The organism is Natronorubrum tibetense GA33, assembly GCF_000383975.1.
Classification (GTDB): domain Archaea; phylum Halobacteriota; class Halobacteria; order Halobacteriales; family Natrialbaceae; genus Natronorubrum; species Natronorubrum tibetense.
In genome coordinates, this window is the sequence record NZ_KB913017.1 from 714863 (window position 1) to 768940 (window position 54078).

Genomic DNA, 54078 nt, shown 5'->3' on the forward strand with positions numbered 1-54078 from the left:
ACTCGTAGGTGGGGGCGCCGAAGAACGACTCGAGGTAGTCGGCGTCGATTTCCCGTGGGACCAGGTCGGCGATAGCCTCGTCGATAGCCGGCCGCCAGTCGGCAAGCGTCTCCCGCAAACTCGACTCGAGAAGGAGGGGGCTCAAAAAGATTCCCAGCTCTACCTGTCAGTACCGAAGTGTGTGAGCAAAGAACACACTTCCGTCTCGATCGAACAGTTCCGAGAACGGTACAGTTACACGCGCGTACGTTCACCAATCCGGTATGAGTAACTGGATCGGCGACGTCTTCACGAGCGACGTCGGCTGGGACCACCTCGAGAGTCTGGTCGATATCGGCAACCGAATGGCCGGCAGCGACGGCGAGCGCGAGGCCGCCGAACTGACGCGCGACGCACTGGTCGAGGCCGGGGCGCGGAACGTCCGCCTCGACACCTTCGACATTCAGGGCTGGACCCGCGGCGAGAGTTCGATCACGGCCCGTGAGACGACCCAGGAGTGTATCGCGCTACCGCGCAGTCCGGCCGACCGCGTCACCGCGCCGCTGGTCGACCTTGGCTACGGTCTCCCGAGCGATTTCGAGGAGCGCGACCTCGAGGGGAGCGTCGTCATGGTCCGCAGCGACATTCCGGACCACTACGATCGGTACCTCCACCGGCGGGAGAAGTACTATCACGCCGTCGAGCACGGTGCCGTCGGCTTCGTCTACCGCAACCACGTCACGGGCTGTCTACCGCCGACTGGAAGCGTCGGGACCGACGACGAGCCGATCGGTGAGATTCCGGCCGTCGGCGTCTCGAGCGAGGTCGGCGCGCGACTCGCTCGACGGTTCGACGGCGACGAGATCGAACTCGTGGTCGAGGCCGACGTTCACGAGGCTGAAAGTCAGAACGTCCACGCCGAACTCGGGCCTGACACCGACGAGCGCGTGCTCGTGACGAGCCACGTCGACGCCCACGATATCGCGGAGGGTGCCCTCGACAACGGCGCCGGAACCGCGATGGTCGTCGAACTCGCGAACGCGCTCGCGAAGCGGGCGGACGACCTCGAGACTCGCGTCGAGTTCGTTGCCTACGGCGCGGAAGAGGTCGGCCTGGTCGGCTCCACCCACCACGCCGAGACGACCGACCACGAAACGATTACGGCGATCGTCAACAGCGACGGCGTGGTCCGCGATCGAACGCTCTCCCTGACGACCCACGGTTTCGACGACCTCGAGGCTGCGGCGACCGAGATCGGCGAGCGCTACGGCCACCCGATCGAGACGGTGCCGAAGATGGGACCCCACAGCGACCACTGGCCGTTCGTCCGGTGGGGCGTCCCCGGCTACCACGTGAAGTCGACCTCCAACGAGGTCGGCCGCGGCTGGGGCCACACCTTTGCCGACACGTTCGAGAAACTCGAGCAGCGGACACTCCGGGAACAAGCGATTCTCCTGACCGATCTCGTCGTCCACCTCGCACGCAAAGATGTTACCGTCGAGCACCGGGCACCCGAGGAGATCGCGGCGGCCCTCGAGGCCCAGGGGCTCGCTGAGGGGATCAGAATTACGGGCGACTGGCCGTACGACGAGTAGGGTGATGATCAAGGGGGAGGCAACACGGACAGCCAACCCCACGTTTTTTTCCGATCCGCGCCAACGCCACGGCATGGACGCCGCGTGGTCGAGAGCCGAGCAGCCGATCGTCGGTTTCGTCGACTCGAGGACAGCGGCGCCGTCGGATGTCGAATCGGCTGCGAGCGACCGCGGCGCGACGACCGTCCGCGGCGACCTCGAGACCGTCCTTACCGCCGATCCGTCCCTGCTGGTGACCGCGAGCGAAACCGATCTCTCGGCCGTCGCTCGCGCCCAACCCGGAGTTCCCGTCCTACCGATCGGAGACGTAGCCGGGATCGAGACCGTCTCGGCGGAGAGGGGGGCAGAGGCGCTCGAGGCCGTCCTCGAGGGCGATGCCACCGTCCGTCGTCACTCGGTACTGGGAATCGAGGTCGAAGACCATAGTATCGCGGACGATCACGATGTTGCGGATGGTCGCGGGAGCACAGACGACACCGGGAGTCAACTCACCCGCGAGCGCGCACTGTTCGACGCGACGCTCGTTACCGACGAGCCGGCCTGGATCTCCGAGTACGGCGTCGAGAGCCGCGGCGAGTCGCTCTCGACGTTTCGTGCCGACGGCGTGGTCGTCGCGACGCCGGCGGGTAGTTACGGCTACAGCAGCGCGCTCGAAGCTCCCCACCTCGCGTCGAGTATCGATGCGGTCGCCGTCTCGCCGATCGCCCCCTTTGCGACGCGGACGCAGCGGTGGGTACTCCCCGACGACGAGATTACGCTGACGGTCGAACGGGACGAGAGCGACGTGACGCTCGTCGTGGACGACCGATCCATCCGGACGATCGGCGTCGGCTCGCGGGTTCGCCTCGGCGTCGACGGCGCGCTCTCGACGTTTGTCATCCCGAACGATGTGGTGAGTACGAACGGCGAGTAGCGCTCGAGCGCACACGAGTTCCGAAAAGACCTATCCGGGTCCACCCCGAACCCGCAGCTATGTCACTCGAGGGACGACTCGATGCGGACATCTCGGGAGCGAGCGGTGAATCAGCGCTAGTCACGTTCGCGTTTACCGTTATCAACAGGGGGTCGGAGCCCGTCGACCTGCAGTTCTCGGACGCCTGCAAGGTGGAGTTCGTCGTGGAAGAGGACGGCCGCGAGGTCTGGCGGTTCAGCGAAGGCCGGATGTTCGCACAGATGCTCAGCACGGATCGACTCGAGCCGGGAGCGACGGAGACCTACGAGGCCGAGTGGACGGCTCCCCAGCCGGGCGGCTACATCGTTCGCGCCGAGTTGCAGGCCCAGGAACGAGCGTGTGCGGCGCGGACCGACTTCGCTGTACCGGAGTGAGGCGAGCGCGACGACGAGTCCCAGGGAATTCGAGAAGGCGGCGACGAGGGCCGACAGCGAAGTTGCTAAACCATCCCCTTCCTAACGGGCGACCATGCAAGCGCTGGTTATCGCGGCGCACGGCTCGCATCTGAATCCGGACGCCTCCAACCCTACCTACGCCCACGCGGACACCATCCGCGAGACGGGCGCGTTCGACGAGGTTCGAGAGGCGTTCTGGAAGGAGGAACCGCACTTTCGCGAGGTGATTCGAACCCTCGAGTCCGACGAGGTGTTCGTCGTTCCCCTCTTCATCAGCGAGGGCTACTTCACCGAGCAGGTCATCCCCCGCGAACTCCGTCTCGATGAGTGGGATCCCGACCGCTGGGACTCCGACGGGACGGACGCCTCGCAGGCGACGCTCGAGGCCGACGATGTCGAGAAGACGATCCACTACTGCGGCCCGGCCGGCACGCACGACGCGATGACGGACGTCATCGTCCAGCGTGCCGAATCCGTCACCGAGGATCCGGACGTCGGCGAAGGCGTCGGGCTAGCGGTCGTCGGCCACGGCACCGAGCGCAACGAAAACTCGGCGAAGGCCGTCGAGTACCACGCCGACCGGATCCGCGAGATGGATCGCTTCGACGAAGTCGAGGCACTGTTCATGGACGAAGAGCCCGAGGTCGACGATGTGACGGAGTTCTTCGAGAGCGAAGATATCGTGGTCGTCCCGCTCTTCGTCGCCGACGGCTATCACACCCAGGAGGATATCCCGGAGGATATGGGTCTGACCGAGGACTACCGCCTCGGCTGGGACGTTCCCGCGGACGTCGACGGCCACCACATCTGGTACGCCGGCGCGGTCGGCACCGAGGGCCTGATGGCCGATGTCCTCCTCGAGCGCGCGGCGGACGCCGGAGCCGATATCGGCAGCGCACTCGAGGCCGTTCGCGACGAGGTAACGCTCTCGGGCGAGTCGGATCACGACGCCGGCTCGGAGCCGGGCGCAGAGGCGGGGGACTGACGCGTGACGATGGCGACCGCCGATTTCGAATCGCTGGTGAGCGCGATCGAATCCGAGGTACCGATCGAGTTCGACGGCCTCCGAATCGATCGCGAGGACGACGCGTACGCCGTCGAGACGCCCGAAGGAGCGCAGGCGGGTCTCGAGGCCGAGGATCTCCAGCAGGCGCTCGAGCCGAACGCCGAGTACGTCACCAACTGGGACTACTGGCAGCGCTCCGTTGGCGGCGACGGCACCGCTCGCCGCGCGTTTCTCCGGTGGTGTGAACGAGCACCGCTCGAGGACGACGACCGCGGGAACGGAGCCGAAACCGATCGGTCGACGGACGAGGAGACGCTCGCCGTCCCGGCGCGGTACGATTCCCTGCGCGACGGGATCGACCGCGAGTGGGGACAGCTAGCCATCACAACCAGGTTCGTCGACGTCGACGAACCCGGCGGCGAGCGGGTCTACGACTGCTGGCACGTCGACGACGCCGACACCGATCTCACCGAACTCGAGGTCTACGACGACCCCCTCGACGCCCGCGAGATTGCGACCTACGACGAGGACGGCCGCTACCGGCCGCTGAAAACCGCGCCAACGCTCGTCTCCGGCTGGGCCTTTACCGGGCTCTCTGGTGCGGAACTCGTCGAGACGGTCGAGTTCTTCTACCCCGCGACGGTCGCCAACTGGCAACGAGAACAGCGGGACGCGCTGGACGTCGACCACTGGATCGAGACTGCCGAGCGCCAGACCGGCATCTACGGCGTGATCGACGAACTCCCTCGCGAGGCCGTCGACTGGATGGCCGAAGCCTGCTGCGTCGACTCGCAGTGTCTCCGCCGACGGGAGTGGCAGTACGAGGAGGGTGACGATCTCGACGTCGACGGCGGCGACGGGACCTTCCCCTGCCGGGAGCCCTGTTCGCTCGTCGTCGCCGCCGCCCGCAAGTGGACCATCCTCGAGTCCGAAGACGACCACACGTACGAACTCGAGTTGACCACAAGCGAGTTTAACCAGCTCGCGGAGCTGATCGACGCCGTCGCCGACGGGCGGACCGACGAGATCCGCGAAGCGGACGTTAACGACGGTGCAAATCGCTTTCGCGCACGATACCTTCGAGCGAAGCGGTTCGACGAGGAGGGCGGCCTCGAGGCTCGAGAACGAAGCGACGACTAACCCGACTCGAACGGCTTCAGAGAACCAGTAAGGCGACCGCAACGCAGAATCCGATCGCGACGATTCCGACGCCGGCCATCGCGACCGGGCCGCCGATCGTCGCCGCCGTCGTCGTCGCGATTGCGACGGCGACGATTCCGAGTGCAACGACGACGAGCGTCGCCGGTTCGAGACCGCTCGCGGCGACGGCGCGCTCGAGCGCGCTCGGCTCCGGCTCCCGCTGGGCGGGTTTGGCGAGCGAGTCGTCGACGTCAACTTCGGCCGGCGCCGGTTTCGCGACGACGGGGATCGACAGCGACTCCGAGCCGTAGCCGGTCAGCACCTCGAGGACGCCCTCGACGGGACGATCGATCGACTCGGTGGCGACGTGGACGGGTACGAATGTCTCACCCTCCGATTCGACGTAGTAGTTCGAGGTCTCGAGCGACGCGATCCGCTCGAGGTCACCGCCGAGCCGACAGTGGACGTGGGCGGGCGGACCGTGGCTCTCGAGGCGCAGATCGAACGACTCCCGCGTCTCGAGAGTACCGACTGCTGTCTCGAGCGAATCTGCGGACCCGCGGTTGACGTGGACGGTGGCCTCTCGAGACATGGTCGGGCCGCTCAGGCGGGAGTCTCCTCGCGCATATCCGGCGGCAGCAGGTTCGGGATCCCGTCTTCGATCGGGTACCGTTCGCCACACTCGCTACAGACGAGGACGCCGGCGACGATTTCGTCGGCCTCGTCGCCGTCATCGTCGGTCGCGTATTCGGCGTCCTCGAGTTCCAGATCGTGTTTATCGAGCGGACAGCAGAGGATCTCCAGCAGCGACTCCTTCATAGTACGTAGGCTTACCGCAGACAGCAAAAGGCTTCGGGAACAAAACGGGCACAACCGATCACGGAGCGGTCGCGAGACTGTGCTCATTCCGACTGGGTTCGTTCCTCACGGACGGTACTGCCGACGACGAGCGCAGCCCCGATGATGACGAGGTTTTTGACGATGTACTGTCCTTCGACGGTCAGCCCGTAGGGAATCGTCGTGAACGCCACCTCTGGCAGGAGCACCAGCGGGAGGAAGGTGCCGGGCATCTGGAGGAACAACAGGAGGATACCGAGCCGGATCAGCGGCCGGTAGAGCAAGCAGATGCCGATCAGCACCTCCCAGACGCCCAGCACCGGGACGAATAGCTCGGGTGGGACGACGTACACCGTCGCGGCGACGAGCTCCGCGGCCGGACTCACGCCGAACATCTTCAGCCCGCCGAACCAGACGAAGACGATACCGAGCGCAATACGAAGCGTCGGCAGTCCCCAACGTCCCATCCAGTTGGCGATCGATCGGTCGACCGCTTCGACACGACGGACCGTTTCCGCTGGGACGCCAAGGGCTGACTCGAGTCGGCGGACAAGTGCTGCGAATGGATCACTCATAGGCAGTCCTCACAGAGAATCAACGGCCTCTGCGAGCAAAAGGTCGTGGTGTGTATATATCGGGGTAGACGTGGCCGTAGCCAGCCAGTGAACCGCAAAAACGAGGTCGAAGCGTTAGTTGTACGGGTTCTCGACGACCACGGTCTCCTCGCGGCCGGGACCGACACCGATCGCATAGATCGGCGTGTCGAGTTCGTCGCTGACGTACTCGAGGTAGGTCCGGGCGTTCTCGGGTACGGCGTCGTACCCCTCCGCGGCGACCTCGGCCCAGTCGACCTCTGGCCAGCCGTCGAAGGTGCGGAACGTGGCCTCACAGCGGCCCCACTGCTCGGTGGTGGGTGGCATCGTGAAGATTTCCTCTCCGTCATCAGAACTCGTCGAGTTCTGATTGCTCGCCGAGCTTTGCTCGGCGGCGTCGAACTCGTAGGAGTGGCCGACCTTCACTTCGTCCAGTCCGGCCAGCACGTCGATGTGATTGATCGCGAGGCCCGTAAAGCCGTTCGCGCGGGCCGCGTGGCGGAGCATCGGCATGTCGAGCCACCCGACGCGGCGCGGCCGACCGGTGACGGTGCCGTACTCGCCGCCCTCGTCGCGGATGTAGGTCGCGAGTTCCTCCTCGTCATCGCCCGCGCCCGTCTCGTCGTCGTAGTCGGGCGTCTGGTCCTCGACGCCGCCGAGTTCGGTCGGGAGCGGGCCAGTGCCGACCCGCGAGAGGTAGGCCTTGACGATGCCGACGACCTCTCCCTTTCCGACGACGGTCGGCCCGAGGCCGGTGCCGACGGTCGCACCGCCCGACGTCGGGTTCGAGGAGGTGACGTAGGGATAGACCCCGTGGTCGATGTCGAGCGAGGTTCCCTGTGCACCCTCGAGCATGACGTTGTCGCCGTCGTCGATGTGCTGTTGAAGGAAGCTCCCGCAGTCGACAGTCATGTTCTCCTCGGCGAGTCGCTCGCCGTACTCGCGGTAGGTTTCGTAGAGGTGGTCGATGTCGAATTCCTCGCCGGTCTCCTTGCCGAAGACGTCCTCGGCGAGGGCCTTCTTCTGGGGGACGACGTACTCGAGGCGCTCGCGGAGCACCTCGGGATCGAGCAGATCGCCGATCCGGACGCCGCGGCGGCCGGCCTTGTCCTCGTAGGTCGGGCCGATACCGCGTTTGGTCGTCCCGGCCGCGAGGTCCTCCTTCTCTTCTTCCTCGATGCCGTCGAGGGCCCGATGGTAGGGGAGGATGACGTGTGCGCGTTCGGCCACGCGCACGTCGGGTTCGAGTCCCCGCTCGCGGAGCGTGTCGATCTCGTCGAACAGCGTCTCGGGGTTGACGACGCAGCCGTTCCCGAGGACGCCGACCTTGCCCCGGACGGCGCCCGACGGCACGAGCGATAGCTTGTACTTCTCACCGTCGTCCACGACGGTATGTCCAGCGTTGTCGCCGCCCTGATACCGGGCGACGACATCGGCGGCGTCGCCGTAGAGGTCGACGACTCCACCCTTGCCTTCGTCGCCGAGTTGCGACCCGACGATTGTGACGGTCATAACAGCGACGGGTTCTTGCCGGGCCGATAAACAGATTACGGTATGGACGGGTGGAACGCGTCGAGATATACACGGTTATGGATAGGTCTCCCACTCGAGACGGGCAACCACCTCGTCTCGATGCCGACCGATTCGGTGACCGGTTTCCCGAACGCCCCGAAACGGTCAGCGAAGATGCGGCCACACTCGAGCGAGTTCCGAGTCCGCCCACCTGCCGACGGAATTCATCGTCGAACATCATCGGTCCCGACGGCGGGTGCCGATTCGGCTGCGAATCGTGGGGATAGTCTCTCCGTGAACGGAAGCGTTAACTACTGACAGGAACGAACATCGAGTTGACAGTGGGCCGGCGAATCGGCAGGAGTAACTTTTAAAAGGCCCAACGACAAGTTAACAAATGCCATGATAGACCGACTTGAGAAAGAAGTCGATATGTTGGAACGACATCTGCAGGTCCTGAAGATGGTTATCGAGAACGAACCGATCGGGATCGTCAAGATGTCGAACGAGACTGGTTACCCCCACCACAAGGTCCGCTACTCGCTGCGCGTCCTCGAAGAGGAGAACCTCATCGAGCCCTCCAGCCAGGGTGCGATCAAGACCGAGCGAACGGCGGAGTTCGTCGACGAACTCGACGGCAAGCTCGACGACATTACGGACAAACTCGACGGCATGAAGATCGAAGACGTCGCCGAGATCGAAGGCTAACCCCCCGCTTGTCTGACTCGAGAACGACAGCCGCTCTCGAGCCGTCTGGGGTATAGGGGACCAGTCCCCGCTGAATCGAGTCACAGACTATCGCCGCTGCCGCCCGTCCTCGCTCGACCGATGTCGGTCGACAGCCGGCGGATAACTGCTGTTTTGACGCTTTTGTGCCGCCCTCGAGACGCACTCGAACCGACCGGTTTCGCGGACGCGGACGTCGCAAACATGCTCGACACAGCGACCGATGGAATGCGTACAGCGTACCGGCGAAAAGTGGGGGCCGAACCCAGCATAATTCGAAGTGGAGCCTCCGACCTCAAGGAGCGAGCGAAGTCGTTCGAAAGACCGGAGGTCTTTCGTGATGACGAGACGTTCCGCGTCTCGAACGAATCACACGTCCCAACGTTGCTCTCGGACAGACTGTGGGTTTACACACGAAACGAACCGTGACGGCGAACACTTCTACTGCCAGAAGTGCGGGTACGAGGTGAACGCGGACTATAATGCAGCAAAGAATATCGGGCTACGGTACGCTCGAAAGCGGAAACACAGACTCCGTTCCTCGCCCAAGTCGGGGAACGGAGACGCATCAGTAGACGTGCATATAAATGGTGGGACGTTGAACGGCAAGAGTCACCAGCCTATTGCCGGGGACTGATTGCCGGGAGTCCACATCAAAGCCCTACAGTCAAGGACCGAGGCGCGTATGCGCTGAGGGAGTAGTAGGGTAGTTTACAGTTCGGGGACGTTCATGTGGAACCCTTCGGAGCGCGACTCGACCAGACAGAGGTGATACCCTGCCTTTCGCGAGAGGTTGACGTAACTCAACTTCGAGCCGCGACTGAGGAACCCGCCGCTCGTCGCCTGGTCCGCAACCTCGAGCGCGCCGGGTTCGAAGTAACTCGAGGTGACGACGACCGACGCCGCGAGGTCCGGGTAGTTGGCCTTGACCGCCGAGGCGGCTTCCTCCATCTCCTCGAGCATCCCCTGCGTCGCGGGATCCCGGGAGTCGTTCAGGTTCGCGACGACGAGCGGATTCCCCATCTTGTCGAACGCGACGATGTCGAACGTTACCTCGTCGGGAACGTCCTCTGTCTCGTCGTCCGCCAGCGAGATCGACGCCCCCAGTTCGGCGCGGTCGATACGCGGAATGGCGTCGTAGAGGTCGCCCAGCGCGTCGCCGTTACCCGTATCTCGGATCTCGTAGAGGACCGTCTCGGTCAGCCAGTCGACGAAGCGGTACTCCATGGTAGACGATAGGAATTCCTCGTAGGGATCGCCATCGACGGCCACATCGGCCGCGTCGAAGCTGGTGTGGTGCTCGAGTTGCAGGTTCGCGGCCACCTCGTTTTTGTCCGCGTCGCCGTCGTGAGCCGTCTCCAGCGTCGGCTGACTTTTCGAGCCGTACCTGACGAAGAGGTTCGTCTCGGCCAACGCCCGCTGGGGTGGAAGCTGGGTGCTCGCTGCCGGCGTTTCCGACCCCGTCCCGGTGGGGGCCGCCGACTCGCGAGCACGTTGCAGTTCGGTTTCCAGTTCGTTGATTCGGCTCTGCAGTCGGTCGACCGTCGAGGTCAGCTCCTTATTCTCCGACCGGAGCTGATCGCGTTCGGTCTCGAGTTTCTCGGCTTTCGTGACGAGCGCGTCGCGTTGCTCCTGTAGCGTCTCGAGTTGTTCCGTGAGCGTGGCGATCCGCTGTTGCTGTTCGGAGTCCGGAGCGACCGTTATCCCGCGGTTCGAGCGCGAGTCGTCGCGCTCCGTCGCCCGCGACTGCTGTCCCTGCCCGTCGTTCTGTCGGCTCGATCCCGCCGACGCGGCCTTCGGGGACGACCGCGCGCTCGAGTCGTCGGTCGACCCGGGGGTCTCGCGAGCACCGCTCTTTGATCCGCCGGTCGCCGGCTCGGATGTTCCGCGGTTGCGCGTGCTCGCCCTGCGGCTGGCGGCCGACTCTCGTTTCGCGTCAGTCGACTGCGTGTTGTCGGGGTCGATCGACGGGATACTGCGCGTTTCGCGCCACTGGGCTTCCTCCTCGAAGCGCTCGTCTTCCGGGTCCGCCTGCTGTTCCGACTCGGCGTCCGACTCGTCCGCCGGTCCAGTTGCTGTCGGCTCCGATTCCTCGGCCGCGTCGTCGGTCGACGAGTCGACATCGTCCTCGGTCCAGGAGATGTCGTTCTGGTCCAGTTGTTCTGCGGCCGCCTCGACCTCCGCGAGGTCGGGGCTGGTGTGCTCGATGTCGTCGGACTCGGCGGACGACTGCTCGGCGGCGTCCGCCTGATCGTCGGCCGGCTCCGACGGTGCATCCGGAACGGCGGTCCGGTCGGCCTGTGTCGGTTCCGCTGGCGACGAGTCGACCGGCGTCGGGTCAGTCCCCGTCGACTCCGTCGTGGCTTCGTCGAACGAGGTCGATACGGACGCTTCAGGTTCGGATCCGCTCGGTTCGGTGCCCGTATCGGTCGCGTCCGGTTCGGACTCCTGCGTAGTGATTCCGCTCGAGGACGCGTCCAGTGCCGGCTCCTCGGCCGTGGTGATTCCCGACGGCTCGTCGGTCTCCTCGGGAGCCGACGACCCGCCCGTCACGTCGTCGAACGCCACGTCGTCGATCAACGAGTCCGCGCTCGTCTCGTCGGCCGTCTCCGTCGGCTCCGACCCCGAGATATCGATCGACTCGATCGCCGACTCCGTCGGATTGACCGACGGCTCGGCGCGGGTGTCGGAACCCGCAGCGGGGTCGGTGTCAGATGGCGCATCCGAGACGGGGTCGGCGTCCGAAACCCCACCCGAGCCAGGATCGATATCCGAGACCGAGCCGGATCCGACATCGGAACCGGCTCCAGTGCTGCTACCGGCGCTCGTTCCGCCGCTATCGCCGGTGGCGTCGCTCTCCGTTCCCGGAACGTCAGTGACATCGATATCGACGTCGCGGACCTCGTAAATTCCCACCTCGTCGTCGGCTCGTTCGAACGCCTCGTCGCCGGTCAGCAGCCGTTCGGCGTTCCCGATGTAGGCGGCGGCCATCCGGCGGCCGCCGTAATATACCGCGTAGTAATCGCCGCTGAGGACGTTCTCGCTCAGTTCGACGTAGCCGGTGAACGAACTGTCCTGGAGGGTTCCGTCGACCTCCCGGAACGGCGTCTCGTTGGTGTAATACTTCGCTCTCGTCTCGCCGCCCTGTGCTTCCATCGTACAGAGCAGGGGGAGAGAGGGGTGTGGGGCCTCGTAGATCGTTCCGGAGGCGTTCTCGAAGTCCTCGATCGTGCCGTCGACGACGCCGACAATGCGGCCGTTGAGCATGAACAGCCACGTTCCGGCGACAGCGACGGCTCCCGAGAACTCAGAAGCAGCGAGATCAGTAAGACCGTCGTAACCGCCACTGAACGGGCGAGAGTCCCATTGTTCGGCGCGCTCTTGCGTGCGCGAGTCCATACGTCAACAAACGAGAACCGCACTAAATACGTTTCGCCTAGATACTGTCTATATTTTTGATTCGGCGTCCTCGGCGAGTTCCTTCATCCGCTTGCCGATCCGGCCCGCGCTCGAGAACTCGTCTTCGCTCATCCCCTTCGCGAGGGCGTTGCCCAGCACGAAGACCGCGTGTTTGTGTTCGCTCTTGGACTTGTGGACGTGCGAGGGGTCGACATCGAGCTGGTGGTACGGCTCGAAGAGCGCCTCGTCGACGTCCTCCCGCTGGGAGAAGTACTCCATGATGACGACGAGTTCTTCGTGGAGCTCGAGGAGTTCGTCTTTATGCATGGACACCCGTACGAACGGTTTCGGCATAAACGTTGTGTGCAACCCGGAACCAAGACCGCCCGAGCGAACTCAGCGTGCCGGTTCCGTGCGGTCTCGAGTGTCCCGTGGGTACTGACCGAGTGCGAGAACGAGAATCCAGCAGCCGAAGGCGAGTGCGGCGACTATCTCGGGGACGGCGAACCACGCCATCGGCTCGCTCGCACCGACTCGGGAGAGCAGCCACCCGAGCCACGCGAGCGGGTGGACGATTCCGAGCCAGATCGAGATGAGCCCCAGCCGTCGTTCGTCGGCGAGGATCTGCCCCGTGCCGTAGACCCACTGGGCGAACGGCGCGAGACCGAAGTACAACAGCGCGGCCGGCGCGTGTAGATCAGCCTCGAGATAGAACTCGGTGTGACCGATGAAAAAGACCCCAACGCCGACCAGTCCGACGGTCGCGATCCAGAGCAGGACGACGCCGAGGCGGTCGAGACCGCTCCGGCTCGCGACCCAGAGCCGCCAGCCGAAGGGGATTCCGAGCAACCCGCCGAGGATCAGCCCGCCGTTGAAGAGGTAGAACGTCCGGGTTCCATAGCGACCCATATCGGAGAGCGCTCGGTCGCGCCAGGTGAACGTCTCCGGGGCGGCGAGCAGCGTCGCGAGGACGATTGCGCCGAGCGCGACGACCGGCGCAGCGAGTCCGCAGGTCGTTGCGATTCGTCTCCAGTTCCTGTCGATCATTACCGAATAGTGGACAGTCTTATTCATCAACCCATTCATCGAACCTCACCGCTTGCACTCCTGCTCTCGAGACGAAGCCGGCATCGTCACCGCTCGCAAAGCGAGAGTGAACGGAGACTCGAGACAGCGTCTCGAGCGTCATCCAAGGTCGAACGGAGTCGCGAGGAGATCAGTCGGCGGCGACCGGCGTCGTCCCGTCGCGCTGGCCGGCTGGGAACCACGCGAGTTCGTGGTCAGCCGTGACGCGGACGGCGACGCGCTCGTCGAGATCGATCCGATCGGAGTGGTTGTGCATGCACTCGATGGTCTCGCCGGAGTCGAGTTCGACGCGGTAGAGGACGGTGGGGCCGAGGTAGCGGCGATAGACCACGGAGCCATTAGCCTCCTCCCCGTTCGCCGGGAAGGCCGTCACGTCGTCTGGGCGGACGAGCAGATCGAGGTTCGTCCCGTCGTACTGGTGTGCGAGGCCGTTGACGTCGTCACGGAGGACGCGGCCGAGCGCGGTGTCGACGCTGTCACCGTGTACTTCCCCCGAGAGGAAACTGGCGTGGCCGAGAAAACCCGCGACGAAGCGGGATTCGGGTTGCTGGAAGACCTGCTGGGGCGTGTCGATCTGTTCGATATCGCCCTCGTTCATCACGGCGACGCGGTCGGAGATCGACAGGGCCTCCTCCTGATCGTGGGTGACGGAGACCGCAGTGACGCCCGCTTCTTTGATGATCCGGCGGACCTCCTCGCGCATCTCGACGCGCAGGTCGACGTCCAGGTTCGAGAAGGGTTCGTCGAGCAACAGCATCTCGGGCTCCGGCGCGAGCGAGCGGGCGAGCGCGATCCGCTGTTGCTGGCCGCCGGAGAGCTCCTCCGGGTAGCTGTCGCCCTGGTCCTCGAGCCCGACGAGTTCGAGCAGTTCGTCCACCCGGATCTCACGTTCCTCGTCGGCCCACTCCTGTAAGCCGAAGGCGACGTTCTCGCGGGCGGTCAGATGCGGAAAGAGGGCGAACTCCTGAAAGACGACCCCGACACCGCGTTCTTCCGGCGGAACGAATCGGCCGTTGCCCGCGACATCGTCGTCTCGGAGTCTGATCCGACCGTCGTTCGGTTTCTCGAGCCCGGCGATCAGACGCAACGTCGTCGTCTTGCCACAGCCCGAGGGGCCGAGTAACGTGAGAATCTCGCCGTCACAGACGGACAGCGAGAGGTCGGGGATGACCTCTTCGGTGCCGTATCGTTTGGCGACGCTCTCGAGTTTGAGTACCACGTTCTCCGCGTCTTGCTCCGATGGTTGTTCCTCGGCCGCCGTCGTGAGTAGTTGTCCGTTCCCCATCGATCGACCCTCCGGCGTCTGCCGGCGTTCGTTTGATTTAGGCGTCCCTAAAACACTTATAGCTACCGGTCGGTTCCAGCGGAGTAAGAAGATCGATGACCGAGCGGGTGCAGTCGATGATCAGGCGGATGCGGTCGATGGTCGAGCGGTGGACGAACGCGGCCTACAGTTCGACGCCGCTCGGGATCAGGCTGTGTTGACGAAGGAGGTTCCCTTCGTCGTCGTAGACCAAAAACGTCCCTTTGTCGTAGGTAACGAAGTGGTCGCCGTCGAGCGTTATTTCGACTTCGTAGCGGCCCTCGTCCTCGGTAGCGTCCTCGCCGTAGCCGCGGGCGGCCCGAATAAAGGTGAGGACGTCGTCGGCCGCCTCGTTGAGTTCGAGGATGAACTCGCCGGTGACCCGGTTCGTGACGCTGACGACACCCGCGGCGTCGCTGCCTAGCGGTTCCTGGAGTCGAAGCGCGACATCCGTTTCGCTCGCCTCGAGAACGTCTCCGTCGGAGCCGGTAAGGCGCTCGCGGAGCATCGTCGCCGGGCCGGTAAAGTTGATCGATACCGAGGGTTTGCTCGGTTCGCCATCGGTCTCGACCCAGTCGACATTGCTGACATCTAGTGTGAAATGCTCGCGCCTCATTCCGTACCCGAGGGTTCGCACTCACACCGTATCAACGTAACGCACCCCGCGTCCGGGTTCGTCCAATTCGCATACCAGTTCGTGGCTGACCGTTCGGCCATCTCACTTATGACGGTTCGCGCCCGACTTGCCAGAGACCCGCCGCTCTGCGAGTCGACCGTCCACGCAGCCGCCGAACGCTGCATCGCTTGCGGGGCAACTCCACAGATGGTCGATCAGACCGACCCAGCCGCGATCGACCGCACAGATTCCGACGGCTCTCGCGCGGGACTCGCCCTCGCCGAGGAGGTCACCCCGCGTGGCTCCGCCTTCACCGTCCGCAAGTACACCCCGGCGAGCCGTTCACACCCGACGATCTGCTCGAGTACGGCACGTCCAGCGTCGAGCAGATGGTCTACCACTGGCTGGCGATTGAGCACAACAAGAGGTCCTCTTCGCGATCGTGGTCTGTGTCTGTTGCGAACGCTTTTTGCACGTTCCCCGTGGAGAGCCGACGATGGCCGACCAGCAGGATCGACCCGACGCTTGCGACGTGGACCGACGGGTCGCCGTCCGCGACACTTACGACCGGATCGCCACGCACTTCGCCTCGACCAGGGAGTACGCCTGGCCCGAAGTGGAGTCCTTCGTCGAGACGCACGCCGGCGCGGACGGGACGGGTGCGGTCTCGCGCGAGGACGCCGTCGGCTTGGACCTCGGCTGTGGCAACTGCCGCCACGCTGAACTATTGGCCCCCTACTGCGAGCGCGTCGTGGGGCTCGACGTCAGTCGCGGGCTGCTCGAGACGGGCCGGGAGCGCGCACGGGAACGGGAGTTCGACGTCGCGCTCTGTCAGGGCGACGCCGCACGGCTGCCGCTTTCGTCCGACACCGTCGATATCGCTGTCTACGTCGCGACGCTGCACCACCTTCCGACCCGGCGAGCGCGTCGGGTCAGCCTCGACGAACTCGCGCGCGTGCTCGACCCCGACGGCCGCGCGGTCGTCAGTGTCTGGTCGACCGCCCACGAGACGTTCGACGAAACCGAGGGCTTCGATACGACCGTCGACTGGACGCTGCCGGGCGGCGAAACCGTGGATCGATTCTACCACATCTACGCTCCCGACGAGTTCGAGGCCGAACTCGCGGCGAGTGCGCTCGAGGTGGTCGACTGGGAGGTCTCGAGCGGGAACTGCTACGCGACGGTGGCCGGGTCGAGGGTGTGATTCGGTGCCGTAAGGGAGGGAAGAAGTGGCCGACTCGAGCGGGTTGACCGAAAACGGAAGGCCCTTAAACACCGAGGAAGAATCGAAGAATGCGCGCGGATGGTCTAGTGGTAGGACCTGAGCCTTCCAAGCTCATGGCCCGGGTTCAAATCCCGGTCCGCGCATTCATTCGGCGAACAACACCGTGAGCCGAATGAATCGGATGAGGGATTTGAATTATACCGAGGTTCTGCGAGCAATGCGAGCAGGTTCTCGGGAGTGGTTCAAATCCCGGTCCGCGCATTTCTGTCCTCAAAAGATCGCATAGCGCTCTTTTTGACCTCGCAAAGCTTCGCTTTGCTTAGCTGCGAGCAATATCGCGAGCGACAGCAATCGTTTGTGGCATTTGAAAGACGGAAGACGTACACTCACGAGTGACGCGTCACTCCACGCTCTCGAGAACGGCTCGCTCGAGCGCCGCAACCCGTCGCGTATCGTCGACCCAGAAGCCGTCGAACGCGCCGGGATCGGTTTCGGTTGCCAGCAGGGCGCTGTTCCAGAGTTCGTCGCCGTCGCCGTCGAAGACAAGAAACCAGCACGAACCGATCTCGTCGCCGGCGTCTGCGTGGATCGTGACGCCCGGGATCGACGGATGATCCCACTCGTCGTCGATGTAGACGTGGATCTCGAGGCCCGATTCGGCGGCGAGGCGATTGTATACGGGGACCATCTTTTCGAGCGCATCAGCACGCTGAAAGCCGACTCGGAGAGTACCGCTTCCGACCCGCCACGCGCGGTTTTCGATCTCGCGACTGACTGCGAGCAGCCGTCGGCGGTCGAGATCGTGCCACAGCATCGACTCGAAAATATCGACCACGCGCCGGTAGGTGGTCTCGTCCAGACGCTCGTCCCACGGGTCGTGGATCGGCGGCTCTATGAACTCCCGGATGGCGTCGAGATCGACCGCCGCGACGAACGCTGCATCCTCGCGAACGACGAGGAAGGCCTGGCTTTCGGCCGTTACGTCCGGAAGAGTGCGGTGCTCGACTTCCTCGACACCGATCTCCGCCTCGAGTCGGTCGACAACCGCCGGTCGCGGTGACGGAGCGTAGACGACGATCGACCGGTTCGATCGGGTGTAGCGGTCGACGTAGGCGGAGAGTGACATCTGAGATCTCGTGTGTCCGTGATCGTCGGATAGGTTCCGGTATCAGGTACCGGTTTCGGCCTCGCAGGCTCGAGCGATCACGTCGCGAACCAGTTCGGGACAGGAATCCAGCGAGAGGGTCTCCGTCTCCTCATCGTGTCGTACTACGCCGGTTTCGACGAGTCGCGGAACGTGGGTGTGTACGAGGTTCGAGTACTGGTTGGTCCGACATTGGGGTTCGACGATCCCGCCGTCCGTCGCGTGGATCCAGCCGGTGATGACGTCGGCGACTTCCGACAGCGAGGCCGTCCCGTGCTCGAGCAGGAAGTAACAGACGTACCGACGCGTCCGGTCTCGAAGCGCCAGAAACGCGTCGTCGAGCACCTCCGGGCCCGTGTCCGACCCGGTCGACGGCAGCTGTGGGGGATCCATCTTCGTTACCAGTAGTACCGGTAGCGACGGGAGTCTTTCGCCTTCACTCGCCAGTCAGCACTGGGGACTGCGTCGCGACAATCAATCGAGCACCGGTGGACGGTTCGAACGGAGATCACCCGATGGACAGTTCGAAGGGAGATCAGTCGACTCGATTCTCGGAACCCGCGTCGGCTGAACCGCGATCACATTAGTCCTCGAGCGGCCGGTCGGTGGACCGCCCGTGCAAATCGACGGTCGCGGCGAAGACCGCGCCGAGGACGGTTCCAAACAGGAGGTGGCCGAGCAGACTCTCGATCGCGGCCGTCGGGAACTCGCCGACTGCGCCGCCACCGCCCGCGACATCGGCCCAGACGGGAAGGACGAGCAGCGGGAGTATCGCCCAGACGGCGAGTCCGAAAACGAACCCCGCGCCGACGATCCGGGCCATCGCACCGACTCCGGAGACGGCGTCCGTCTCGACATCGGTCAACAGGATGCCGAGGATCGGATCGCGGGTCACGAGGAGTCCGAACACGAGCCCGAGCCCGATCCCGTGGACGACGTGGACCCCCCAGCCGACGAGTCCGACGGGCTCGAGCCCGTAGATCGAGGGGATCGCGACCTCGACGATCGCGGGGTCGAGAACCCACATGAGGACCCCGAACGCGGCGGCACCGATCGCGCCGCCGAGTGCGCCACCGACCAGCCAGCCGCTGGCTCCACTGATACCAAACGCCGTCGCGTTATCGGTCTCGGTACTCATACCCACGGCTACCACGAGCGTCGGCAAAAGGGTTCGACCGGCATCCACAACCTCGGCGACGCCACCTCGATCACGGCTGGGGAATTCGGGTGGGTCGAACCGACGACTGCGAGTGCAACGCGGAGACCGACGGATCGGGTATCAGGACGACGGCCGCTCGAGCGCGGGTCGATACCCCCGATCTTAGTGTGTTGCGCGCGAACGGTCACAGTGTGGAGTACGAACTACTCGGCTGGCCGCCCGACGGTCCCAAACTCCGGCTCGACTACGAGCGCTTCAGCTACGCTGGGAAGTTCGTCATGACGAACACCGGGAAAGCCGTCGCTCGAGACGCACGCACCGATCTCGACGAGAGCGCTGCGGCCGCGGAAATCGATGGCTCCGTCGCCGAGGTTCCAATCGTCGCGGCCGTCGCGTTCAACCAGGACCGCACCGACGAGGGGACCCTCTGGCTGCGGTACGTGACCGTCGAACGAAGTCGTCGCGGCGAGGGCATCGGTCCGCAACTCCTCGCGCTCGTCCGAGACCGCGCCAGAGAGCGCGGCTACGAGCAACTCCGTATCGCGGTCAACAACCCCTTCGCCTACGAGGCGCTCTACCGAACCGGCTTCGCGTACACGGGCGAGACCACGGGCATCGCCGAACTGGTGCTCGAGTATCCGGTCCCGAGCGACGACGCGGACTCGAGCGAGTTCGAGCGCTACCAGGCCGGTCTCGAGCAGTTTCGAAACCGCGATCTCAGCGACGAAGAAGCACAGTTTCTCGACTCTCGGCGTGACAGTAACCCGCCAGAGAGCGAGTCCAGCGGCTGACCCGACTCGAGCGTTTCGATGGCGCGCGTCGGGGCGGCGAGCGAGCAGCGAGACGCGCCGAAACTCGCGAGGGGCGAGCGAACGGCCCGTGGCCGTGAGCGAGTCGGTTGGGGAGGACGTGGCACTTCATCGTTGCCAGGGAAGCGTTCGTTCGGGCGGTCGTCCACCGGCGTACTACGCCCAGGTGACTGGCAGCGGCCCGCGTCGATACTGGTCTCGAGGCGTGCTTCGTCACGTCGGAGCCGTTCGAGGGAAAAAACGGGGGCGCAAGCGAGATGGCTCTCAGGAGTACAGACACGTGGACAGCGACGACCGGAAGCCAATGATACAAATCCCAGTCCTCCCAAGGAACCGCTAATGGGAAACGCTGCACTTCGGGACATCGCCGTTATCGATGAGATCCCGTTCGACGATATCGAGGGCGTCGTCGCCGTCGACGCACACAACTGGCTCTACCGGTACCTGACGACGACCGTCAAGTGGACCAACAGCGGTAAGTACACCACGAGCGACGGCACCGAGGTCGCGAACCTCATCGGCATCGTTCAGGGACTGCCCAAGTTCTTCGAGCACGATATCGTCCCGGTGATGGTGTTCGACGGCGGCCCCTCCGAACTCAAAGACGACGAGATCGAATCCCGCCGCGAGCAACGCCGCAGCTACGAGGAGCAACTCGAGACCGCCCGCGAGGAAGGCGACCAGGTCGCGATCGCCCAACTCGAGTCCCGAACCCAGCGGCTGACGCCGACGATCCAGGAGACCAGCCGCGAACTCCTCCGGCTGCTTGACGTGCCGATCGTCGAAGCCCCCGCGGAGGGGGAGGCCCAGGCGGCCCACATGGTCAAGCGAGGTGACGCCGACTACGTTGGGTCGGAGGACTACGACGCCTTACTCTTCGGCTCGCCGCGCACCCTGCGTCAACTGACGAGCAAGGGCGATCCGGAACTGATGGACCTCGAGGCCACGCTCGACCATCACGAGCTGACCCTCGAGCAACTGATCGACGCCGCGATCCTCATCGGGACGGACTTCAACGAGGGCGTCTCGGGGATCGGTCCCAAGACGGCGATCAAAGCGATTACCGAGCACGGGGATCTCTGGAGCGTCCTCGAGGCCCGCGGTGCCCATATCGAGTACGGCGACCGCGTCCGCAAGCTGTTTCGCGATCCGAACGTGACCGACGACTACGAGTTCGAGACGACGCTCGATCCGGACCTCGAGGCCGCAAAGGAGTACGTCTGCGAGGAGTGGGCAGTCGATGCCGACGAAGTCGCCCGCGGCTTCGAACGGATCGAGGAGGGCGTCACGCAGACGGGGCTCGATCGCTGGACCTGATCCGACGATCGGTTCGCCGCGAGCAAAAAACGGTCCGAAGAGGACCGTCCGTGAACCGCGTTGCTACGCGTCTTCGGCGAGATAATCCCGAACCCGACGAGCCTGCGGATAGGTGAACGTGACCGTTCCATGTAACACCGACGGCGTCGAGAGCGGTTCGACCGGGGCGAACTGCTGGTACCGCGATCCCTCGGGGAAGTCGAACTCGACTGTCTCGACCTCGGCCTCGTACAGTTCGCTGACGAAGGGCAACGGGAACTCGAGGAGTTCGCTGATCTGCGCCCGTCCACCCGCTGGCTCCGGAAGCTGGCGGTGGGCGTAGTAGTGGAGGTGGCCGGTGAGCGTGTCGATCTGGTCGTCACCGACGGTGGCTTCGGCTTCGATGACAGGCTTGCCGTCGACGGAGAGCGTCGAGACCAACTCGCCGTCATCCTCCTCCCACGCACACGTGCCGGCCTGCGTCGGAATCCCACCGCTCTCTCGGGTGTACACCTGCATCTGCGGCGAATCGTTCCAGTAACCGACCCAGAACCGGCCGGGGACCGGCATCTCGCCCTGCGCTTCGCTGATCGCGGTGCTGTCGTGATCCGCTATCTCGACCGTCAGGTAGGTCAACGTGTACGGCTCGAGGTGGCTCGTCTGGGTCGTCGACGGCACCCGATACATGTTCATCTGTACGAGGTTGTTCGGGTGGGGCTCGAGTCCGGGCGGCAAGACGGAGTCGAGCACCTCGGGGTCGGCCTCGTAGCCGACGATGAGCATTCGCGCGTTCTTGATCAACTGCGGCGACGGAACGGCAGTTCCGGGCGGCATGCCGGCGTACGTCTCGGGGTCGAATTGGTGGTCAGTCATGGATCTGAATCGGGTTACTTGTTCGCCTCGACGCCGAAGTCCTCGGGTGCGAGAACGTCGGGAAGCGGGTCGTCTCGGACGCCGCGAATATCCTCGAGCACCGGCTTCAGATAGGCGCGGAACAGTTCGGGTCGCTCGCTCATCGGGAAGTGGCCGGTGGCCTTCATCTCGTGGGCCGTCGCCCCTTCACCGATCGCGTCGGCGGCTTCTCGGGCGTCGTCGGGGTTCGTCAGGTAATCGTACTCGCCGTTGAGCAGGTACATGCGAACCTGCTCGGCGTCGATATCGTCGGCGGAATCACTGTAGTCGTGATCCGCGGAGTAGTAGTGGAGGTCTCCCTTGAGGACGCCATTAGCGCCCTGCTCGTACAGATAGAGCGTTTCCCGCCGGGCCCACTCCGGTCCGTGGGGCGCCATTAGTCCCCAGGTCGCGTGCGAGTTGACGTCGTTCGCATTGACGTGTGGGTGGTCGAGCCACTGGATGTAGAACCCGGGCGTAAACAGCCCAACCTCGAGCCCGATGAGGGCCCGGAATCGCTCCGGATACCAGTCTGCGAGTTCGAGCGTGATCGTTCCGCCCATGCTCGAGCCGATGAACACGGGGTCCTCGAGGTCGAGCGCGTCGGCGATGGAGACGATCGTCTCCGCGAATCGCTCGCCGGTGAGATCGTACTGCTCGGTCCACCACGATTCGCCCGACGGTGGAACCGACTTCCCGTGTCGCGGCAAGTCGTAGGCGATGACACGGAAATGTTCAGTGATCTCGTCGTCGTTCAACACGTGCCGCCACTGTTGGTTGTTACACCCGGCCGTGTGCTGACAGAGTAAGGGAATCCCGTCTTCGGGCCCGGCTGCCTCGTAGTAGATGCGGTGGTCCACACCCTCGAGGTCGACGGTAACGTACTGCCCGTCGATCGGTTCGTTCGACACCTCTGTCGGTCGAGTGGATCCCTCGGTCCGCGGTTGGCCGCCGTTGTGAGCCGTCCGCATCAGATCCAGCGCGCGCTGGAACGGCCGGAAGTTCTGGAAGATCGCTTTGTGGTTCCCGACGAGGTCGAAGTACCCCTCCTCGCCCTTGACCGCGGTCCGATAGAAAGAGGCGAACACCTCGTTGTGATGTGGCTGTGGCACCTCGCTGACGAACTCCTCCCACGCCTCGCGCGGACCGACGACGCCGAACGACCACGCATCGTCCAGCCCCGGGGTTCGAACGTCCTGTACTTCCCCACTCTGCATCTCGACGAGGAAGTGCTCCTCGCCGATCCCGATCAGAAAATCGTCGTCGAACGCGTCCCGGCCGTGCAGTTTCATCTCCGGATCGGCGTTGACGACGGTCCGGTACTCGTTCCACCATTCCTCGCTGGCTAGTGTGTCGGTTGTCATTCGTGTACTCTCCCCACACTGGTACCGTCAGCTGCTCCGGTCAGCGGTAGGGGTGGTAACTATCCACACAGAATCTCATAAATCCACAGTCCGGTGTCGAACACGATCAAATCGAACGGCCCGCGGCGCGATCAGAACAGGTGCTTCTCTTCGTCGAGCAGTTTCGCGGGCCCGCCGACGTTCCAGACGGTGGTCGAGACGCCGCAATCGGCAATCTCCTCCTCGACGCGCTCGGCGTGCTCGTCGGTGGTGTTGACGTAGACGCTAGCACCAGTGTCTGTCGAGAAGTAGACCGGGATACCCTCTTCCTCGCGGAGTTGGCGGACGCGGTTGAAGATCTCGAGGGTCGCGGGCTGCCAGTAGACCCAGCCCGAGGGGCCGGTCATCGTGGTCGCGGCGAGCGAGAGGGAGTCCTGTTCGGCCAGTTCGAAGGCGCGCTCGAAGTCGTTGTTTCGGAGGTAATCGCGCATCTCGGCGATCTGGCTGTGGATGTGTGCGTTCCGGGCCTGAAACATGTGGCTGTCCGCCGCCTCGTTGTGGGCGTCCTCGGTTTCCTTGTGGTACGGAACGAGGCCCACGATGATCTTGAGGTTCTCGTGAAGATCCGTCGGAATCCGTCGGGAGCGACAGTCTTCGTCGTTCATTCCCGTGTGAAGCTGGGAGAACGCACCGGTGACGGCACGCGCGGCCGAGGCCGACCCGACGCGCGCGATGGTCGAGATCTCCTGGCGCGAGGCGTCGAGTTCGGCCGCTTCGGCGAGCGCCATCGCGGCGGCCGCGAAACCGGACGAGGAGGAGCCGAGACCGACGTTCGATGGGAAGCTGTTCTCGCTCTCGAGACGGACCGGGTAGACGGTGTGGGCGGCATCGGACTTCGAGCGCGCCTTCTCGACGACGGCTTCGACCCGTTCGTGAGCGCGGCCATCCAGTTCCTCGCCGTCGACGACGAACGTGTCCTCGTCGTAGTCCATCGAGAACTCGACGGTCGTGCGCGTGTGGCTCGGGGCCGTACAGAGGCTGATACTGTCGTGATACGGAAGCCGCTTGATCTCGTCGCGCATTCCGTGATACTTGACCAACCCCTGAATCGGGTGGGCCATGGCGGTGGCTTTCATATCCAGATACGCGGATGACGCCCGCTTAAAGTTCACGGCATCCGATCGGTCGCCGACAGATCGGGGCGCGTACGTTACTCGAGGTGCGCGACGATGGATCGCCGCCACGTCTCGAGCGCTTCGATATCGTTCTCGAGTGCGGCGATCCGAGCCTCGACGTCGCTGGGCGTCGACTCTTCGAGGGCCTCGAGGTCGTCGGTCACGTCGCCGACCTGCCTCGCGAGTTCGGACCTGAGCAACACCACTTCGCGTTCGAGTCGTGCTTTGAGGTCGTCGATTCGCTGCGATTGCTCGTCCGTCCGCGCCTCGAGAGACGCCTCGTGGGTCTCGAGACGCGCCTCGAGTTCGGTCCGGAGTCCGCTCACCTCCGAGCGGCGATCGATCTGCTGGGAATCGAGGTCCCCGAGTCGGCGAGAGACCTCCTCGAGTCGGGGCTCCAGGGTGGACTCGAGTCGACTGCGGAGGGCGTCGTCGGTGGCTCGCAGGTCCTCGACGTCCGACCGTACCACGTCGAGGTCCTCTCTCGTCGCCTCGAGTTCGGCCTGCAGGTCCGCAAGTGTGGTGGCGGCGGACTCCTCGCTCACACTCCCATCGGCACCGGGACCGTCAGTCTCCGTCCCGTCGACAGCGGGCGCAGAATCGTCGACCTCGAGCGCGCGGCGAAGCGCCGCTCGGTCGGCATCGGTTGCCTCGCTTTGGAGTTCGGACAGCAGCGACTCGAGTACGCCACCGTCGACTGCGTCCGATGATTCGTCCGCCGACGGTGGCTCGTTCTCCGGTGACATCGTTATCGGGTCGGTCGCTCACGGTTCGCTTGACGGCCCGGCGACGGACCGAAACCGAGTGATGCGATACGGTGAATCGAGAGCGGTCGTTGTTCGAATCACAATTCTCACCATAATAATAGTGTCCTTCCCTCCGGACACCATTTCGATCGAACCGACAGTCGACCGAACGTACGCCGGGATCACCTGGGGGAAGCTGTCAAGGGAGTCGGAGACGACAAGATCGTATGGACGTTGGGCTCACCGTCGGCGACTCGCTCGAGCGACTGGAGACGACGATTGACGGGTTCGACCTCGCGGAGCTATCGATCGGCGAGGGAACCGATATTAACGAGATCGAGACGGACCGACTTGAGGAAGGGCTGATGGACGCCGACGCCGATCTTTGCGTACACCTTCCGTTCAAGCAAGTGGTCGCGACGCCGGTTCCCGAAATCAACGACGCCATCGTCGAGTATCTCTCCCGGCTCCTCTCGTGGGCCGGGTCGGTCGGTGCCGAAAAGGCAGTCCTTCACGGAACCGCCCGAAACCCGCACGACACCGGCCTTCGGCCGACCTTCGCCGAGCAGTTGCGCGCGATCGGGACGGCTGCAACTACGGCCGGCGTCGAACTCGTCGTCGAGAACGTTGGCCACCAGAAGCGCGGGTTGCCGCTAACTGTCCTCGGCGACCTCGCACGCGAGACGGGGACCGCAGTCTGTTTCGACGTGGGACACGCGTACATGGAAGACGGCGATGATGGCGTCAACCGGTTCCTCTCGCAGTACGGCGATCTCGTCTCGCATCTGCACGTCCACGATGCTCGAAGCCGTGGCGACACGCACCTCCCGATCGGCGCCGGTGAGATCGATTACGACATCGTCGCGACGCATCTCGAGGGGTTCGATGGAACCGTCGCAGTCGAGGTTTTCACGGATGACTCCGTGTTGTTGCGTGACAGCGCACGGCGAGTGACTGCCGTTCTCGACGTCGAATCGTAACGCATCTCACCCCTATTCGGCTCCGTCGTCGGCCTTCGTCTCCGGAACGACGACGACCGGAACCGAGGCCTCTCGAACCAGTTGGTCGGTCGTACTTCCGAGGAGCACGTCCGCGACTCGGCTCCGTCCCGTTCGGCCGACGATCACCATGTCGATCGCGTGCTCGTCGGCGTAGGTGAGGATCACAGTGGCGGGACGACCGCGACGGATCGCACTCTGAATCTTGACATCCCGATCTCCGGCGGTCGCAACGAGATCGTCGACGAGTCGTTCCCTCGTCTGTTGGAGTTCGCCGATGTCGTCAACACCGAAGTGCATCGGATTCGTCGTCGCATCGACGACGGCGAGCACGTGAACGGCTGCACCGGTTTGTTCTGCGAGTTTCAATGCGCGCTCGAGCGCCTCGTCGGCGGCGGCGCTTCCGTCGGTCGCGACGAGGATCGATCGAATCGATCCGGCCTGGTCGTCTCCGGACATCAGTAGTCGTAACTCAGACGTGTGGCCAATAGTACATAACGGTTCGCGTCCGCTTATCGAACGACGACGACGGGAACCGTCGCCCGACGAACGACGTTCTCCGCGACGCTCCCGAGCAGGAGTCGCGAGACGCCCGCTCGACCGTGACTCCCTAACACGATCGTATCGTACCCCTCGTCAGCTGCCCGTTCGACGATGACGTGGTCCGGTTTTCCGGTGTCGAGTTCCGTGCGTAGTTCGTGGCCGCTCTCGGCCGCGGTTTCCGCTGCTTCCTCCAAGACCGTTTGTCCGCTCTCTTCGTCGACGACGGGAACCCTCTCTTCGGTCTCCGTAAACGCCTCCCGATAGCCGTCCGGAACCGGAACGACGTAGAGGGCGGTAACGTCGGGATCGGTAAATTTCTCGAAAGCGTACTCGAGTGCCTTCTTGGCCGGCGGTGAGCCGTCGTACGGCACCAGGATTCGTTCGGTCATAGCCGTTTCTACGGCCGCATCGGGTATAATACTCCCATCTCAACGAATCGCGTACCGTCACCAGAATCGACGTGAACTCGAACTATCGGATTGGACATCAGTGCCGACAGAGACACGGATAGAAACCGATGTCAAACGAAGCAACAAAACCCGTATGCGTCGCGGACTTGCTTCTCGTTTTCGAGCATCACAACCGATCGTCGAATCGGATCGATAGTGGTTTGTCATTTCTATCACGGTGCGAGAACGTCCGATCGACTTTCTCGTCGAGAGTGTCTCGGCAATCCCGCGAACCGACTCGTCTCACGCCGAGTCCCCCTCGAAGTTATTTCGCAGGGAGTGGATCAGCACGTATGACGTTCGTCGTTCCATTCGACGGGTCAGCACTCGCAGAAGCTGCCCTCGTCAGAGCATCGGAGTACGGAGCCGCGCTGAACGAAGACATCACGGTCGTGACCGTCGTCCCCGAGCGAAAACGATACGCACGGGAGAAAGGATGGATCGACGCCGACGAATCGTTCGACGTCGATGCAACCGTTGAACGACTTCGGGAGCGAGTCGCGGAACTCGTGCCGGACGCGTCGTTCGAATACGAGCGAATTCGCGAGTTTCCACCCGAACGACGGATCGCAGACCACATCGAACGACTGGCACTGGCACAGGATCCGAGCGTCGTCTTCCTCGGAAGCGATAACGTCGGCCGCGTCGTCACCCCGCTGACGAGCGTCGGCGTCCACATCGCCGCAGAGGAATCCTACGACGTGTTCGTCGTTCGCCACCGGACGCCCCCGAAACTCGAGGCCGTCGATCCGCACGACGAGTTCTATCGGGAGACCGGATCGGACGAGTGACCGGTGCCGTCTCGTCCCGCCGAAATCCGCTACTCGATCGGTCCCGCCGACGCGTCCAGGTTCGACGGCCCCAATGATTTAACACGGTAATCCGAAAAAGGACACCCGATGTATGACCGAATCCTCCTCCCGACCGACATGAGTCCCGGCGTCGATCAGGCCATCGACCACGCCATCGACGCTGCGACTCGATACGATGCCGAACTACACGTGCTGTACGTCGTCGACACCGACGCGTACAGCTCCTACCCCGGCGACGAGTACGTCCACGAGTTCGAAGGACTCGAGCACGCACTCGAACAGGCCGGTCGCGACGCGGTCGACGAGATCGCCGATCGAACCGGCGAGGCAGCCGTTCCAACCGAGACCGAGATCCGCCACGGCGTCCCCCACGAAGAGATTCTCGCGTACGCCGACGAGGCGGACATCGGACTCACGGTTCTGGGATCGAAACAGCGATCCGGCGAGTACCGTCGATTGCTCGGAAACGTTGCCGAGCGGGTCGCTCACATGAGCGAGCGTCCGGTGACGATCGTCAAAACACCCATTGCCAAGGAGTGATCTCCCAGCGGAGGCGAACGGATCCACGGACCGTGGTGTCGACGATCACACCAGCCGCGTTCGGCGGCCTCAGCGCGAGTCGTCCCCAGCTTTGAAACCGGGCGGCAGCCCCTGGTGTTTGACGCCCGTTTGCTCGCGGATCCGGAACTCGTAGAGTTCGACGTCCGCCGACAGCGACGCCGTTTCGATGAGATCCGGCCGCCACACCTCGCTCATCGTGTCCTCGAGTTCGTCCCACTCCGCCTCGGGAACGGTCGTGAGCGCGCCCGTCAGGAGGACGCTTTGCCAGTTGTACATCGTATCGACCTTGTAGACGAGGAAGCTCGCGGTATCCGTCTCCTCGCTCATCGTCCCTTTTCGGCTACTGGACCCGAGCAGGTACGTGAAATAGAGGCGTTCCTCGCCATCGTATCCGAACGAGAGCGGCAGCAGGTACGGTTCGTCGGCGTCCGGAAGGCCGAGGACGCCGACCTTCTGGCTCGACAGAAACTGCTGAATTTCTCGATCGTTCATCGCTTCCAGCCCGTACTCCCGTAGTTCGTCAATCGACATCCGTGAGTAGTGTCGGCTTCGGCGGCAAAAAAGCCATCTACACTCAAAGTCGGAAGAAAGTAACGAAATCGGTCATTCGTCGAACCGCCGCGGCCCGTGATCGATTGGGGCCAATCGAGTGAAACGCCAACTTCGACTCGGTTACCGGACGACCGTCAGCGCCATCATCGCGTGACGTCCGACCCGTTCCGGGACACTTCCCAGCATCGCGCGTAATCGGACCACGATAGGCATTCGTCTCAGGTCGCCCGTCGTCGACGAACGTACTGTCCGAGAAATGCGAGCGCGAAAAGTACGCTCACTCCCTCGAGGGGGAGTTCGTGAAACGTCAGGATCGCTGCAGTGACGAACAGAGAGCCAGCGACGATGGCGTAGCCGACGGCTGGGTCCCCACCACTGGTCGACTCGACCGGATCGGTTCTGACGACGAGTTCGCCGCGCTCGAGTTGGCCGAAGACGGTGTCGAATCTCGCGGGCGCTCGTGCGAGGACGGGTACCGACTCGCGGAGGTCGGACCGTACGTCCGCGAACAGCGCCTCGAGTTCGCTCTCGATAAAGCCGTAGTCGACGAGAAACGAACGCGTAACGGTAATGAAGTCGAACTGCGGATCGAGACTCCGACAGACCCCTTCGCCGACCGTTCCAACTCGGATGAGCAACATCACGTTCGGCGGGATTCGAAACGGGAAGTCGTCAAGCATCGAAAGCAACTCCGTGATGATCGCGTGCCAGGTGATGTCGTCACGGCCTTCGAGGTTCTCGATCACCAGTTCGAGCACCCGTCGGACCGCGACCCGATCGACCGTCGGCTCGAGGACCTCGAGCGCGATGAGGGTGTTCAACAGCCCGTCGACGTCACGACGGACGAGCGTCCGGTAGAGATTCGTGATATCGTCCTGTTCTTGCGCCGTCAGTCGTTGACTCATGCCGTAGTCGTAGATGACCAGCCGCCCTTCGTCGGTCACGGCGAGGTTTCCCGGGTGCGGATCGGCGTGGAACACGCCGTCGACGAGCCCCATCTTCAGGTACGTCCGGGCGATGAGCGTCGCCATGTCGGTTGGCGTGACGCCAACATCCGCGAGGGCCCGATCGTCGGTGATCTTCGTCCCCTCGACGTACTCCATCGCGATCAGACGATCCGAACACAGTTCGAGGTGCGTACTGGGGACGATGACTCGATCGTCGTCGGTGAAGTTCTCCTCGATCTCCGCCATGATCGACGCCTCGCGTTCGAAGTCCAGTTCCTCGAGGATGATCTCCTCGAAGTCGTCGGCGACGTTCTCGATCGAGTAGCGCTGGCCCTCGTCGGCGAACGTGGCGAGCAGCGGGACGAGTCCCCTAATTACTCGGAGGTCGCGCTCGATTATCGAGTCGAGACCCGGCCGCTGAACCTTCAGTGCGATGCGCTCCCCCTCGTACTCGACGGTATAGACGAACGCGAGCGAGCCGCCGGCGACCGGCTCGAGTGTCTCGAGGTCGAGTTCGTCGCCGAGTTCTGCCTCGACGACGGTCATCGGATCGCCGCCCGCATCCTCCGGAACCTCGTCTTGTAGCGCCGTGAACTCCCTGACGTACGTCGGCGGGACGAGATCCGGACGCGTCGACAAGACCTGCCCGACCTTGATGAACGCCGGGCCGAGTTCGAGCATCGTTTCGGTGAGTTGCTCGGCACGCTCCCGGTGAACCGTCGTCGAAACCTGTCGCGGCGGACCAAACAAGAGAAAGCGCCGGCGATCCCTGAGAAACGCGAGCGCGAGGGGAAAGAAGCTGACGAGCACCTGCAGATAGCGAAGATAATAGCCCTTCATCGATCACTGGTGAGACAACGATTGCTCGGATAGCCGTCCATAGGGCGTCTTCGAACACTGAACACAAATAGCTCATGAACCGGTGAGCGGTGTCGAGCGTTCGAAAACTACCGCACGACGACGACGGGGAGTGGCGACCGGCGAACGACGTCCTCCGCGACGTCGCCGAGTAGCACTCGCGAGAGTCCCGTTCGGCCGTGACTCCCGACGACGATCGTGTCGTACCCTCCGTCGAGGGCGTGCTCGATTAGGCGGTGATCGGCTTTTCCCGTCTCGATCGCCGTCTCGAGGTCGCGACCGTGTTCGGAAGCGAGTTCGGTCGCTCCCTCGAGAATATCCATCGCGTGTTCGCGGGCTTTCTCGGTAACGGGTGGCTGTAGCTCCGGTCCCTCGAAAGCGGCAACGTACCCATCCGGTATTTGAATGATGTGTACCGCCGTGATCTCGGATTCGGGAAACGTCTCGAAGGCGTACTCGAGGGCGTCGTTCGATGGGTCAGAACCGTCGTATCCGACGAGAATGCGGTCGGCCATATCGAATCTATTCGGTCGCTCGTCATAATCCTGTCTGCGATTCGTCCCCCTCGGTTACGTGCTGGTCGTGGCCCTCCGAAACCCGTGAATCACGTCGCCGGTGCGTGACCGAACTACGGAAGCAGTCGCCGCAGACGCGAGGGAACTGGATCGTACCGCTTCGCCAGGATGACCGTGCCGGCAGCGTGTCGGCCGACCGATTCGGAGATGGTTCCCAGCAGGGCGCGCTGGACGAGACCGCCCCTCGAGACGCCGAGAACGGTCACGTCGTGCCGGGTCGTCCAGTCGGTGATCGTCCCCGCGACGGTATCGCTCTCGACGAGTGCGCGCTCGACCGACTGCCCGTCGTCGAATTCGGCCGCCGCGTCGGCGAGCAGCGCCTGCGCTTGCTCGCGTGAGTGTTCAGGATCGTCCGACTCGCGGAGGTGTAACAGGGTGACCGACGCGTCGTTTCGCCGGGCGATCGAGGCGGCGGTCTCCGTGGCGAAGCCGCTGTGCGGACCGTCGGCGACCGGCACGAGAATCGAATCGACATCGTCCGGTCTCGGCGTCTTGATCCGCTGGACGAGGACATCACAGTCAGCGTCGCGCAGCACTCTGTCCACGTGAGATCCCAAGATGACGTCCTTCCGGGGCGGTCGTCCGCGCCACCCTATCAGAATCGCGTCGACGTCGTACTTGTCGACGGCCCCGACGATCCCCGTCGAGACGCCCCGAGCCAGACGAATCAGTTTGTCGGCCGGGATTCCACGGGACTCGACTCTCTCCGTCGCCTCCGCGAGCGCGTCCTCGACGTCGTCCTCCAGCAGGTATCGACGGCCGTCCTGCAGGGACAGCTGTGGCGGCACTTCGAGAACGTACACGAGAAGGATGCGGTACGACCGATCCGCTGCGATATCGATCGCCGTCTCCAGCTGGCGGTCGGCGGTTTCAGCGTTCGCGATCGGGACTAGCAACGTGTCGTCGATATCCGATGTCTCGTCGGGCATACTCTTCAGCGTAGCTATCGTCCCCCATCGTTATAATATTCGGTTACGTACAGTACTGGGATACCGCGGTCGGTGCGCGCTCGAGCGCGATCGAAATTCGAGGCTCCCGAAACCCTGACTCCGGTTAGCGGATGCCCGAGCCTGTTACTATAGTAACAACTTGAACTGTTTACACACTGATCGCATAGCTGTCGTGCGATTGGGTATGCACTGACTTCCAGTGGCTACTATAGTTCTTCGTGGCCGTCGATCATTCGCTCAGCCACCAGCCGTAGACGTTCGCCGCCTCCTCGGGATCGGCCCGCTTCTTGCTCCGGCCGTGGGTTTTCCCCTCGAGTATCTGGCGTTCGATCGCGTTCAACGCGAGCGAGAACGCGTGTTTGTCGCCGTAGCCTTCGTCCGAGGCGACGAACAGTCCCTTGTCCGTATAGAGTCGTACTCTGGCCAACACGAGCGGAATGCCGCGAAGTCGCTCCTTGTGCTCCTTGAAGTGCACCTTCGCCTCGAGCACGCGCATCTGTCGATACTTGCGGGTCACGGATTCGATCCGCTCGGCGAGTCCCTCCCGAGTCGTGTCCGTCATGAGCTCGCTTCCGAACACCTGGACCGGGAGCTGTCGGTCTTCGGACCAGGTCAACGACTCGAGCAGATCCGTCTTCGTGACGATGCCCACGAGCGAGCCGCGGTCGTCGGTGACGATCGACGAGGAGGCACCGAACTCGAGCATCGTCTCGAGCACGTCGTCGAGCGTTTCGTCGAGTCTCGTCGTCCCGAGCGTGTCGACCATCACGTTCCCCACCGGCAACTCGAGGAGGTCGGCGCTTTCGCCCTCGCGGGCACCGAAGCCGCCGTGGTTGCCGCCGGTGCTCGCGTCCATGTGTCCGTCGGGGTCGCCACCCTGTGAGCGTTGCAATTCTCTCGTGACGAACTCGAGGACGTCGTAGAGACTGACGATTCCGACGACCTCGTCGGTAGTCCCTTCGGCGACGACGGGCAGGTGCTCGATGCGTTCGGTTCTAAACGTCGCGAGTGCCTTGCCTAGCGAGGTCGTCGACTCGACCGTCACGATTTCCGTCGTCGCGACGTCCGCCGTCTCGAGTACGGAGAGGAACGGCTGGATCGTTCGGAGGAGGTCGTCGGTCCGAACGACGCCGACGAGCGCTTCATCCTCGAGAATCGGCAACAGTCTGGTGTCGCCCGCGATCATGAGCCGCGCGGCCTCACGAACGTCGTCGTCGAGGGTAACCGAGGGGACGGCTCGGACGAGCGAACGAGCCTTCCGCGACGTCTTTTCGTGTGAGGAGAGGACGTCTCGCCGTGTGACTACGCCCTCGAACTCACCGTCGCGGGTGATGAGCAGCGCCTTCCGGTCTGCATTTTCGAACGAGCCGCGAAGTTTCGAGACCGGCGTCGTTTCGTCGTACGTGTCGAACTCCCGATCGACGATATCTTTGATATCCATGATCGAGAGACGGGGCGAAGGGTGATACCTGTTGTCGACAGTTCCCACGTCCATGTTGTATACGCAACACTCAACAGTCGACGGTCACCGGCCCACACGCGACGACCGCTGACCGATACGCTCAAATGGTCGCTCTCGCAACGAACGGCTCATGGGAACCCCGCTCGAGAGCCAGACGGAGCAAGCCGCGGAAGTCGTCGACCGCCTCGAGGAGGCGTATCCGGATTCGACCATCTCGCTGCGGTACTCGAACCGACTGGAGCTGTTGATCGCCGTCATCCTCTCCGCGCAGTGTACCGACGAGCGCGTGAACAAGGAGACGAAGACACTCTTCGAAAAGTACGACGGCGCGGAAGACTACGCTAACGCGGCCCAGGACGAACTCGCCGAGGACCTGAACTCGATCACCTACTACAACAGCAAGGCCGAGTACATCCGGACCTCCTGTGAGATCATCCTCGAGGAGCACGACGGCGAGGTGCCGGACACGATGGACGAGCTGACGGAGCTGTCGGGCGTCGGTCGGAAGACGGCGAACGTCGTCCTCCAGCACGGCCACGACATTGTCGAGGGAATCGTCGTCGACACGCACGTCCAGCGACTTTCGCGGCGACTCGGGCTGACCGAGGAGCAGCGACCGGAGGCGATCGAGCAGGAGCTGATGGAACTCGTCCCCGAGGGCTACTGGCAGCAGTTCACCCACCTCTGTATCGACCACGGGCGCGCGATCTGCGACGCACGAAACCCCGACTGTGCGGACTGCGTGCTGGCCGACATCTGTCCCTCGGAGAAAGGTGACAGCGAGATCGATCTCGCCTCGGGCGAGCACTGGTAGACCCGGAAATCGGTGCGCTGTCGTGCTTGAAATTCGGACCTAACTGTTTGACAGATAGTGTCTAACTAGCTTATGCGCTCGTTCGACGTCTATAGCCCCGGTGTCTCAGAATGGCAACTACCGAACAGAACGAACGAAACGGTGTCGACGTAACCGCACTCGAGGAGGCCGTCGGAGCGATTAGCGACGACGCCAGTGCGGGCGCGTTCACGTTCCGAGCCGAGACCGAATGGGAAGACGCCCTCCGAGCGACGACGACGATCGACGAGTTCGATCAGGCGGGCGAGACGATCCACAGCCGCGCGTTCACGCTCGAGGGGGACGAACCCGAACAGATCCTGGGCGAACGGACGGCTCCGAACGCCGTCGAGTACCTGCTCGGTGCGCTCGGATCGTGTCTCAGCGTCGGCTACGCGGCGAACGCCGCGGCCATGGGTATCGAACTCGAGGACCTTCGCATCGAGATGGAGGGCGACGTCGATCTTCGCGGCTTCCTGGCCATTAGCGAGGACGTCCGACCCGGATACGAAGGCATCAGTTGCACGGTGACCGTCGACGCCGATGCGTCTGACGCGGAACTCGAGGAACTCCGGGAGCACGTCGAGGCAACGTCACCCCTGATCGACAGCATCACCAACGAGGTTCCCCTCGAGACGCGACTCGTGACCGAGTGATCGGTGCTGTCGCTCCGACTCCCCGCTTTCGACGAGACGGCTCGACGACGAGAGTTCCAACGCTCGAATCCGCCGCCTCGAACCGCGATTGAGCCGGACAGCCACCGACGCTTGCAAGCCCAACGTCTTTTCAAGGACCGACGGTACTCCCATCCGGGATCAGCATGTCCGATAGTACTGACGAGACCGGCAAAGACGAGCACGGGCGGGACGTCGAACTGGCACACGAAGACACCGAGGACGACGAGGAGGGACTCACCGAAGAAGAGATGGAGGCCCGCAAACGCCAGGACGAAGAGGAGATACGCCAGGACATCGAGCATCGGTCCGACGACCGGGTCAACGACGCTCGTGAACAGGAGAACCCGGACAATCACCGCGACGAAGAGCCGCACAACAGCTAACCGCGGCTCGAGTCGCGCGCGTCGTCGCGACGCTCGCGAGCCGACGACCCGCCGCTGCCGGCGCTCGCGTTTTTTCTCGCTACCAATACCTCGAGGGAGTCGGTCGTCGCTGTCGAACCCGGATAGCCGTGGCTAGATCTTAGACCGCGGGATCTCGAGAAGGCGAACGGTATATTTGGGACCGACCCCTACCCCGAGCCGTGCAACTGGTCGGCTACGAGCCGAGCGGACGCGGCGCCGCGCTCTTGTGCAGCGACGGCGACGCCCTCGAGCGACGCCGTCTCGAGCCCGGCGACACACTCTCCTATTCGCTCGAGAGGCGCCACTGCGCCGGAACCATCGACTGGAGCGCGGACGAGGCCGAACACGTCGCCTGCGACCGGCCGTCGACGCCCTACTGCGAGTACCACACCAGCACCTGGATCTGCGCGCGCTGTACGGGCACCTGCCTGAAAGACGAGATGGACTGTTACGAAGAACACGCCGTCTACGTCGCCGCCTTCGCTCCCGACACGTTCAAAGTCGGCGTCACCAAGCGCCGCCGACTCGAGACCCGCCTCCGAGAACAGGGGGCCGACCGCGGTGCCCACATCCACACCGTCTCGAACGGCCGGATCGCCCGCGAGATCGAGGCCGAGATCGCCGAGTGGCTGGTTGACCGCGTTCGAACGCCGACGAAAATCCGCTCGCTCGGCTCGAGCGTGGACCACGAGGCCTGGGACGATGTCCTCGCGGAGTTCGACGTCCACGAGCGGTTCGCGTTCGACTACGACCTCGGGCTCGAGAGCCAGCCGGTTCCCGAGACGGTCGCGTCGGGAACCGTCGTCGGCGTGAAGGGGCGACTGCTGGTCCTCGAGAACGGGGGAACGACCTACGCCGTGGACTTGCGCGATCTCGTGGGCTACGACGTCACGGACGGAACCACGAGCCGTGATCTCCAGTCGTCGCTTGGCTCGTTCGGGTGATCGACGGGGACAGAGACCGCTGGCGAACTCGCGGTAGGGGGCGAGATACCACGAAAATCATCTGGATTTTTGTTAGGTCACCGAAACGCCGCGAACAGCTATACGGTTGGTATGCGTACGAATACCATGGCTTTGAGTGACAAGAAAACCGGAACGATGGGGTCGCCGATCGATGATATCGCGTACCTCGCGCGGTCCGAACACCGCGTTCGGACGCTTGTCGCTCTGCGCGATCGTCCCCGAACCCGGTCCGACCTTTGGGAGCAGACCGGCGTTTCGTCGTCGACGATGCGACGGACGGTTAGAGCGTTCGAGGAGCGCAACTGGATCCGCAGGGAGGGACACGTGTACGAGACGACGCAACTCGGTGCGTTCATCGCGTCCGCGATGGAGGAGCTGATCGGCCGGATCGAAACAGAACGGACCCTCCGCGATGTCTGGCACTGGCTGCCGGGCGACGAGAGCGGGTTCACGCTCGAGGTCTGTACCGACGCCGTCGTGACGGTCGCCGAGCCCGACGCGCCCTACGGACCCGTCAATCGGTTCTCGGAGCTGCTCGCCGAGACGGACGAATTCCGGTTCGTCGGCTCCGATATCGCCGTTCTCGAGCCGTGTAAGGACGTCCTCCGGAAGCGAATCGTCGACGGCATGGAGACGGAGATCATCGATCCGCCGGCGGTCGCAAAACGGATCCTCGCGACGTATCCGGACCACTGCTCGGAACCGCTCGAGCGCCCCAACTTTACGGTCCTGTTACACGACGAACTGCCGTCGTACGGCGTCGGGCTCTTCGACGATCGAATCGCCGTCAGCTGTTACGATCAGGCCACTGGATCCGTCCGGCTGTTGATCGATACCGACGTTCCCGCGGCCTGGGAGTGGGCCGAATCGGTGTACTCGTCGTACCAGCGCGAGGCGCGCCCGCTCGCGGAGGAATCGCTCCTCGAGTAAGGAGCCGGCCGTAACAAGCCGGGCGCAGCCCCGACACCGGACTCCGATCGACGCCACGCCAGGAGTCGGTGATCGCGGTCACCGACTGCACGTCCGGCAGCGACTGCCCGGCGGGCAGCAGATGCCTATCTATCTTCCGTCCTCGTAGCCTGTTCCGGCGGAGAGACATCATGGTATCAACGCAAACCCAACAGGAGATCGAACGGACGCTCGGACAGGTACCGAGCTGGATGAATCAACTCGCGGAGCCGGCGAGCGACCACAGCTGGGGAATCTTTCGGGACCTCACCCTCGGTGAGAGCGAACTGACCCCGCGGGAGAAAGCCCTCGTCGGCGTCGGCGTCGCGGCGGCGGTCGGCTGTCCCTACTGCTCTCACTTCCACCGAGAGGAGGCCCGTCTCGCAGAGGTTTCGGACGACGAACTCGAGGAGACGGTCACGCTTGCAGGCACGACCCGGTACTTCTCGACGGTGCTCCACGGCAACGAGATCGACCTCGACGACTTCGTCGACGAGACGGACGAGATCGTCAACTACCTCAAAGAACAGGAAGCACCAGCCGCGGGTGCCGACGACTGATCGGCCACCCTCGGCCGGTCTCACTTTCGAATCCGCGTTCAGCCGACCATCTCGCGAAGAGTCCGTCTTGGCGATCGGAAGACCGCCCCCATCGCCCGCGGCGACGAGTCGGTACGGTACTCGGCGTCCGCATCGTCGCCGGCGACGACCGCGTACCGTCCCTCGCTCACGATCGACTCTCGGTCTGGATTTTCGTCGACCATGTGTGTGAACACCTCGCTGAATCGGTTCGTTCTTGTGCCGGCAACAGCCTCCTGCCGACGACGACCCCCTCGGCAACTGGACTCCCCACAGGACTGTCGCGCCGTCCGAGACATGGCAATCCTTTTCCGCGGTCGTACAGAATCCGAGGGTATGTCCGACGAAAACGAAGCTAACAACGGTAGCGACGACGGCGAGGAAAAATCCTTCCGCGAGCGAGTCGAGGAGATTCGCGAAAAGCGCGCCGAAGAGGGCGAAGGCGAGGGCGAACCGCCGGAGAGTCCGTTCGGCGGCGGCGGTGGCGGCCCCGGCGGCATGGGCGGCGGCGGCAACCCGTTCGCACAGATGATGGGCGGGATGATGGGCGGCGGTGGCGGCCCCGGCGGCATGGGCGGCGGACCGGGCGGCCCCGGCGGCCGCGGGGAAGAAGTCGGTAACGAGGAACTCGTTCAGGAGGTCCGACAGCTCCGCGACGAGATGCGCGACCAGACGCGCGCGCTCAAGCGGATCGCCGACGCACTCGAGGACAACTAACGCCCGCTAATCTTCCGATTTTTGCGTCGACGTGTCGAGAGCCGCAGCGCTCGCTTTGTGACACAGCTACAGCACTCGCCTCCCAGCACAGCCACCGCTTACCAACCGCTCACCGACGCGTAGGCGTCCCGAAGCCGGTCGACCGATCGCTCGAGACACTGCGACGCGGGTCCGGAGCGCTCGTCTAGCGCTCGCTCGAGCGCGCTTCGAAACGCCGCCAAGACGACGGCTATCCGGCCGACCGCTCGAGCCATCGGTCGTGCCAGTTGCGGGCGGTGTACGTAACCCCATTACTCGTCGACAAGAAAAGACGGCGATCTGTGGGTGCCTCACGAGTCGCGATTGCGGAGGCCGCGAATCGAGGAAACGCGTCCGTCAATCCAGTCCGAAAGCGACCAGCGGCCGACGAGGAGGTGTGCGAGTTCGACGCTGACGTACGCGAGCACGATTCCGGCGACGACGTCGATCACCCAGTGGATGCCGAGGTACATCGTCGAAATCGCGACCGAGACCCCGAGGAGGATCGCGACGACGTTCCACTTCGGATAGACGTCCCGCGTGCGGTAGGCCAGGAAGGTGACGGTCGCCGCGAGCGAGGTGTGCAGCGACGGGAAGACGTTGGTGTTCCGGTTGACCTGCCGCGTGAGGTGTTGGTACTGTGGGTACGTGTCGTACAGTAGCGCCTCGACGAGTTCGGGCATCATGTTCCGCGGCCCGTAGGCGATGACGAAAATGTAGAGCACCAGCCCGAGGGTATAGTTCAGCGTGTACGCCGCTAAAAGCTCCCGCAGCGGCCGCGTGTTCGACAGCGCGAAGTAGGCGACGACTGGAAAGACCAGCAGGAAAATGTAGCCGTAGATGTAGATGAACGAGAAGTACGCGGTCAGCCACGGCGTCGCGAGAGACTGCAGCCAGACGATGAATTGGCCCTCGATGTCGTAGATCGGCCCCGTGAGGTTCCAGGCGACCCCGAGCCACACTTCACCGATCCATGAGAGATGGGGAACCGCCTGCCTGGCGACGCTGTTGAACAGCAAGACGACGGCGAGAAGGACCGTGATCGGGGCGGCTGCTCGGATCCGCGAGCGCCACTCCGTCCGCGTCTCGCGGAGGCGATAGCGGCCGACGAAGAGCGCAATCGAGACGATTACCATGAGCGTCACGACCGCGACTAACTGCGTCAGCACCTGTACCAACATTACTGTCTCACCCGGAGGTTCCCCTCCGAATCGTACCGGAACCCGGCGTCTTCGAACGCCGCTCGCACCGCCTCGACGTCGAGGTCGCCATCCGAACCGAGAAACGGCATCTCGGGGTCTTCCCCGTCCCACTCGAGTCTGTCGGGGACCCACTCGTCGGTGACGGGCGTCGCGATCGGTCTCGCGTGGCCGTCGAACACCTCCTCGACCAGCCACGCTTTGTCGAGCAGCCGGGCGACTACCTGACGGAATCGCGGGTTGCCAAAGGGCGCCCTGCGGGCGTTGAACCCGAGGTGGTAGAACGTCCACGACGGTGACTCGACGAGTTCGACGTCGTCGCTCTCTTCGATATCGTCGACGACGTAGGTCTCGAGGGCCGAACTCGTGACGTCGGCGGCGTCGTCCTCGAGCAGCTGGATCGCCGACGTGCTCCGCGGATCGATCTGGACGCGGAGTTCGTCGACCGTCGGCTCGGGGCGGTCGACATCTTCGCGCAGCGAAAAGTGGTCGTCGAAGCGCTCGAACGTGACGTGTTCCCGTTCGGAGCGATCGGCGTACTGAAACGGTCCGCTACCGATCGGCGGGAAGTTATTGGACACCACCGCCTCGGTCGTCCCTTGCGCGACGCGAACGCCGCGGACGGACGCTTCCGCTGCACGGTCGCGCCAGACGTGTTCGGGGAGGATCGGCACCATCAACGCCCGCTCGCCGACCTCCTGGCCCACGCCGACCGCGAACTCGAGGGTGGACTCGCCGGTCGCTTCGACCTCGTCGATCGCCGCGACGCGGCCCCGAAACCGCGGCGAGGGCGCGGGCGAGCCGTCGCCTCCAAGCGCGGTGTCCGCGAGGAAGCGATAACTGAACGCGACGTCGCTCGCGGTGAGCGACTCGCCGTCGTGGAACGTACAGTCGGGGTGGAGTTCGACGACGAGCGTCGACTCGTCGATCCACTCCCAGTCGTCGGCGAGCCACGGCTCGAGCGAGTGGGCGCCGTCGGCGGTGACGGTCTCGGTCGCGAGCGAGTCGTATAGCAGGTCGGTGACCGTTCCCCGGTCGCGGTACTCGGCAGTCAATGGGTTGAGATTCTGTGACGGGCGAGCGTCCATGTGGACGGCCCGAAGCTGTTCGCCGCTTTCGTCGGTCAGCGGCTCGAGGCCGAGATACCCACCTCGCGTCGCGAGGTGGCCGTCCGCCCAGCCCTCGAACCGGTCGGCCCGCACGAGTCGGTGCTCGGTCGGCGTACAGACGGGGATGAACGGCTGTTCGACGGCGAGCGCCTCGAGCAGCGTCTCGACGGTGTCGCGGCGCTCCTCGCCGTCGGTCTCTCGCTGTTCCTCGAGCAGGTCGTCGACCAGCAGGTTCGTAAAGCCGAAGGGGTTCTGCCAGCCGGATTCCTCGGCGTACAGCGAGTGCAGCGACTCGTAGAGAAAGTCCGGGTCGAGGCCGCCGGGATGCTGGCCGACGTAGATATCGAAGTCGTGATTAATCAAGATCGCCCGCAGAAACTCCTCGTTCGAGCGCATCTCGATGGCCGTGTCGACGCCGGCGGTCTCGAGGGCGGCGGCGATCTCTCGAGCCAGCCGGATGCTCTCTCGGTCGCCGTCTGCGGGAAGCGTCGTGATGGTCAGCGAGAGCTGTTCGATATCGTCCCGGTTGACGATGTTTCGGAACCGGCTGAGACAGCCGCTCGTCGACATCGTGAGTCCGGCGGCGCCGGCCAGCGCGGCCCGACGGCTGATGGCGGGCGACCGACCGCCACGGCGTCTCTGGCTATCGGTGTCGGACGACGCAGCTCCACGCTCACTCATTCGGATCGTTTGTCACAGTTCGCCGGTGGCGGTATAACAGTATTGTGTTGGCGGGCGCCGAAACCCATGCGAGCGATTCGCGAGTTAGCGCGAGTCGGATCCGTCGGTCTTGTCGGAGCCGGTCAGTCGATCGACCGACGCTGACAGCGACCACCGACCGACGATGACGTCCGAGAGCCAGACGCAAAGCGCCGCGAGCGCGAGCCCGGCGACGACGTCGATTGCCCAGTGAATCCCGAGGTACATCGTCGAGATGATGACGCTGACCGCGAGCACGACGGCGACCGGGAACCACCACAGGTACTCGTCGCGGGAGAGGTAGGCGAAGATGCCGACCGTGGCTGCAAGCGAGGTGTGCAGCGACGGGAAGACGTTGGTGGCCCGGTTGACCTCCCGCGTGAGGTGCTGATACTCGGGATTGTGATCGTACAGCACGGTCTCGAGTTCGCCGGCGAGAATGTTTCGCGGCCCATAGGCGATGACCAGGAGATACAGGGCGAGCCCGAGCCCGTAGTTGAGCGTGTACGCCGTCAACAGCCGCCGGAACATGCGTGTGTCCGAGAGCACGAAGTACGCCACGGCCGGGAAGATCAGCAGATAGGTGTAGCCGTAGACGTAGATCCACGCGAAGTACTCCGTCAGATAGGAGTTGGCGACCCGCTGAAAGATCAGGATAAACTCGCCCTCGATGTCCCGGATCGCCGAGGTCATGTGGAACCCGATATCAGGATCGCTCCGTCGCATCATCCGGTTGAGAACCAACGCGATTCCCAGCACGACGAGCACCGGGCCGGAGATCCGCAGGCGAGTGCGCCACTCGGTAAACGTGGTCTCGAGCCGTTCGCGGCCGATAAACAGCGCGATCGAAATCGGGAGCATGATCCCGACGACAACCGCGACTCGCGTCAGTACCTCCGTGAGCATCAGTAGTGCCTCAGTCGTCCGGCAGCCTCGTCGTACCGATAGCCGATATCCTCGAACATATCGCGTGCGAGCGTGACGTTCGGTTCGCCGTTGCTACCGAGGAATCGGGTGACGAAGTCGTCGTCCTCGCTGTCCCACTCGAGGTGTTCCGGGACCCACTCGTCGGTGACGGGCGTCGCCAGCGGCTTCGCGTGGGCCTCGTCGAAGAACACTTCGTCGATGACCCATTCCTTGTCGATCAGCTGTGCGACTGCCTGCCGGAAGCGGAAGTCGCCACACGGCATCCGTCGCGTGTTGAATCCGAGGTGGTAGAACGTCCACGAGTCGTCGTCGTAGCGTTCGATCTCGTCGTCCTCGGGGATGTCGGCCAGCGAGAACGCCTCGAGCATCGACTCCGTCAGATCGGCGCCGCCGCTTGCGACGCGCTCGATGGAGGAGACGCTCCCGGGGTCGACGGTGAACCGAATCTCGTCGACGGTCGGTTCGAGGTGGACGTCCTTGTCGAGCGTGTCGTCGTCCTCGGCCAGCGTGAAGTGGTCGTCGAAGCGCTCGAGGGTGAGGTGGTCGCGCTCGGACTGACTCTCGAACTGGTAGGGACCGCTGCCGATCGGCTCGATCGAACTACTGGTAACGATCCCCCACCGCCCCTGTGGCGCGGAGAAGTCGTCGATGCTTCCGACGCGATCGTTGACTTCCTCCAACCAGACGTGTTTCGGAAGGATCGGAACCGTAAGGGCTCGTTCGGCGACCGCTCGACCGGCATCGAACGTCATCCGGAACTGGAAGTCCTCTCCGTACTCGGTGTCGATTTCGTCGACCGCGCTCACGTGGCCGCGGTAGCGGGGTGAAGGAGAGGGGTTCGCTGCGAGCGTGTACGACGTATCCTCGAGGAAGTCGTACGTGAACTCGACGTCCTCCGGGGTGACCGGCTCTGCGGGGACCGATTCGGTTTCGTGGAACGTACAGTCCTCGCGGAGCGTGACGGTCGCGGTCGTCGTCTCGACATCCTCGTCGTCCGTCGACTCCCAGCTCACGTCGCTGGCGAGCCACGGCTCGACTTCGACGGTGCCGTCTTCGGTTTCGACGGTCGTGCTGAGCGAATCGTACAGCAGGTCGATGATCGTTCCTCGTTCCCGAACCGTCGCCGAGAGGGGGTTGACGTTTCGCGACGGTCGTGCGTCGGTGACGAGCGCGTCTAACCGCTCGACGTCGTCGTCCGGTTCGAGACCGAGATAGCCCCGCCTGGTCGCGAGGTGGCTGTCGCCCCAGCCTTCGAACCGATTGCTGGCGACGCGGTACTCGGTCGGCCGACAGATCGGCTCGAACGGTTTCTCGATAGCGATCTCTTCTAACAGCGATTCCATCTTCGTTTCGCGTTCCTCGCCGTCCGCCTGCCGTTGCTCCTCGAGGAGGCGGTCGATCCCCCTGACGGTGAGACCGAAGGGGTTCTGCCAGCCGGATTCGTCGGCGTACGTGGAGTGGAGGGCCTCGTACAGAAAGTCCGGATCGAAATCCGCAGGATGGCGACCGACGTACAGATCGAAGTCGTGATCGATCAGGGTCATCTCGAGGAATTCGGCGCGAGAGCGCACCGTGAGATCCGCGTCGATGCCGACTGCCTGGAGGTTCGACTCGAGATGCCGAGCGATCTGGACGGTTTCTCGGTTGTCGTCGCGAGGGACCGTGACGATGGAGAGCGAAAGCTGATCGTCTCCGTCACCGGTGACGACGCTGCGAACGCTGTCGATACAGCCGCTCAGCGAGAGCGATAGCCCCGCTGCACCTGCAGCGAGGACGGAGCGTCGATCGACGCCGTCGACCGGATCAGTCGTGTTGCGATTCATTCAGTCTATTACACCTCTTTGCTGTTGATATATAACAATATTGCGTACTACGATCGACTACGGGGAACCGTCAAAAACTTTTTCAATCGTCCCTCTTTTCGTGCGAATTCGCGCCACCTATGTTGTTTGGTGGCACATAACCCGACAATAGATCAGAATCAGTTTTTCGCCGACACGCTCGAGTGCGTGCCTGCGAGCGGTCCGTCGCGCGTTCGCACCGAGACGGGCCCGCAGTGCGGGATCGGCTGGCGAGTCGCTCGAGTACGCTGGCCGCGAGAGCACAACACCGATATGTGAACCGCCGAAAGACGGGGTATGGACATCGCCGCCGAACGGATCGAGCGCCTCCACGAGTTGGCCCGAGCGGCGGCAGCGGACCGAAACGACGACCGAGCGCGCTACTACGTTCGACTCGCCCAGCGCGTCGCGGAACGGAATCGGCTGACGCTACCCCGGGAGTTTCGACGGTTCACCTGCGATCGCTGCGACGCGTACCTGCGGCCGGGAGTGAACGCCCGCGTTCGACTGCAGAACGGCCACGTCGTGATCACCTGCGACTGTGGAGCTCACGCTCGGTATCCGTACGAGGACTGAGTGCGGACGAGAGCCGTCAAACGTCTGGAGCGAACTCTGCTCGAGCGGCCGAAGTGGGGTCCAAATCGGCGGCGGAAACGGGGCTAACCGACCGACGGAACGGGACCAACCGACCGACGGAACGGGACTAACCGACCGACGGAACGGGGCCAACCGATCAACGCGATTCGATTGTCACGCGTCTCCGCGATGGTGGATCTGTGGCGTGCGTGTACACGGAACGACGACATTCCGATTCGAGAAGATTCAAACGGCTCGGTTCGTTAGGCTATTCCATGGATAAACAAACGCTCAAGCAGGAAGCGCACGATCTCGATGTTACCGTCTGGGTCGGCAAGAGCGGCCTCGAGTCGGTCGTCGACGAACTCCACGACCAACTCTCGAACGAGAACCTCGTCAAAATCAAATTCCTTCGTGCCGCCCGTGCGGGCAGTTCGACCGAAGAGAAGGCGGCCGAACTCGCCGACCGCGTCAATGCCGAACTGATCGACACGCGCGGGCACACGGCGGTGGTCCATCGATGAGTATCGGTGCCGGATCTCTCCTCCAAGCTGACGGACTCGGACCGATCGGTCGTGGGCTCGAGCAACTCGGTCTGCCGTATGTTGACGGGGCCGTCGCCGCGAGCACGGCGAGTGTCATCCGTTTTGTCCTCGCACTCACCGCAATCTGGTTCGTCGGCCGCCTCGTCGTCATCCCGCTGATTCGGCGGGCTCTCGATCGGCGTGAGCTAGACGAACACGCCCAAAACCCGTTGTTGATGCTCACGCGCTTCGGCGTCCTCTTTTTTGGCGTCGCCGTCGCGTTCGGATTCGCCGGCTTCGGGAACTTCCTCGTCTCCATGGCCGGGATCGCCGCGGCCGGCGCGCTCGCCATCGGTCTCGCGATGCAGAACGTCATCGCGAACTTCGTCGCCGGCGTGTTCATCTACACCGACAAACCGTTCCGCATCGGTGACTGGATCGAGTGGGACGACGGCACCTACTCAGGCACCGTCGAGGACATCAGCCTGCGCGTGACTCGAGTTCGAACGTTCGACAACGAACTGCTGACGGTTCCGAACTCCAACCTCACCGACAGCGTGCTCAAGAACCCCGTCGACGGCGGGAAGCTCCGTCAGAAGTTCGTCTTCGGTATCGGCTACGACGACGACATCGAGGAGGCGACCGAGATTATCGTCGACGAGGCCGAGCGTCACCCGGACATCATGGACGATCCCGCACCCTCCGTTCGCCTGACCGAACTCGGCGACTCCGACGTCGGGCTCCAGTCGCGATTCTGGATCGAAAACCCCTCGCGCGCCGACTTCGTCCGCACTCGCGGCGAGTACGTCACGGCCGTCAAGGAACGCTTCGACGAGAAAGGGATCGACATCCCGTACCCCGTCCGCACGCTCGAGGGCGGACTGCAACTCGAGGATAGAAAGCCGGTCGGACAGACGGCCGAGTGAGAGACCGGCCGTAGCGATACGCTTTTTCTCGTCTTCGACTACCGCGATTCGACCGTCGCGTTTTCCGGCGGCTCGAACTCGAACGTCTCGTCCTCGAGTCCGTCGTTGAACGAGACCGTCTCGAACCGCTCGGTCATCTCGTAGCGCTCACCATCGGTATTCTCGAAGACCATCCGCTCTTTCAGCGGGTAGTCGTACTCGTCGTCGACCCAGACCGTCTGCTCGACGATGTTGAGTTCGTCGGGCGCCTCGATCGTCTCGAGCGCGTAGACGTACTCGGTGCTCCCGATGAGAACCGAGACGCCGTCGGCGACCGCCTCCTCCTTTAGATCGACGTCGACCGCGTGCGTCTCTCGATCGGCGATCATCTCGGTGCCCAGATACTCGAGGTCGTACCACTCGAGTTGCATCTCGGCCATCTCCGCGCGGTCCGACCGAACAGCCTCGCTCTCGAACGGTTCGTCGGCCTCGTGGTGCTGGGCCAGCGACGACTTGGGATAGTACCACCACGCTCCCGACGCGTTCGAGGCGAAGATGGCACCGTCCTGATCGGATTCCGTCGTCTCGAGTACCTCCTCGTAATAGTCGACATACGGTCGCTCGTGGACGCGAACGGTTTCGGAAACCGTCTCGTCGCCGCCGGTGATCTCGATCGTCATCTCGCCGGAGACGTCCTCGAGGTCGTCGCCGTAGACGAACGTGCTATTGAACAGCGCCGCCGGTTCGGGCTCGTCCAGTTCGATCTCGTCCGATTCGGACTCGTCGCTCGCGGGCGGGGAGAACGCGATGCAGCCGCTGAGGAGAACGAGAATCGCGAGCGCTCCGAGAACAGCAACGAATCGTTGAGACGCCATAGAGCGGGTAATAAGAGGGATCCGACCTAAGCTTTTCTATCTACTGGACGAACGAAAAGCGACCGCACCGTCGGATCGAGCCGGGCGGGTCGGCCGAGGGTCGACGACGTCCCTCGAGTGCGTTGGGTCGTCGCGGACAGCGCGTCGTGTCGACGGGTGGCGTCGGCGAAAACAGCTCCGAGCGAATACGACCCGCATCGCGGCTGCTATCGGAAGGAAAATCGGAATGAAGTATGAGTGTGGAAGCCGCGATTGCCCGGCGTTCCGGCCGGGGGAATCCCGGTTGCCTTCTCCACCCCGCGACCCGTCGAGCGACAGGTGTCCGGCGGTCCACTGCTCGCTTCCGCGCCTGATGGGCTGTCGCCGGCTAACCACGATGGGGCGTCCCTGCGGACGGCCACCGTAGACCGCTGTCCCCGACGGACGAGGCTTCTCTGTTGGCTCCCGGGGCCCCGGCCGGTCTGACCGGACGCCCGCGGTGTTCGGTCCCCGCTAATGACCATAGCGCGGGTAGTGAGCAGGGCCAAACTGCCCGACCTATCCATCCCTACGTAGGAGGGTGGAACTTAAGGACCTTTCGCCTCCCGAATCGCAGTCGGGCGCGGTGGTGCGCCCGATACGGAGCCCGAACGAGACAGTCGGTCGCCCGAATCGCGGCGTCGGAACACCCAACGTGCTTTGGCAACGGTTGAAAGACGATAGCCCACGAACACCTCTCGTGACCCGCCTCGATGTCTCGAACGGTTCACGATCCGCTGCACTCGAGCACTCATGAGTAGTAATTGTCCGGAGTCCGATGCGACCGATGCCGGGGTACCGCCGAACGAACACTGGTCGAGCGTGTCAAAACACGTCGTCAACAGCTACGTCGAGGCCAATAACGCCCTCCTCGCCGCGATGGGATTCTCACCGTCGTCCGACGATGCTCCTGGGACGCTCACCGCACGGCAGCAACCCGAGACGGTTGACGGCCCGATCACCGAAGTCGCCTTCGGCGACGAGTCCTGGCTGATGGAGCGCTCCGCTGACGAGTACGAGGACCTCGCGGTCGGCGACTACGTCCGCTTTACGAAACCGATCGAGGAGACTGACGTCTCCGCGTTCGCACAGGTCTCCGGAGACACCAACCGGCTCCACCTCGCGGAGTCGTTCGCCGAGGAGACCCAGTTCGGCGGCCGCATCGCCCACGGCACGCTCGTCGCCGGGACGATCAGCGCCGCGCTCGCCCGGTTCCCCGGCCTGACGATCTACCTCTCCCAGGACCTCGAGTTCCACGCTCCGGTCGAAATCGGGGAGACTGTCACCGCCGACTGCGAGATCGTCGAACTGCTCGGCGACACCCGCTACCGACTCCACACGACGGTCGAAACCACGGACGAGGAGACCGTGATCGACGGCGAGGCGATCGTCGTCATCCAGGAGTCCCCCGACGTGTGATCGGAAGTCGGCGTCTCGACTTCCGTTTTCGTTCGCTATTTCATCGGTCCGATAGCTGCAGGTCGGGACGCAGGGTCTCGGTCGGTTCGTCGGTTTCGAAGCCGGTAGCCGTACGGTCGGCCGGTTCGCCCTCGTGTCGTCTTCGCACAGCCAAAATACCTTGGAACAATGGTGATACCCCTCCGCGTCCTTCTCGTACATAATGAGTAGGTCAGAATCGGAATCGAGGATCGTCGCCGTCTGTCGCGCCTGTGAGTCGGTATTCGTCTCCGAGCAGAAACCGGACGGGACGATTAGACCTATCGGCGTCTCCCAGGAGTGTAGCTGTGGCGACGGCGACTTCGAGCGGATCACGCCGTCGGGTGGGAGCGAGCCGACGAACGACGGCGGCCCGGCGGTGCCACGGCCGTCGGACTGATACGGATTATTGTACCGATGTACCGGCGCAACCGCGACCCGAGTGGCGGTTGCGCCGGAAATGACTTACAGTAACCCGTATGACGCCTGTGCGAGTCTCGAGCGGCAACTGGCTCCGCTATCGGCCGAGTGTGCCCTCAGTGGCGCGGCGCGACCGCGCCGATTTCCGGCACCCAACCGTTTTTGCAACGAATCGGTCTGCATAGGGTATGCCCACACCGACGGAACGGGTCCGCCGAGCCGAGCGCTCGAGCATCCGCGTCATGTTCAATCTCGCCGAACGCCACGACGGCGACCTCGTTCGGCTCGAGGTCGGCGAACCGGACTTCGATACGCCCGAACACGTTATCGACGCAGCCGCACGCGCCGCCCGAGTGGGGGAGACTCACTACACGTCGAACGCTGGACTGCCGGCGTGTCGACGGGCGATTAGCGACACGCTAGCCCACGACCACGGCGTCGAACACGATCCGGACGAAATCGTCGTCACGGTCGGCGGGATGGAGGCGCTGCATCTGGCGACCATGGCGACGGTCGGACCCGGCGAAGAGCTGCTCGCTCCCGGACCGACGTGGCCGAACTACGAGACCCAGGCGCTCCTCGCGGACGGCTCCTTTCGCGAGGTCCCGATGCCCGCGGAGTCGGGGTTCGATCTCGAGGCCGACCGCGTCATCGAGGCGATGAGCGACGATACCGCCGCGGTCGTGCTCACGACCCCCTCGAATCCGACCGGGCGCGTCTACGATCCGGCCGAGTGTCGGGCAGTCGTCGAAGCGGCCGCCGACCACGACGCCTACGTCATCGCCGACGAGGTATACCTCGGACTGACCTACGACGGTGAGTCGGAGGGGATCGCGGCCCACACCGGCCACCCCGACCACGTCGTGACGATCGGCTCCTGCTCGAAGACGTACGCGATGACCGGCTGGCGGCTCGGTTGGCTCGCTGCCGACGACCACTTCGTCGACCGCGTGCTCACGGTTCGTGAGTCGACGACCGCCTGCGCCTCGAGCGTCTCCCAGCACGCCGCGATCGCGGCGCTCACGGGTCCACAGGAGCCGTTTCGTGAGATGTATCGCGCGTTCCAGGAGCGGCGGGATCTGGTCGTCGACCGCATCGCAGGGATCGAGGGTGCCTCCTGTCCTCGACCGGAGGGGGCGTTCTACGCGTTCCTCGACCCGGGCGTCGACGACGACAGCCTGACGATCGCGAAATACTTGCTCGAGGAACACGGGGTCGTCCTCGCTCCGGGAGACGGGTTCGGCGAGTCGGAGCCAGGGCGACTGCGGCTCTCGTTCGCGAACTCGATGGAGCGGTTGAACGAGGGGTTCGATCGACTCGAGGCGGGATTGGACGCGTACTGAGCGACGGTTCGAGGGCAACAGCCGACAGCGGTCGGACGCGTGACAGCCCGGGAGACGACCGCCGTCACGAGAGAGTGGGAGTGATCCGCCTCCGAGCCAGTTCGTCAACGGCGTGTTGTCGTCGCCGATCGGCGATGAACTCGAGGTTATTCTATTTCGACGTGTGCTGCAGCCGCTCCCTCGATTCCGATCGAACGGCTGGTCCGCACGGGCGAAAGAGGGTCGAATGGCCGTTTCGCCGTCGGCTCGGGGAACGCCTCGTCGAACGACGAGTCAGCGCTCGAGGCGGAAACGTTCGCGTACCGTGATAACTTCGATCGAACGCGGCTCCGCGTTCGCTGGCAAGCATCTCGACTCGAGGAGTTACTACAACGCCATCAGCGGCCGAATGAAGGCGCGGATTACAAAGCGGGCTGCAGCCGTTCCCAATGTCGAGACTGTCACTACCATGAGCGACGAACTAGGCGTTCCCCAATCGACCGACAAATCGATCCGCTCGATGCTGGTAACGCTCGAACGAGACGCCGACCTGACCCTCTCGCCGATCGAACGGCTGTTTCTCGCGACCGACGGGACCGTCACCCACATGCTCGAGGCGCTGACGAGGGACGATGTCTCGGTGACCATCCTCGACCGTTCGGTGGCCGACAATCGGCTGTTTCGAACGGTTGCGCTCGTGCCGAATACCGAGCAGAACCCGTTAGTCTGGGCTCGATCGACTATTCGGCTCTCGCCGCTTGCGGACTCCGTCGCCGACGAACTCGTCGACGGCGAGATCGGTATCGGAGACGTGCTTCGCGAGGAGTGTACGGAGACGAGACGCGAAATCGTGGAGATGAACGTCCATTCGGCCGCCACCCGCTTCCCGTCGTTCGTCGAGAGCGACGCGGCGTGTCTCCTCGAGCGGACGTACCAGATCTACACCGCGGACACCCGAATCATGACGATCACCGAGTACTTCCCGAAGGATCGACTCAGCACGTATCGAACGCACTAGCCTGCGGCCGCGAACACGTATCGAACGCACTAGCCTGTGGCCACGAGCTGGTCGCCGAAACGGGAAGCGGAGCGTCAATCGTTCAAAACCGAACCATAACAAAGCCCGGGTAGTCGCTACCCTCGAGCGAGACTATGGCCGAACTGTGGAACCCGTTACTCGAGAGGATGCCGCGTGATCGACTCGAGCGACGGCAGATCCGGAAGTTCAGGGAGCAAGCCGTCTACGTATACGAGAACGTCCCCGTGTTTCGGCGAAAACTCGATCGAGCGGGCATCGTTCCCGAAGAGATCGACTCGTTCGAGGATATCCGTGCCGTCCCGACGACGACGAAAGACGAACTACGCCGGGCACAGGAAACGGGGGCTGACGACTCCGACGGATCGTCGGGCCGGACCGAGCGAGCGACCGAGACGAGATCGACACCGTACGGAGAGCTTCTCGCCGTGGAACCGGAGGCAGTCCGCGAGTACCACCAGACCTCCGGGACCAGCGGCACGCCGCTCCGACAGGCGGATTCGGGTCGGGACTGGGAGTGGTGGAGCGACTGCTGGGCGACGGTCCTCTGGTCGCAGGGGATTCGACCGGACGACCGGGTCTTCTTCCCGTTCTCCTACAACGTCTTCGTCGCGTTCTGGGCCGCACACTACGCCTGCGAGCGGATCGGTGCCGAGGTCGTTCCCGGCGGTAACCTTTCGTCCGCCGAACGCGTCCAACTGATGGACGACCTCGAGGCGACGGTCTTCATGACCACGCCGACGTACGCGCTTCGACTCGGAGAGGTCGCCGAGCAGGAGGGGATCGATCCCGCGGCAACCAGCATCGAACGGATCGTCTGTGCCGGCGAGCCCGGCGCAAGCGTTCCGGGGACGAAAGCGAAACTCGAGGAGCGCTGGGGAGCGACGGTCCACGACCACGCCGGCGCAACGGAAACCGGCGCGTGGGGGTACAGCTGCGAGGGCGACTCGCTCGGCCTCCACTTCAACGAGGCTCAGTTCCTGATCGAGGTGGTCGACGACGACGGCGACCCGGTCGAACCGGGCGAAACAGGTACGCTAATCGTCACGCCGCTCGACCGACACGCCCAGCCGTATCTCCGGTTCGAACAGCGCGATCGAGTGCGACTCGAGGAGCCGAGCGCCTGCGACTGCGGGCGGACGTTTCGCCTCGCCGACGGCGGCGTTCTCGGCAGAGACGACGACTTCACGACGGTCAACGGCGTGTTGCTCTCGCCGACGGCGGTCGAAGACGTCGTCCGCCAGCACGACGACGTGGCTGACGAGTACAAGATCGTCATCGACGAACACGACGAGAAGGAATCGGACGTCGTTACTCTGATCAGCGAGGCGAAAACGCAGGACGTAGAGACGACCAGGACCGAGCTTCGACACCGGCTCAAACAGGCCTGTGGCCTCTCGTTTCGAATCACGCTGCGCGAGCAAGGTGCCCTCGAGCGACCCGAACTCAAAGCCGATCGCGTCGTCGACCAGCGGGTGAATCATGTCTGAGAACGACGCTGGACAGCAGGACGGAAGCTCGCCGCCGCAGCGGTCGTCTACGGGCGGCGACAGTACCGAACACGGAACCACCCGCGGCGACGACCGAACTACTGCGGATCTCGACGAACTCGCGGCGCTCGTCGACGACCTCGAGGAGGCGTCGACGGCCCTGATCGAACGCGGGCAGGAACACGACGTTCCCGCCATCGAGCACAACGCCCAACGGATCAGCGAGGTCGTCCGCGTTCTCGAACAGCACGTCCCGGAACAGAAAGTCGACGACTGAAAAGGTACTGACCTCCTCCCGCGCCTGAAGACGCGGGTGTGCGCTCGCACTATATATCAGCCCGTGTCGTACTCGCTGAACGTCGTCCGCCAGGCTTCGGGATCCGTCACTCGCTTGCCGTCGAGGACCCATCGGTCGCCGTCCGCCTCGTCGTCGTCCATCAGCGCGTAGACGCCGTGGATCGTCGGCGTCGAGACCAGCGAGAGCGGGACGGTCCGATCGCTTCGAAAGCCGTACGCCGAGAGCACGTCGTCCGGAATCACGCCGGACGGCGCGACAACGAGCGCCGCGTCCTCGTTCGCCTCGAGGATCGCCTCGAGAACGGAGACCAGGACGGCCGTACGGGGTCGGCTCGAGACGAGCGGCACGATGTCGGTGAGGTGCGTGATAGTCGCCCCGCCGTCGACCTTCGTTCCGGTGGTGACTGCAGCGACCGGCGAGCCGTCGTAGCGTCCGACGTAGGTCGTGTACTCCCAGTGGGGGTTGCCAAAGCGCCACTCGTAGAACGTCTCGTCGCGGACGAGGTGGAGTTTGTCGGGGATGTCGTGTCGGTAGAGCGCCGCGAGCGTCCGGCTTGGAATCGTCGCACTTCGGTCGACGTCGATCTTCGGGTGGTCGGCGACCGATGGCCGTTGCCGGGATTTCGCCGC

The 54078-nt window shown here is 63.9% G+C and carries 60 protein-coding genes, 1 tRNA gene, 1 other RNA gene and 2 pseudogenes (2 of these 64 only partly in view); 31 read left to right on the top strand and 33 right to left on the bottom strand.

Annotation, left to right across the window (positions count from 1 at the left end):
- Nucleotides 1-118 carry the 5' end (the start) of a polyprenyl synthetase family protein gene (locus tag NATTI_RS0103735; RefSeq protein ID WP_006089388.1) on the bottom strand. Its footprint begins 947 nt before the window's first position, so only the first 118 of its 1065 coding nucleotides appear in the window; it begins with the start codon at nt 116-118; the stop codon falls past the left edge of the window.
- A 145-nt stretch (nt 119-263) separates the two neighbouring features.
- Here NATTI_RS0103735 and NATTI_RS0103740 point away from each other — a divergent pair, with 145 nt between their 5' ends.
- The 5 genes from NATTI_RS0103740 (at nt 264) to NATTI_RS0103760 (ending at nt 5067) form a co-directional block, all read left to right on the top strand.
- Nucleotides 264-1574: a M28 family peptidase gene (locus NATTI_RS0103740; RefSeq protein ID WP_006089387.1), complete on the top strand. Its 1311-nt coding sequence runs from the start codon at nt 264-266 to the stop codon at nt 1572-1574.
- A 73-nt stretch (nt 1575-1647) separates the two neighbouring features.
- Nucleotides 1648-2487: an NAD(+)/NADH kinase gene (locus NATTI_RS0103745; RefSeq protein ID WP_006089386.1), complete on the top strand. Its 840-nt coding sequence runs from the start codon at nt 1648-1650 to the stop codon at nt 2485-2487.
- A gap of 59 nt (nt 2488-2546) precedes the next feature.
- On the top strand, nt 2547-2900 hold the full coding sequence (locus NATTI_RS0103750) for a BsuPI-related putative proteinase inhibitor (protein WP_006089385.1): 354 nt from the start codon (nt 2547-2549) through the stop codon (nt 2898-2900).
- A 94-nt stretch (nt 2901-2994) separates the two neighbouring features.
- Nucleotides 2995-3906 carry a CbiX/SirB N-terminal domain-containing protein gene (locus NATTI_RS0103755; protein WP_006089384.1) on the top strand — a complete coding sequence of 304 codons (912 nt, stop codon included), beginning with the start codon at nt 2995-2997 and terminating at the stop codon, nt 3904-3906.
- A gap of 9 nt (nt 3907-3915) precedes the next feature.
- The gene (locus NATTI_RS0103760; protein WP_006089383.1) at nt 3916-5067 is read left to right on the top strand and encodes a DR2241 family protein; all 1152 of its coding nucleotides are present in this window, start codon (nt 3916-3918) and stop codon (nt 5065-5067) included.
- A gap of 16 nt (nt 5068-5083) precedes the next feature.
- On the opposite strand, the gene NATTI_RS0103765 is transcribed toward NATTI_RS0103760, so the two are convergent.
- The 4 genes from NATTI_RS0103765 to NATTI_RS0103780 all read right to left on the bottom strand — a co-directional run bounded on the left by NATTI_RS0103765 (nt 5084) and on the right by NATTI_RS0103780 (nt 8009).
- Nucleotides 5084-5659, bottom strand: coding sequence for a DUF7524 family protein (locus tag NATTI_RS0103765; RefSeq protein WP_006089382.1), 576 nt, complete (start codon nt 5657-5659; stop codon nt 5084-5086).
- A gap of 11 nt (nt 5660-5670) precedes the next feature.
- Entirely contained in the window at nt 5671-5886 is a 216-nt protein-coding gene (locus NATTI_RS0103770) for a methytransferase partner Trm112 (RefSeq protein ID WP_006089381.1), read from the bottom strand.
- Nucleotides 5887-5969: 83 nt separating this feature from the next.
- A complete protein-coding gene (locus NATTI_RS0103775) occupies nt 5970-6479 on the bottom strand; it encodes a DoxX family protein (RefSeq protein WP_006089380.1) in 510 nt (169 codons plus the stop codon).
- A gap of 114 nt (nt 6480-6593) precedes the next feature.
- Nucleotides 6594-8009 (bottom strand): adenylosuccinate synthase, encoded by a 1416-nt coding sequence (locus NATTI_RS0103780; protein ID WP_006089379.1) that lies wholly within the window; start codon nt 8007-8009, stop codon nt 6594-6596.
- Between the two features lie 402 nt (nt 8010-8411).
- On the opposite strand from NATTI_RS0103780, the gene NATTI_RS0103785 reads away from it, so the two are divergent.
- Nucleotides 8412-8717: a hypothetical protein gene (locus NATTI_RS0103785; RefSeq protein ID WP_019991613.1), complete on the top strand. Its 306-nt coding sequence runs from the start codon at nt 8412-8414 to the stop codon at nt 8715-8717.
- A gap of 385 nt (nt 8718-9102) precedes the next feature.
- A pseudogene (locus tag NATTI_RS25195) lies at nt 9103-9372 on the top strand (zinc ribbon domain-containing protein); the annotation flags it as partial.
- 74 nt (nt 9373-9446) lie between these two features.
- Here the strand turns inward: NATTI_RS25195 and NATTI_RS0103795 are convergent.
- The 5 genes from NATTI_RS0103795 to NATTI_RS0103815 form a co-directional block, all read right to left on the bottom strand.
- Nucleotides 9447-12134 (bottom strand): DUF7527 domain-containing protein, encoded by a 2688-nt coding sequence (locus NATTI_RS0103795; RefSeq protein WP_006089375.1) that lies wholly within the window; start codon nt 12132-12134, stop codon nt 9447-9449.
- Between the two features lie 48 nt (nt 12135-12182).
- Entirely contained in the window at nt 12183-12461 is a 279-nt protein-coding gene (locus NATTI_RS0103800; protein ID WP_006089374.1) for a UPF0058 family protein, read from the bottom strand.
- Between the two features lie 69 nt (nt 12462-12530).
- On the bottom strand, nt 12531-13181 hold the full coding sequence (locus NATTI_RS0103805; RefSeq protein WP_006089373.1) for a DUF998 domain-containing protein: 651 nt from the start codon (nt 13179-13181) through the stop codon (nt 12531-12533).
- Between the two features lie 169 nt (nt 13182-13350).
- Nucleotides 13351-14505: an ABC transporter ATP-binding protein gene (locus NATTI_RS0103810; protein ID WP_006089372.1), complete on the bottom strand. Its 1155-nt coding sequence runs from the start codon at nt 14503-14505 to the stop codon at nt 13351-13353.
- A gap of 163 nt (nt 14506-14668) precedes the next feature.
- Complete coding sequence (locus tag NATTI_RS0103815; RefSeq protein ID WP_006089371.1) at nt 14669-15139, bottom strand: DUF5793 family protein; 471 nt, start codon at nt 15137-15139, stop codon at nt 14669-14671.
- A 243-nt stretch (nt 15140-15382) separates the two neighbouring features.
- Between NATTI_RS0103815 and NATTI_RS26885 the strand changes: the two are divergent.
- From NATTI_RS26885 to NATTI_RS0103825, 3 genes and pseudogenes are all read left to right on the top strand, one after another.
- Nucleotides 15383-15564: pseudogene (locus tag NATTI_RS26885) on the top strand (type II/IV secretion system ATPase subunit); the annotation flags it as partial.
- 71 nt (nt 15565-15635) lie between these two features.
- A complete protein-coding gene (locus NATTI_RS0103820; protein ID WP_006089370.1) occupies nt 15636-16343 on the top strand; it encodes a class I SAM-dependent methyltransferase in 708 nt (235 codons plus the stop codon).
- 93 nt (nt 16344-16436) lie between these two features.
- Nucleotides 16437-16507: transfer RNA gene (locus NATTI_RS0103825), tRNA-Gly, on the top strand.
- 257 nt (nt 16508-16764) lie between these two features.
- On the opposite strand, the gene NATTI_RS0103830 is transcribed toward NATTI_RS0103825, so the two are convergent.
- The 3 genes from NATTI_RS0103830 to NATTI_RS0103840 all read right to left on the bottom strand — a co-directional run bounded on the left by NATTI_RS0103830 (nt 16765) and on the right by NATTI_RS0103840 (nt 18646).
- Nucleotides 16765-17490, bottom strand: coding sequence for a DICT sensory domain-containing protein (locus NATTI_RS0103830; protein WP_006089369.1), 726 nt, complete (start codon nt 17488-17490; stop codon nt 16765-16767).
- A 42-nt stretch (nt 17491-17532) separates the two neighbouring features.
- Nucleotides 17533-17901: a DUF7344 domain-containing protein gene (locus NATTI_RS0103835; RefSeq protein ID WP_006089368.1), complete on the bottom strand. Its 369-nt coding sequence runs from the start codon at nt 17899-17901 to the stop codon at nt 17533-17535.
- Between the two features lie 190 nt (nt 17902-18091).
- A complete protein-coding gene (locus NATTI_RS0103840; RefSeq protein ID WP_006089367.1) occupies nt 18092-18646 on the bottom strand; it encodes a hypothetical protein in 555 nt (184 codons plus the stop codon).
- Between the two features lie 212 nt (nt 18647-18858).
- On the opposite strand from NATTI_RS0103840, the gene NATTI_RS0103845 reads away from it, so the two are divergent.
- Complete coding sequence (locus NATTI_RS0103845; protein ID WP_027119050.1) at nt 18859-19458, top strand: GNAT family N-acetyltransferase; 600 nt, start codon at nt 18859-18861, stop codon at nt 19456-19458.
- A 357-nt stretch (nt 19459-19815) separates the two neighbouring features.
- The gene (fen, locus tag NATTI_RS0103850; protein WP_006089365.1) at nt 19816-20793 is read left to right on the top strand and encodes a flap endonuclease-1; all 978 of its coding nucleotides are present in this window, start codon (nt 19816-19818) and stop codon (nt 20791-20793) included.
- 63 nt (nt 20794-20856) lie between these two features.
- Here fen and NATTI_RS0103855 read toward each other — a convergent pair whose 3' ends face one another.
- The 4 genes from NATTI_RS0103855 to NATTI_RS0103870 form a co-directional block, all read right to left on the bottom strand.
- On the bottom strand, nt 20857-21645 hold the full coding sequence (locus NATTI_RS0103855; protein WP_006089364.1) for an acetoacetate decarboxylase family protein: 789 nt from the start codon (nt 21643-21645) through the stop codon (nt 20857-20859).
- Between the two features lie 14 nt (nt 21646-21659).
- Nucleotides 21660-23027: an alpha/beta fold hydrolase gene (locus NATTI_RS0103860; protein ID WP_006089363.1), complete on the bottom strand. Its 1368-nt coding sequence runs from the start codon at nt 23025-23027 to the stop codon at nt 21660-21662.
- Nucleotides 23028-23158: 131 nt separating this feature from the next.
- On the bottom strand, nt 23159-24142 hold the full coding sequence (mvaD, locus tag NATTI_RS0103865) for a phosphomevalonate decarboxylase MvaD (RefSeq protein ID WP_019991614.1): 984 nt from the start codon (nt 24140-24142) through the stop codon (nt 23159-23161).
- Between the two features lie 74 nt (nt 24143-24216).
- Complete coding sequence (locus NATTI_RS0103870; protein ID WP_006089361.1) at nt 24217-24927, bottom strand: coiled-coil domain-containing protein; 711 nt, start codon at nt 24925-24927, stop codon at nt 24217-24219.
- 227 nt (nt 24928-25154) lie between these two features.
- Between NATTI_RS0103870 and NATTI_RS0103875 the strand changes: the two genes are divergently transcribed.
- On the top strand, nt 25155-25907 hold the full coding sequence (locus tag NATTI_RS0103875; protein ID WP_006089360.1) for a sugar phosphate isomerase/epimerase family protein: 753 nt from the start codon (nt 25155-25157) through the stop codon (nt 25905-25907).
- 12 nt (nt 25908-25919) lie between these two features.
- On the opposite strand, the gene NATTI_RS0103880 is transcribed toward NATTI_RS0103875, so the two are convergent.
- Together NATTI_RS0103880 and NATTI_RS0103885 are read right to left on the bottom strand one after the other, a co-directional pair.
- Complete coding sequence (locus tag NATTI_RS0103880) at nt 25920-26384, bottom strand: universal stress protein (protein WP_006089359.1); 465 nt, start codon at nt 26382-26384, stop codon at nt 25920-25922.
- 53 nt (nt 26385-26437) lie between these two features.
- Nucleotides 26438-26857: a universal stress protein gene (locus NATTI_RS0103885; protein ID WP_006089358.1), complete on the bottom strand. Its 420-nt coding sequence runs from the start codon at nt 26855-26857 to the stop codon at nt 26438-26440.
- A gap of 353 nt (nt 26858-27210) precedes the next feature.
- On the opposite strand from NATTI_RS0103885, the gene NATTI_RS0103890 reads away from it, so the two are divergent.
- Together NATTI_RS0103890 and NATTI_RS0103895 are read left to right on the top strand one after the other, a co-directional pair.
- A complete protein-coding gene (locus tag NATTI_RS0103890) occupies nt 27211-27708 on the top strand; it encodes a universal stress protein (protein WP_006089357.1) in 498 nt (165 codons plus the stop codon).
- A 108-nt stretch (nt 27709-27816) separates the two neighbouring features.
- The gene (locus NATTI_RS0103895) at nt 27817-28269 is read left to right on the top strand and encodes a universal stress protein (RefSeq protein WP_006089356.1); all 453 of its coding nucleotides are present in this window, start codon (nt 27817-27819) and stop codon (nt 28267-28269) included.
- A 69-nt stretch (nt 28270-28338) separates the two neighbouring features.
- Here NATTI_RS0103895 and NATTI_RS0103900 read toward each other — a convergent pair whose 3' ends face one another.
- The 5 genes from NATTI_RS0103900 to NATTI_RS0103920 all read right to left on the bottom strand — a co-directional run bounded on the left by NATTI_RS0103900 (nt 28339) and on the right by NATTI_RS0103920 (nt 33613).
- Entirely contained in the window at nt 28339-28821 is a 483-nt protein-coding gene (locus NATTI_RS0103900; protein WP_006089355.1) for a pyridoxamine 5'-phosphate oxidase family protein, read from the bottom strand.
- A gap of 239 nt (nt 28822-29060) precedes the next feature.
- Entirely contained in the window at nt 29061-30629 is a 1569-nt protein-coding gene (locus NATTI_RS0103905) for an ABC1 kinase family protein (protein ID WP_006089354.1), read from the bottom strand.
- Nucleotides 30630-30736: 107 nt separating this feature from the next.
- Nucleotides 30737-31162 carry a universal stress protein gene (locus NATTI_RS0103910; RefSeq protein WP_006089353.1) on the bottom strand — a complete coding sequence of 142 codons (426 nt, stop codon included), beginning with the start codon at nt 31160-31162 and terminating at the stop codon, nt 30737-30739.
- 113 nt (nt 31163-31275) lie between these two features.
- Complete coding sequence (locus tag NATTI_RS0103915) at nt 31276-32151, bottom strand: universal stress protein (protein WP_006089352.1); 876 nt, start codon at nt 32149-32151, stop codon at nt 31276-31278.
- Between the two features lie 250 nt (nt 32152-32401).
- The gene (locus tag NATTI_RS0103920) at nt 32402-33613 is read right to left on the bottom strand and encodes a CBS domain-containing protein (RefSeq protein ID WP_006089351.1); all 1212 of its coding nucleotides are present in this window, start codon (nt 33611-33613) and stop codon (nt 32402-32404) included.
- A gap of 151 nt (nt 33614-33764) precedes the next feature.
- On the opposite strand from NATTI_RS0103920, the gene nth reads away from it, so the two are divergent.
- The 6 genes from nth to NATTI_RS0103950 all read left to right on the top strand — a co-directional run bounded on the left by nth (nt 33765) and on the right by NATTI_RS0103950 (nt 38020).
- Nucleotides 33765-34448: an endonuclease III gene (gene nth, locus NATTI_RS0103925; protein WP_006089350.1), complete on the top strand. Its 684-nt coding sequence runs from the start codon at nt 33765-33767 to the stop codon at nt 34446-34448.
- A gap of 110 nt (nt 34449-34558) precedes the next feature.
- Nucleotides 34559-35122 (top strand): OsmC family protein, encoded by a 564-nt coding sequence (locus NATTI_RS0103930; RefSeq protein WP_006089349.1) that lies wholly within the window; start codon nt 34559-34561, stop codon nt 35120-35122.
- A 164-nt stretch (nt 35123-35286) separates the two neighbouring features.
- Nucleotides 35287-35526 (top strand): hypothetical protein, encoded by a 240-nt coding sequence (locus NATTI_RS0103935; protein ID WP_006089348.1) that lies wholly within the window; start codon nt 35287-35289, stop codon nt 35524-35526.
- Between the two features lie 200 nt (nt 35527-35726).
- Nucleotides 35727-36491, top strand: a complete 765-nt coding sequence (locus NATTI_RS0103940; RefSeq protein ID WP_006089347.1) for a DUF2797 domain-containing protein — start codon at nt 35727-35729, stop codon at nt 36489-36491.
- A gap of 126 nt (nt 36492-36617) precedes the next feature.
- A complete protein-coding gene (locus NATTI_RS0103945) occupies nt 36618-37442 on the top strand; it encodes a helix-turn-helix transcriptional regulator (protein WP_006089346.1) in 825 nt (274 codons plus the stop codon).
- Nucleotides 37443-37612: 170 nt separating this feature from the next.
- Nucleotides 37613-38020, top strand: a complete 408-nt coding sequence (locus NATTI_RS0103950; RefSeq protein WP_006089345.1) for a carboxymuconolactone decarboxylase family protein — start codon at nt 37613-37615, stop codon at nt 38018-38020.
- A 38-nt stretch (nt 38021-38058) separates the two neighbouring features.
- Here NATTI_RS0103950 and NATTI_RS25975 read toward each other — a convergent pair whose 3' ends face one another.
- Complete coding sequence (locus NATTI_RS25975) at nt 38059-38223, bottom strand: hypothetical protein (protein ID WP_019991616.1); 165 nt, start codon at nt 38221-38223, stop codon at nt 38059-38061.
- A 112-nt stretch (nt 38224-38335) separates the two neighbouring features.
- On the opposite strand from NATTI_RS25975, the gene NATTI_RS0103960 reads away from it, so the two are divergent.
- Entirely contained in the window at nt 38336-38755 is a 420-nt protein-coding gene (locus NATTI_RS0103960) for a hypothetical protein (RefSeq protein WP_193787783.1), read from the top strand.
- 98 nt (nt 38756-38853) lie between these two features.
- Here the strand turns inward: NATTI_RS0103960 and NATTI_RS25980 are convergent, their stop codons facing one another.
- The 5 genes from NATTI_RS25980 to NATTI_RS0103985 form a co-directional block, all read right to left on the bottom strand.
- Nucleotides 38854-39009 (bottom strand): hypothetical protein, encoded by a 156-nt coding sequence (locus tag NATTI_RS25980; protein ID WP_019991617.1) that lies wholly within the window; start codon nt 39007-39009, stop codon nt 38854-38856.
- Between the two features lie 75 nt (nt 39010-39084).
- On the bottom strand, nt 39085-39954 hold the full coding sequence (locus tag NATTI_RS0103970; protein WP_006089343.1) for a phosphatase PAP2 family protein: 870 nt from the start codon (nt 39952-39954) through the stop codon (nt 39085-39087).
- Nucleotides 39954-41762 (bottom strand): ABC transporter substrate-binding protein, encoded by a 1809-nt coding sequence (locus NATTI_RS0103975; protein ID WP_006089342.1) that lies wholly within the window; start codon nt 41760-41762, stop codon nt 39954-39956. Before NATTI_RS0103975 ends, NATTI_RS0103970 begins: the two co-directional genes overlap by 1 nt.
- An 84-nt stretch (nt 41763-41846) precedes the next feature.
- Entirely contained in the window at nt 41847-42686 is an 840-nt protein-coding gene (locus NATTI_RS0103980; RefSeq protein WP_006089341.1) for a phosphatase PAP2 family protein, read from the bottom strand.
- Nucleotides 42686-44530, bottom strand: coding sequence for an ABC transporter substrate-binding protein (locus NATTI_RS0103985; protein WP_006089340.1), 1845 nt, complete (start codon nt 44528-44530; stop codon nt 42686-42688). The genes NATTI_RS0103980 and NATTI_RS0103985 overlap by 1 nt, the downstream gene beginning before the upstream one ends.
- Nucleotides 44531-44845: 315 nt before the next feature.
- Here NATTI_RS0103985 and NATTI_RS0103990 point away from each other — a divergent pair, with 315 nt between their 5' ends.
- From NATTI_RS0103990 to NATTI_RS0104000, 3 genes are all read left to right on the top strand, one after another.
- Entirely contained in the window at nt 44846-45124 is a 279-nt protein-coding gene (locus NATTI_RS0103990) for a ribonuclease P protein component 4 (protein WP_006089339.1), read from the top strand.
- A 275-nt stretch (nt 45125-45399) separates the two neighbouring features.
- The gene (locus NATTI_RS0103995; protein WP_006089338.1) at nt 45400-45648 is read left to right on the top strand and encodes a YhbY family RNA-binding protein; all 249 of its coding nucleotides are present in this window, start codon (nt 45400-45402) and stop codon (nt 45646-45648) included.
- Nucleotides 45645-46574: a mechanosensitive ion channel family protein gene (locus NATTI_RS0104000; RefSeq protein ID WP_006089337.1), complete on the top strand. Its 930-nt coding sequence runs from the start codon at nt 45645-45647 to the stop codon at nt 46572-46574. Before NATTI_RS0103995 ends, NATTI_RS0104000 begins: the two co-directional genes overlap by 4 nt.
- 38 nt (nt 46575-46612) lie before the next feature.
- On the opposite strand, the gene NATTI_RS0104005 is transcribed toward NATTI_RS0104000, so the two are convergent.
- Entirely contained in the window at nt 46613-47428 is an 816-nt protein-coding gene (locus tag NATTI_RS0104005; RefSeq protein WP_006089336.1) for a LolA family protein, read from the bottom strand.
- Nucleotides 47429-47664: 236 nt separating this feature from the next.
- An RNA gene (gene ffs / locus NATTI_RS25205) (signal recognition particle sRNA) lies at nt 47665-47976 on the bottom strand.
- A gap of 223 nt (nt 47977-48199) precedes the next feature.
- On the opposite strand from ffs, the gene NATTI_RS0104010 reads away from it, so the two are divergent.
- The 6 genes from NATTI_RS0104010 (at nt 48200) to NATTI_RS0104040 (ending at nt 53428) form a co-directional block, all read left to right on the top strand.
- Nucleotides 48200-48865 carry a MaoC family dehydratase gene (locus NATTI_RS0104010; RefSeq protein WP_006089335.1) on the top strand — a complete coding sequence of 222 codons (666 nt, stop codon included), beginning with the start codon at nt 48200-48202 and terminating at the stop codon, nt 48863-48865.
- 202 nt (nt 48866-49067) lie between these two features.
- Nucleotides 49068-49283 (top strand): hypothetical protein, encoded by a 216-nt coding sequence (locus NATTI_RS0104020; protein WP_006089334.1) that lies wholly within the window; start codon nt 49068-49070, stop codon nt 49281-49283.
- A gap of 208 nt (nt 49284-49491) precedes the next feature.
- Nucleotides 49492-50646: a pyridoxal phosphate-dependent aminotransferase gene (locus tag NATTI_RS0104025; RefSeq protein WP_006089333.1), complete on the top strand. Its 1155-nt coding sequence runs from the start codon at nt 49492-49494 to the stop codon at nt 50644-50646.
- A gap of 448 nt (nt 50647-51094) precedes the next feature.
- Nucleotides 51095-51643: a chorismate--pyruvate lyase family protein gene (locus NATTI_RS0104030; RefSeq protein WP_006089332.1), complete on the top strand. Its 549-nt coding sequence runs from the start codon at nt 51095-51097 to the stop codon at nt 51641-51643.
- Between the two features lie 134 nt (nt 51644-51777).
- Nucleotides 51778-53151, top strand: a complete 1374-nt coding sequence (locus NATTI_RS0104035) for a phenylacetate--CoA ligase family protein (protein ID WP_006089331.1) — start codon at nt 51778-51780, stop codon at nt 53149-53151.
- A complete protein-coding gene (locus NATTI_RS0104040) occupies nt 53144-53428 on the top strand; it encodes a hypothetical protein (RefSeq protein ID WP_006089330.1) in 285 nt (94 codons plus the stop codon). The genes NATTI_RS0104035 and NATTI_RS0104040 overlap by 8 nt, the downstream gene beginning before the upstream one ends.
- Before the next feature lie 56 nt (nt 53429-53484).
- Here the strand turns inward: NATTI_RS0104040 and NATTI_RS0104045 are convergent, their stop codons facing one another.
- A protein-coding gene (locus tag NATTI_RS0104045) for a GNAT family N-acetyltransferase (RefSeq protein ID WP_019991619.1) crosses the window boundary here: on the bottom strand, nt 53485-54078 show its 3' portion. 576 nt of this gene lie beyond the right edge of the window; 594 of the gene's 1170 nt are visible here — the last part of the coding sequence; the start codon falls outside the window, past its right edge; the stop codon is at nt 53485-53487.

Coding starts and splice junctions, on each gene's coding strand:
- NATTI_RS0103740 (WP_006089387.1), top strand. CDS start 264: ATGAGTAACTGGATCGGCGACGTCTTCACGAGCGACGTCGGCTGGGAC.
- NATTI_RS0103745 (WP_006089386.1), top strand. CDS start 1,648: ATGGACGCCGCGTGGTCGAGAGCCGAGCAGCCGATCGTCGGTTTCGTC.
- NATTI_RS0103750 (WP_006089385.1), top strand. CDS start 2,547: ATGTCACTCGAGGGACGACTCGATGCGGACATCTCGGGAGCGAGCGGT.
- NATTI_RS0103755 (WP_006089384.1), top strand. CDS start 2,995: ATGCAAGCGCTGGTTATCGCGGCGCACGGCTCGCATCTGAATCCGGAC.
- NATTI_RS0103760 (WP_006089383.1), top strand. CDS start 3,916: ATGGCGACCGCCGATTTCGAATCGCTGGTGAGCGCGATCGAATCCGAG.
- NATTI_RS0103765 (WP_006089382.1), bottom strand. CDS start 5,659: ATGTCTCGAGAGGCCACCGTCCACGTCAACCGCGGGTCCGCAGATTCG.
- NATTI_RS0103770 (WP_006089381.1), bottom strand. CDS start 5,886: ATGAAGGAGTCGCTGCTGGAGATCCTCTGCTGTCCGCTCGATAAACAC.
- NATTI_RS0103775 (WP_006089380.1), bottom strand. CDS start 6,479: ATGAGTGATCCATTCGCAGCACTTGTCCGCCGACTCGAGTCAGCCCTT.
- NATTI_RS0103780 (WP_006089379.1), bottom strand. CDS start 8,009: ATGACCGTCACAATCGTCGGGTCGCAACTCGGCGACGAAGGCAAGGGT.
- NATTI_RS0103785 (WP_019991613.1), top strand. CDS start 8,412: ATGATAGACCGACTTGAGAAAGAAGTCGATATGTTGGAACGACATCTG.
- NATTI_RS0103795 (WP_006089375.1), bottom strand. CDS start 12,134: ATGGACTCGCGCACGCAAGAGCGCGCCGAACAATGGGACTCTCGCCCG.
- NATTI_RS0103800 (WP_006089374.1), bottom strand. CDS start 12,461: ATGCATAAAGACGAACTCCTCGAGCTCCACGAAGAACTCGTCGTCATC.
- NATTI_RS0103805 (WP_006089373.1), bottom strand. CDS start 13,181: ATGATCGACAGGAACTGGAGACGAATCGCAACGACCTGCGGACTCGCT.
- NATTI_RS0103810 (WP_006089372.1), bottom strand. CDS start 14,505: ATGGGGAACGGACAACTACTCACGACGGCGGCCGAGGAACAACCATCG.
- NATTI_RS0103815 (WP_006089371.1), bottom strand. CDS start 15,139: ATGAGGCGCGAGCATTTCACACTAGATGTCAGCAATGTCGACTGGGTC.
- NATTI_RS0103820 (WP_006089370.1), top strand. CDS start 15,636: ATGGCCGACCAGCAGGATCGACCCGACGCTTGCGACGTGGACCGACGG.
- NATTI_RS0103830 (WP_006089369.1), bottom strand. CDS start 17,490: ATGTCACTCTCCGCCTACGTCGACCGCTACACCCGATCGAACCGGTCG.
- NATTI_RS0103835 (WP_006089368.1), bottom strand. CDS start 17,901: ATGGATCCCCCACAGCTGCCGTCGACCGGGTCGGACACGGGCCCGGAG.
- NATTI_RS0103840 (WP_006089367.1), bottom strand. CDS start 18,646: ATGAGTACCGAGACCGATAACGCGACGGCGTTTGGTATCAGTGGAGCC.
- fen (WP_006089365.1), top strand. CDS start 19,816: ATGGGAAACGCTGCACTTCGGGACATCGCCGTTATCGATGAGATCCCG.
- NATTI_RS0103855 (WP_006089364.1), bottom strand. CDS start 21,645: ATGACTGACCACCAATTCGACCCCGAGACGTACGCCGGCATGCCGCCC.
- NATTI_RS0103860 (WP_006089363.1), bottom strand. CDS start 23,027: ATGACAACCGACACACTAGCCAGCGAGGAATGGTGGAACGAGTACCGG.
- mvaD (WP_019991614.1), bottom strand. CDS start 24,142: ATGAAAGCCACCGCCATGGCCCACCCGATTCAGGGGTTGGTCAAGTAT.
- NATTI_RS0103870 (WP_006089361.1), bottom strand. CDS start 24,927: ATGTCACCGGAGAACGAGCCACCGTCGGCGGACGAATCATCGGACGCA.
- NATTI_RS0103875 (WP_006089360.1), top strand. CDS start 25,155: ATGGACGTTGGGCTCACCGTCGGCGACTCGCTCGAGCGACTGGAGACG.
- NATTI_RS0103880 (WP_006089359.1), bottom strand. CDS start 26,384: ATGTCCGGAGACGACCAGGCCGGATCGATTCGATCGATCCTCGTCGCG.
- NATTI_RS0103885 (WP_006089358.1), bottom strand. CDS start 26,857: ATGACCGAACGAATCCTGGTGCCGTACGACGGCTCACCGCCGGCCAAG.
- NATTI_RS0103890 (WP_006089357.1), top strand. CDS start 27,211: ATGACGTTCGTCGTTCCATTCGACGGGTCAGCACTCGCAGAAGCTGCC.
- NATTI_RS0103895 (WP_006089356.1), top strand. CDS start 27,817: ATGTATGACCGAATCCTCCTCCCGACCGACATGAGTCCCGGCGTCGAT.
- NATTI_RS0103900 (WP_006089355.1), bottom strand. CDS start 28,821: ATGTCGATTGACGAACTACGGGAGTACGGGCTGGAAGCGATGAACGAT.
- NATTI_RS0103905 (WP_006089354.1), bottom strand. CDS start 30,629: ATGAAGGGCTATTATCTTCGCTATCTGCAGGTGCTCGTCAGCTTCTTT.
- NATTI_RS0103910 (WP_006089353.1), bottom strand. CDS start 31,162: ATGGCCGACCGCATTCTCGTCGGATACGACGGTTCTGACCCATCGAAC.
- NATTI_RS0103915 (WP_006089352.1), bottom strand. CDS start 32,151: ATGCCCGACGAGACATCGGATATCGACGACACGTTGCTAGTCCCGATC.
- NATTI_RS0103920 (WP_006089351.1), bottom strand. CDS start 33,613: ATGGATATCAAAGATATCGTCGATCGGGAGTTCGACACGTACGACGAA.
- nth (WP_006089350.1), top strand. CDS start 33,765: ATGGGAACCCCGCTCGAGAGCCAGACGGAGCAAGCCGCGGAAGTCGTC.
- NATTI_RS0103930 (WP_006089349.1), top strand. CDS start 34,559: ATGGCAACTACCGAACAGAACGAACGAAACGGTGTCGACGTAACCGCA.
- NATTI_RS0103935 (WP_006089348.1), top strand. CDS start 35,287: ATGTCCGATAGTACTGACGAGACCGGCAAAGACGAGCACGGGCGGGAC.
- NATTI_RS0103945 (WP_006089346.1), top strand. CDS start 36,618: ATGGCTTTGAGTGACAAGAAAACCGGAACGATGGGGTCGCCGATCGAT.
- NATTI_RS0103950 (WP_006089345.1), top strand. CDS start 37,613: ATGGTATCAACGCAAACCCAACAGGAGATCGAACGGACGCTCGGACAG.
- NATTI_RS25975 (WP_019991616.1), bottom strand. CDS start 38,223: ATGGTCGACGAAAATCCAGACCGAGAGTCGATCGTGAGCGAGGGACGG.
- NATTI_RS0103960 (WP_193787783.1), top strand. CDS start 38,336: ATGGCAATCCTTTTCCGCGGTCGTACAGAATCCGAGGGTATGTCCGAC.
- NATTI_RS25980 (WP_019991617.1), bottom strand. CDS start 39,009: ATGGCTCGAGCGGTCGGCCGGATAGCCGTCGTCTTGGCGGCGTTTCGA.
- NATTI_RS0103970 (WP_006089343.1), bottom strand. CDS start 39,954: ATGTTGGTACAGGTGCTGACGCAGTTAGTCGCGGTCGTGACGCTCATG.
- NATTI_RS0103975 (WP_006089342.1), bottom strand. CDS start 41,762: ATGAGTGAGCGTGGAGCTGCGTCGTCCGACACCGATAGCCAGAGACGC.
- NATTI_RS0103980 (WP_006089341.1), bottom strand. CDS start 42,686: ATGCTCACGGAGGTACTGACGCGAGTCGCGGTTGTCGTCGGGATCATG.
- NATTI_RS0103985 (WP_006089340.1), bottom strand. CDS start 44,530: ATGAATCGCAACACGACTGATCCGGTCGACGGCGTCGATCGACGCTCC.
- NATTI_RS0103990 (WP_006089339.1), top strand. CDS start 44,846: ATGGACATCGCCGCCGAACGGATCGAGCGCCTCCACGAGTTGGCCCGA.
- NATTI_RS0103995 (WP_006089338.1), top strand. CDS start 45,400: ATGGATAAACAAACGCTCAAGCAGGAAGCGCACGATCTCGATGTTACC.
- NATTI_RS0104000 (WP_006089337.1), top strand. CDS start 45,645: ATGAGTATCGGTGCCGGATCTCTCCTCCAAGCTGACGGACTCGGACCG.
- NATTI_RS0104005 (WP_006089336.1), bottom strand. CDS start 47,428: ATGGCGTCTCAACGATTCGTTGCTGTTCTCGGAGCGCTCGCGATTCTC.
- NATTI_RS0104010 (WP_006089335.1), top strand. CDS start 48,200: ATGAGTAGTAATTGTCCGGAGTCCGATGCGACCGATGCCGGGGTACCG.
- NATTI_RS0104020 (WP_006089334.1), top strand. CDS start 49,068: ATGAGTAGGTCAGAATCGGAATCGAGGATCGTCGCCGTCTGTCGCGCC.
- NATTI_RS0104025 (WP_006089333.1), top strand. CDS start 49,492: ATGCCCACACCGACGGAACGGGTCCGCCGAGCCGAGCGCTCGAGCATC.
- NATTI_RS0104030 (WP_006089332.1), top strand. CDS start 51,095: ATGAGCGACGAACTAGGCGTTCCCCAATCGACCGACAAATCGATCCGC.
- NATTI_RS0104035 (WP_006089331.1), top strand. CDS start 51,778: ATGGCCGAACTGTGGAACCCGTTACTCGAGAGGATGCCGCGTGATCGA.
- NATTI_RS0104040 (WP_006089330.1), top strand. CDS start 53,144: ATGTCTGAGAACGACGCTGGACAGCAGGACGGAAGCTCGCCGCCGCAG.